Source organism: Bacillus sp. MT94, assembly GCF_058792475.1.
This window is the reverse complement of the sequence record NZ_JBXAEZ010000013.1, coordinates 1-52,780: the sequence shown is the minus strand read 5'-3', so window position 1 is coordinate 52,780 and position 52,780 is coordinate 1. Positions and strand designations below refer to the sequence as shown.

At 36.8% G+C, this 52,780-nt stretch carries 78 protein-coding genes and 2 pseudogenes; 69 read left to right on the top strand and 11 right to left on the bottom strand.

Features of this window, described 5'->3' with window-relative positions; genetic code table 11:
• Positions 1–204 precede the first annotated feature (204 nt).
• Positions 205–312: pseudogene (locus AC1Q51_RS27290) on the top strand (DUF3967 domain-containing protein); the annotation flags it as partial.
• Between the two features lie 43 nt (positions 313–355).
• On the opposite strand, the gene AC1Q51_RS27285 reads toward AC1Q51_RS27290, so the two are convergent.
• The 6 genes from AC1Q51_RS27285 to AC1Q51_RS27260 form a co-directional block, all read right to left on the bottom strand.
• Positions 356–613, bottom strand: a complete 258-nt coding sequence (locus tag AC1Q51_RS27285; protein ID WP_492331861.1) for a hypothetical protein — start codon at positions 611–613, stop codon at positions 356–358.
• A 25-nt stretch (positions 614–638) separates the two neighbouring features.
• On the bottom strand, positions 639–989 hold the full coding sequence (locus AC1Q51_RS27280; protein ID WP_098329213.1) for a hypothetical protein: 351 nt from the start codon (positions 987–989) through the stop codon (positions 639–641).
• A gap of 108 nt (positions 990–1,097) precedes the next feature.
• On the bottom strand, positions 1,098–1,457 hold the full coding sequence (locus AC1Q51_RS27275; RefSeq protein ID WP_086397647.1) for a hypothetical protein: 360 nt from the start codon (positions 1,455–1,457) through the stop codon (positions 1,098–1,100).
• Positions 1,450–2,277: a ParA family protein gene (locus tag AC1Q51_RS27270; RefSeq protein WP_492331860.1), complete on the bottom strand. Its 828-nt coding sequence runs from the start codon at positions 2,275–2,277 to the stop codon at positions 1,450–1,452. The genes AC1Q51_RS27275 and AC1Q51_RS27270 overlap by 8 nt, the downstream gene beginning before the upstream one ends.
• 2,428 nt (positions 2,278–4,705) lie before the next feature.
• The gene (locus AC1Q51_RS27265) at positions 4,706–5,167 is read right to left on the bottom strand and encodes a DUF3862 domain-containing protein (protein ID WP_492331859.1); all 462 of its coding nucleotides are present in this window, start codon (positions 5,165–5,167) and stop codon (positions 4,706–4,708) included.
• A 191-nt stretch (positions 5,168–5,358) separates the two neighbouring features.
• Complete coding sequence (locus tag AC1Q51_RS27260; RefSeq protein WP_098916715.1) at positions 5,359–5,703, bottom strand: helix-turn-helix domain-containing protein; 345 nt, start codon at positions 5,701–5,703, stop codon at positions 5,359–5,361.
• Positions 5,704–6,233: 530 nt separating this feature from the next.
• On the opposite strand from AC1Q51_RS27260, the gene AC1Q51_RS27255 reads away from it, so the two are divergent.
• The 3 genes from AC1Q51_RS27255 to AC1Q51_RS27245 all read left to right on the top strand — a co-directional run bounded on the left by AC1Q51_RS27255 (position 6,234) and on the right by AC1Q51_RS27245 (position 7,901).
• Entirely contained in the window at positions 6,234–7,460 is a 1,227-nt protein-coding gene (locus AC1Q51_RS27255) for an AimR family lysis-lysogeny pheromone receptor (protein WP_492331858.1), read from the top strand.
• Entirely contained in the window at positions 7,457–7,615 is a 159-nt protein-coding gene (locus AC1Q51_RS27250) for a hypothetical protein (RefSeq protein WP_180235572.1), read from the top strand. Before AC1Q51_RS27255 ends, AC1Q51_RS27250 begins: the two co-directional genes overlap by 4 nt.
• Positions 7,616–7,781: 166 nt before the next feature.
• Positions 7,782–7,901: a DNA polymerase III subunit delta' gene (locus AC1Q51_RS27245; RefSeq protein WP_098400599.1), complete on the top strand. Its 120-nt coding sequence runs from the start codon at positions 7,782–7,784 to the stop codon at positions 7,899–7,901.
• 36 nt (positions 7,902–7,937) lie between these two features.
• Here the strand turns inward: AC1Q51_RS27245 and AC1Q51_RS27240 are convergent, their stop codons facing one another.
• Entirely contained in the window at positions 7,938–8,288 is a 351-nt protein-coding gene (locus AC1Q51_RS27240; RefSeq protein WP_061457952.1) for a helix-turn-helix domain-containing protein, read from the bottom strand.
• Between the two features lie 176 nt (positions 8,289–8,464).
• On the opposite strand from AC1Q51_RS27240, the gene AC1Q51_RS27235 reads away from it, so the two are divergent.
• From AC1Q51_RS27235 to AC1Q51_RS26945, 59 genes and pseudogenes are all read left to right on the top strand, one after another.
• Positions 8,465–8,668: a helix-turn-helix domain-containing protein gene (locus AC1Q51_RS27235; RefSeq protein WP_001096488.1), complete on the top strand. Its 204-nt coding sequence runs from the start codon at positions 8,465–8,467 to the stop codon at positions 8,666–8,668.
• Positions 8,669–8,733: 65 nt separating this feature from the next.
• Entirely contained in the window at positions 8,734–9,567 is an 834-nt protein-coding gene (locus AC1Q51_RS27230; protein WP_492331857.1) for an ORF6N domain-containing protein, read from the top strand.
• 13 nt (positions 9,568–9,580) lie between these two features.
• Entirely contained in the window at positions 9,581–9,844 is a 264-nt protein-coding gene (locus AC1Q51_RS27225) for a hypothetical protein (protein ID WP_492331856.1), read from the top strand.
• 17 nt (positions 9,845–9,861) lie between these two features.
• Positions 9,862–9,984 carry a hypothetical protein gene (locus tag AC1Q51_RS27220; RefSeq protein ID WP_492331855.1) on the top strand — a complete coding sequence of 41 codons (123 nt, stop codon included), beginning with the start codon at positions 9,862–9,864 and terminating at the stop codon, positions 9,982–9,984.
• Positions 9,974–10,114 carry a hypothetical protein gene (locus AC1Q51_RS27215; protein ID WP_492331854.1) on the top strand — a complete coding sequence of 47 codons (141 nt, stop codon included), beginning with the start codon at positions 9,974–9,976 and terminating at the stop codon, positions 10,112–10,114. The genes AC1Q51_RS27220 and AC1Q51_RS27215 overlap by 11 nt, the downstream gene beginning before the upstream one ends.
• Before the next feature lie 201 nt (positions 10,115–10,315).
• Positions 10,316–11,848: an AAA family ATPase gene (locus AC1Q51_RS27210; RefSeq protein ID WP_492331853.1), complete on the top strand. Its 1,533-nt coding sequence runs from the start codon at positions 10,316–10,318 to the stop codon at positions 11,846–11,848.
• Positions 11,841–12,776, top strand: coding sequence for a RecT family recombinase (locus AC1Q51_RS27205; protein ID WP_492331852.1), 936 nt, complete (start codon positions 11,841–11,843; stop codon positions 12,774–12,776). Before AC1Q51_RS27210 ends, AC1Q51_RS27205 begins: the two co-directional genes overlap by 8 nt.
• Complete coding sequence (locus AC1Q51_RS27200; protein ID WP_492331851.1) at positions 12,773–12,940, top strand: hypothetical protein; 168 nt, start codon at positions 12,773–12,775, stop codon at positions 12,938–12,940. Before AC1Q51_RS27205 ends, AC1Q51_RS27200 begins: the two co-directional genes overlap by 4 nt.
• 5 nt (positions 12,941–12,945) lie before the next feature.
• On the top strand, positions 12,946–13,692 hold the full coding sequence (locus AC1Q51_RS27195; protein ID WP_492331850.1) for a DnaD domain protein: 747 nt from the start codon (positions 12,946–12,948) through the stop codon (positions 13,690–13,692).
• Positions 13,676–14,434, top strand: a complete 759-nt coding sequence (locus AC1Q51_RS27190; RefSeq protein ID WP_492331849.1) for an ATP-binding protein — start codon at positions 13,676–13,678, stop codon at positions 14,432–14,434. Before AC1Q51_RS27195 ends, AC1Q51_RS27190 begins: the two co-directional genes overlap by 17 nt.
• Positions 14,435–14,446: 12 nt before the next feature.
• Positions 14,447–14,641 carry a hypothetical protein gene (locus AC1Q51_RS27185; RefSeq protein ID WP_492331848.1) on the top strand — a complete coding sequence of 65 codons (195 nt, stop codon included), beginning with the start codon at positions 14,447–14,449 and terminating at the stop codon, positions 14,639–14,641.
• A complete protein-coding gene (locus tag AC1Q51_RS27180; protein ID WP_492331847.1) occupies positions 14,638–14,904 on the top strand; it encodes a hypothetical protein in 267 nt (88 codons plus the stop codon). The genes AC1Q51_RS27185 and AC1Q51_RS27180 overlap by 4 nt, the downstream gene beginning before the upstream one ends.
• A 15-nt stretch (positions 14,905–14,919) precedes the next feature.
• A complete protein-coding gene (locus AC1Q51_RS27175) occupies positions 14,920–15,237 on the top strand; it encodes a hypothetical protein (RefSeq protein WP_240383967.1) in 318 nt (105 codons plus the stop codon).
• A 13-nt stretch (positions 15,238–15,250) separates the two neighbouring features.
• Entirely contained in the window at positions 15,251–15,703 is a 453-nt protein-coding gene (locus AC1Q51_RS27170; protein ID WP_492331846.1) for a nucleoside permease, read from the top strand.
• Positions 15,700–16,107, top strand: coding sequence for a hypothetical protein (locus tag AC1Q51_RS27165; protein ID WP_492331845.1), 408 nt, complete (start codon positions 15,700–15,702; stop codon positions 16,105–16,107). Before AC1Q51_RS27170 ends, AC1Q51_RS27165 begins: the two co-directional genes overlap by 4 nt.
• 8 nt (positions 16,108–16,115) lie before the next feature.
• Positions 16,116–16,289: a Fur-regulated basic protein FbpA gene (locus AC1Q51_RS27160; protein ID WP_492331844.1), complete on the top strand. Its 174-nt coding sequence runs from the start codon at positions 16,116–16,118 to the stop codon at positions 16,287–16,289.
• A gap of 410 nt (positions 16,290–16,699) precedes the next feature.
• Positions 16,700–16,939, top strand: a complete 240-nt coding sequence (locus tag AC1Q51_RS27155) for a glutaredoxin family protein (protein ID WP_492331843.1) — start codon at positions 16,700–16,702, stop codon at positions 16,937–16,939.
• 36 nt (positions 16,940–16,975) lie between these two features.
• The gene (locus tag AC1Q51_RS27150; RefSeq protein ID WP_492331842.1) at positions 16,976–17,179 is read left to right on the top strand and encodes a hypothetical protein; all 204 of its coding nucleotides are present in this window, start codon (positions 16,976–16,978) and stop codon (positions 17,177–17,179) included.
• Positions 17,163–17,300: a hypothetical protein gene (locus tag AC1Q51_RS27145; protein WP_202441529.1), complete on the top strand. Its 138-nt coding sequence runs from the start codon at positions 17,163–17,165 to the stop codon at positions 17,298–17,300. The genes AC1Q51_RS27150 and AC1Q51_RS27145 overlap by 17 nt, the downstream gene beginning before the upstream one ends.
• Positions 17,297–17,629: a nucleoside triphosphate pyrophosphohydrolase family protein gene (locus tag AC1Q51_RS27140; protein ID WP_098400584.1), complete on the top strand. Its 333-nt coding sequence runs from the start codon at positions 17,297–17,299 to the stop codon at positions 17,627–17,629. Before AC1Q51_RS27145 ends, AC1Q51_RS27140 begins: the two co-directional genes overlap by 4 nt.
• 39 nt (positions 17,630–17,668) lie before the next feature.
• Positions 17,669–18,133, top strand: a complete 465-nt coding sequence (locus AC1Q51_RS27135; protein WP_492331841.1) for a DUF7448 domain-containing protein — start codon at positions 17,669–17,671, stop codon at positions 18,131–18,133.
• Between the two features lie 36 nt (positions 18,134–18,169).
• Positions 18,170–19,175 (top strand): annotated as a pseudogene (locus AC1Q51_RS27130) (DNA cytosine methyltransferase).
• Between the two features lie 31 nt (positions 19,176–19,206).
• Positions 19,207–19,452 carry a hypothetical protein gene (locus AC1Q51_RS27125; RefSeq protein WP_098297616.1) on the top strand — a complete coding sequence of 82 codons (246 nt, stop codon included), beginning with the start codon at positions 19,207–19,209 and terminating at the stop codon, positions 19,450–19,452.
• A 115-nt stretch (positions 19,453–19,567) separates the two neighbouring features.
• Entirely contained in the window at positions 19,568–20,314 is a 747-nt protein-coding gene (locus tag AC1Q51_RS27120) for a DNA-methyltransferase (protein ID WP_492331840.1), read from the top strand.
• Between the two features lie 38 nt (positions 20,315–20,352).
• Entirely contained in the window at positions 20,353–20,637 is a 285-nt protein-coding gene (locus tag AC1Q51_RS27115) for a hypothetical protein (RefSeq protein ID WP_492331839.1), read from the top strand.
• Positions 20,638–20,656: 19 nt separating this feature from the next.
• Positions 20,657–21,076, top strand: a complete 420-nt coding sequence (locus tag AC1Q51_RS27110) for a DUF1064 domain-containing protein (RefSeq protein WP_492331838.1) — start codon at positions 20,657–20,659, stop codon at positions 21,074–21,076.
• On the top strand, positions 21,057–21,275 hold the full coding sequence (locus tag AC1Q51_RS27105; protein WP_492331837.1) for a hypothetical protein: 219 nt from the start codon (positions 21,057–21,059) through the stop codon (positions 21,273–21,275). Before AC1Q51_RS27110 ends, AC1Q51_RS27105 begins: the two co-directional genes overlap by 20 nt.
• A gap of 139 nt (positions 21,276–21,414) precedes the next feature.
• Entirely contained in the window at positions 21,415–21,801 is a 387-nt protein-coding gene (locus AC1Q51_RS27100) for an ArpU family phage packaging/lysis transcriptional regulator (RefSeq protein WP_000441085.1), read from the top strand.
• Between the two features lie 34 nt (positions 21,802–21,835).
• The gene (locus tag AC1Q51_RS27095) at positions 21,836–21,988 is read left to right on the top strand and encodes a hypothetical protein (protein ID WP_492331836.1); all 153 of its coding nucleotides are present in this window, start codon (positions 21,836–21,838) and stop codon (positions 21,986–21,988) included.
• A 1,290-nt stretch (positions 21,989–23,278) separates the two neighbouring features.
• Complete coding sequence (locus tag AC1Q51_RS27090; RefSeq protein ID WP_200458819.1) at positions 23,279–23,455, top strand: hypothetical protein; 177 nt, start codon at positions 23,279–23,281, stop codon at positions 23,453–23,455.
• Positions 23,456–23,539: 84 nt separating this feature from the next.
• The gene (locus tag AC1Q51_RS27085) at positions 23,540–23,713 is read left to right on the top strand and encodes a hypothetical protein (RefSeq protein WP_492331835.1); all 174 of its coding nucleotides are present in this window, start codon (positions 23,540–23,542) and stop codon (positions 23,711–23,713) included.
• A 359-nt stretch (positions 23,714–24,072) separates the two neighbouring features.
• Positions 24,073–24,321 (top strand): hypothetical protein, encoded by a 249-nt coding sequence (locus AC1Q51_RS27080; protein WP_492331834.1) that lies wholly within the window; start codon positions 24,073–24,075, stop codon positions 24,319–24,321.
• Between the two features lie 52 nt (positions 24,322–24,373).
• Positions 24,374–24,652: a hypothetical protein gene (locus AC1Q51_RS27075; RefSeq protein ID WP_098191932.1), complete on the top strand. Its 279-nt coding sequence runs from the start codon at positions 24,374–24,376 to the stop codon at positions 24,650–24,652.
• Between the two features lie 79 nt (positions 24,653–24,731).
• A complete protein-coding gene (locus AC1Q51_RS27070) occupies positions 24,732–25,046 on the top strand; it encodes a hypothetical protein (protein WP_492331833.1) in 315 nt (104 codons plus the stop codon).
• A gap of 68 nt (positions 25,047–25,114) precedes the next feature.
• A complete protein-coding gene (locus AC1Q51_RS27065; protein ID WP_492331832.1) occupies positions 25,115–26,008 on the top strand; it encodes a terminase small subunit in 894 nt (297 codons plus the stop codon).
• The gene (locus AC1Q51_RS27060) at positions 25,992–27,290 is read left to right on the top strand and encodes a PBSX family phage terminase large subunit (RefSeq protein WP_098191935.1); all 1,299 of its coding nucleotides are present in this window, start codon (positions 25,992–25,994) and stop codon (positions 27,288–27,290) included. Before AC1Q51_RS27065 ends, AC1Q51_RS27060 begins: the two co-directional genes overlap by 17 nt.
• Before the next feature lie 11 nt (positions 27,291–27,301).
• Entirely contained in the window at positions 27,302–28,807 is a 1,506-nt protein-coding gene (locus AC1Q51_RS27055; RefSeq protein ID WP_492331831.1) for a phage portal protein, read from the top strand.
• A complete protein-coding gene (locus AC1Q51_RS27050) occupies positions 28,807–29,928 on the top strand; it encodes a phage minor capsid protein (RefSeq protein ID WP_492331830.1) in 1,122 nt (373 codons plus the stop codon). Before AC1Q51_RS27055 ends, AC1Q51_RS27050 begins: the two co-directional genes overlap by 1 nt.
• An 11-nt stretch (positions 29,929–29,939) precedes the next feature.
• The gene (locus tag AC1Q51_RS27045; RefSeq protein WP_098830876.1) at positions 29,940–30,560 is read left to right on the top strand and encodes a hypothetical protein; all 621 of its coding nucleotides are present in this window, start codon (positions 29,940–29,942) and stop codon (positions 30,558–30,560) included.
• A 29-nt stretch (positions 30,561–30,589) separates the two neighbouring features.
• Positions 30,590–31,483 (top strand): capsid protein, encoded by an 894-nt coding sequence (locus tag AC1Q51_RS27040; RefSeq protein WP_492331829.1) that lies wholly within the window; start codon positions 30,590–30,592, stop codon positions 31,481–31,483.
• 53 nt (positions 31,484–31,536) lie between these two features.
• Positions 31,537–31,776: a hypothetical protein gene (locus AC1Q51_RS27035; RefSeq protein WP_492331828.1), complete on the top strand. Its 240-nt coding sequence runs from the start codon at positions 31,537–31,539 to the stop codon at positions 31,774–31,776.
• A gap of 8 nt (positions 31,777–31,784) precedes the next feature.
• Positions 31,785–32,186, top strand: a complete 402-nt coding sequence (locus AC1Q51_RS27030) for a head-tail connector protein (RefSeq protein ID WP_492331827.1) — start codon at positions 31,785–31,787, stop codon at positions 32,184–32,186.
• Positions 32,179–32,514 carry a putative minor capsid protein gene (locus AC1Q51_RS27025; RefSeq protein ID WP_492331826.1) on the top strand — a complete coding sequence of 112 codons (336 nt, stop codon included), beginning with the start codon at positions 32,179–32,181 and terminating at the stop codon, positions 32,512–32,514. The genes AC1Q51_RS27030 and AC1Q51_RS27025 overlap by 8 nt, the downstream gene beginning before the upstream one ends.
• Entirely contained in the window at positions 32,511–32,861 is a 351-nt protein-coding gene (locus AC1Q51_RS27020; RefSeq protein WP_492331825.1) for a minor capsid protein, read from the top strand. Before AC1Q51_RS27025 ends, AC1Q51_RS27020 begins: the two co-directional genes overlap by 4 nt.
• 10 nt (positions 32,862–32,871) lie before the next feature.
• The gene (locus AC1Q51_RS27015) at positions 32,872–33,294 is read left to right on the top strand and encodes a phage tail terminator protein (RefSeq protein ID WP_492331824.1); all 423 of its coding nucleotides are present in this window, start codon (positions 32,872–32,874) and stop codon (positions 33,292–33,294) included.
• A gap of 2 nt (positions 33,295–33,296) precedes the next feature.
• A complete protein-coding gene (locus AC1Q51_RS27010; protein ID WP_098191945.1) occupies positions 33,297–33,740 on the top strand; it encodes a phage tail tube protein in 444 nt (147 codons plus the stop codon).
• A gap of 53 nt (positions 33,741–33,793) precedes the next feature.
• Positions 33,794–34,195, top strand: coding sequence for a hypothetical protein (locus tag AC1Q51_RS27005; RefSeq protein WP_492331823.1), 402 nt, complete (start codon positions 33,794–33,796; stop codon positions 34,193–34,195).
• Entirely contained in the window at positions 34,195–34,842 is a 648-nt protein-coding gene (locus AC1Q51_RS27000) for a Gp15 family bacteriophage protein (protein ID WP_492331822.1), read from the top strand. Before AC1Q51_RS27005 ends, AC1Q51_RS27000 begins: the two co-directional genes overlap by 1 nt.
• A 5-nt stretch (positions 34,843–34,847) precedes the next feature.
• Positions 34,848–37,637 (top strand): phage tail protein, encoded by a 2,790-nt coding sequence (locus AC1Q51_RS26995; RefSeq protein WP_492331821.1) that lies wholly within the window; start codon positions 34,848–34,850, stop codon positions 37,635–37,637.
• Complete coding sequence (locus AC1Q51_RS26990) at positions 37,634–38,443, top strand: distal tail protein Dit (protein WP_492331820.1); 810 nt, start codon at positions 37,634–37,636, stop codon at positions 38,441–38,443. Before AC1Q51_RS26995 ends, AC1Q51_RS26990 begins: the two co-directional genes overlap by 4 nt.
• Before the next feature lie 77 nt (positions 38,444–38,520).
• Entirely contained in the window at positions 38,521–40,161 is a 1,641-nt protein-coding gene (locus AC1Q51_RS26985; protein ID WP_492331819.1) for a hypothetical protein, read from the top strand.
• 38 nt (positions 40,162–40,199) lie between these two features.
• Positions 40,200–42,242 carry a phage tail spike protein gene (locus AC1Q51_RS26980; protein ID WP_492331818.1) on the top strand — a complete coding sequence of 681 codons (2,043 nt, stop codon included), beginning with the start codon at positions 40,200–40,202 and terminating at the stop codon, positions 42,240–42,242.
• A gap of 102 nt (positions 42,243–42,344) precedes the next feature.
• Positions 42,345–43,388, top strand: coding sequence for a hypothetical protein (locus AC1Q51_RS26975; RefSeq protein ID WP_492331817.1), 1,044 nt, complete (start codon positions 42,345–42,347; stop codon positions 43,386–43,388).
• Between the two features lie 94 nt (positions 43,389–43,482).
• Positions 43,483–43,983: a hypothetical protein gene (locus tag AC1Q51_RS26970; protein ID WP_492331816.1), complete on the top strand. Its 501-nt coding sequence runs from the start codon at positions 43,483–43,485 to the stop codon at positions 43,981–43,983.
• A 29-nt stretch (positions 43,984–44,012) separates the two neighbouring features.
• Entirely contained in the window at positions 44,013–44,516 is a 504-nt protein-coding gene (locus tag AC1Q51_RS26965) for a hypothetical protein (protein WP_492331815.1), read from the top strand.
• 79 nt (positions 44,517–44,595) lie between these two features.
• Positions 44,596–44,862 (top strand): hypothetical protein, encoded by a 267-nt coding sequence (locus tag AC1Q51_RS26960; protein ID WP_098289464.1) that lies wholly within the window; start codon positions 44,596–44,598, stop codon positions 44,860–44,862.
• A gap of 69 nt (positions 44,863–44,931) precedes the next feature.
• Positions 44,932–45,213, top strand: coding sequence for a hypothetical protein (locus AC1Q51_RS26955; RefSeq protein WP_098289465.1), 282 nt, complete (start codon positions 44,932–44,934; stop codon positions 45,211–45,213).
• 2 nt (positions 45,214–45,215) lie between these two features.
• Positions 45,216–45,440: a hypothetical protein gene (locus tag AC1Q51_RS26950; protein ID WP_098097078.1), complete on the top strand. Its 225-nt coding sequence runs from the start codon at positions 45,216–45,218 to the stop codon at positions 45,438–45,440.
• Positions 45,440–46,375, top strand: a complete 936-nt coding sequence (locus AC1Q51_RS26945; protein ID WP_492331814.1) for an N-acetylmuramoyl-L-alanine amidase — start codon at positions 45,440–45,442, stop codon at positions 46,373–46,375. Before AC1Q51_RS26950 ends, AC1Q51_RS26945 begins: the two co-directional genes overlap by 1 nt.
• Positions 46,376–46,409: 34 nt before the next feature.
• Here AC1Q51_RS26945 and AC1Q51_RS26940 read toward each other — a convergent pair whose 3' ends face one another.
• The 4 genes from AC1Q51_RS26940 to AC1Q51_RS26925 all read right to left on the bottom strand — a co-directional run bounded on the left by AC1Q51_RS26940 (position 46,410) and on the right by AC1Q51_RS26925 (position 48,680).
• Positions 46,410–46,628 carry a hypothetical protein gene (locus AC1Q51_RS26940; RefSeq protein WP_492331813.1) on the bottom strand — a complete coding sequence of 73 codons (219 nt, stop codon included), beginning with the start codon at positions 46,626–46,628 and terminating at the stop codon, positions 46,410–46,412.
• A gap of 114 nt (positions 46,629–46,742) precedes the next feature.
• Complete coding sequence (locus AC1Q51_RS26935) at positions 46,743–47,084, bottom strand: YolD-like family protein (protein WP_492331812.1); 342 nt, start codon at positions 47,082–47,084, stop codon at positions 46,743–46,745.
• Positions 47,081–48,346: a Y-family DNA polymerase gene (locus tag AC1Q51_RS26930; protein ID WP_492331811.1), complete on the bottom strand. Its 1,266-nt coding sequence runs from the start codon at positions 48,344–48,346 to the stop codon at positions 47,081–47,083. The genes AC1Q51_RS26935 and AC1Q51_RS26930 overlap by 4 nt, the downstream gene beginning before the upstream one ends.
• A 112-nt stretch (positions 48,347–48,458) precedes the next feature.
• Positions 48,459–48,680, bottom strand: a complete 222-nt coding sequence (locus AC1Q51_RS26925; RefSeq protein ID WP_098211960.1) for a helix-turn-helix domain-containing protein — start codon at positions 48,678–48,680, stop codon at positions 48,459–48,461.
• A gap of 299 nt (positions 48,681–48,979) precedes the next feature.
• Between AC1Q51_RS26925 and AC1Q51_RS26920 the strand changes: the two genes are divergently transcribed.
• The 6 genes from AC1Q51_RS26920 to AC1Q51_RS26895 form a co-directional block, all read left to right on the top strand.
• The gene (locus AC1Q51_RS26920; RefSeq protein ID WP_492331810.1) at positions 48,980–50,278 is read left to right on the top strand and encodes an FtsK/SpoIIIE domain-containing protein; all 1,299 of its coding nucleotides are present in this window, start codon (positions 48,980–48,982) and stop codon (positions 50,276–50,278) included.
• On the top strand, positions 50,247–50,792 hold the full coding sequence (locus tag AC1Q51_RS26915; protein WP_321200213.1) for a replication-relaxation family protein: 546 nt from the start codon (positions 50,247–50,249) through the stop codon (positions 50,790–50,792). Before AC1Q51_RS26920 ends, AC1Q51_RS26915 begins: the two co-directional genes overlap by 32 nt.
• Before the next feature lie 19 nt (positions 50,793–50,811).
• Entirely contained in the window at positions 50,812–51,300 is a 489-nt protein-coding gene (locus AC1Q51_RS26910; RefSeq protein ID WP_000190044.1) for a hypothetical protein, read from the top strand.
• 17 nt (positions 51,301–51,317) lie between these two features.
• On the top strand, positions 51,318–51,530 hold the full coding sequence (locus AC1Q51_RS26905; RefSeq protein ID WP_492331809.1) for a hypothetical protein: 213 nt from the start codon (positions 51,318–51,320) through the stop codon (positions 51,528–51,530).
• Positions 51,531–51,610: 80 nt separating this feature from the next.
• On the top strand, positions 51,611–52,198 hold the full coding sequence (locus AC1Q51_RS26900) for a DUF3967 domain-containing protein (RefSeq protein ID WP_492331862.1): 588 nt from the start codon (positions 51,611–51,613) through the stop codon (positions 52,196–52,198).
• A 101-nt stretch (positions 52,199–52,299) separates the two neighbouring features.
• Positions 52,300–52,780: ABC transporter permease (locus AC1Q51_RS26895; RefSeq protein ID WP_492331808.1), on the top strand; the 481-nt coding region annotated here is incomplete at its 3' end.

Below are 52,780 nucleotides of genomic sequence, written 5' to 3'. Positions count from 1 at the left end.
TAAGACACAAACTAAGACTAATCTCAACCAAGATCAGTGCGATACCGTAAAATCAGAAAATGAAATGATGAAAAAAGCAATTAATCAAGGAAACACTAATAGTATGAGCGCAAGTGAATACACAAAGAATCAACAAAAATTAGAATTATGTAAGAAACAAGGGATGGTTGAGTAAAAGAACGTTCCTATGCGTTTACATGTTAGCAAGCGCGAGATGCGACGCTTATGAAGACACTACGTGAGATGCAGGAGTTTCGGGATGAGGTTGCTGCGGCGAAAGTGAAGAAAAAGCCGTGGTGGAAGTTCTGGTAAAAATCTAATCGTTTAAAACAATAAGCCCTACAGAAAGCAGGGCTTATTTTCGTATAGACAGTATATCGTTTAGATTATCTTGTTCATTTGAATGCAACTTATTAGCAATATAGTAATCTAACATTTCATCGATAAGCTCATAATTTTTCAAGTCTTTCATTGTGCAAATGGCTTTTATTTTATTAAGTGTTTCAGGCGATACCTTTATATTTTTCCTGTCTGCTGATGACAATGAATTCTTTTTCTGTGGTGTAGAATCATCTAAAACAGGTGTTACAGTCACCAAGTATTTTTTATCCAAAATGACCACTCCAATTTAAAATGTTTTATTTATTCTCTAACACTTCATAAAGACGTGTGTACATATCTTTGTATGCCTCAGAATGTCGATTTGCTAGCTTAGTATCTACATAGTTTTCAATAAGCATATCAACGATGTTGTTAATTGATGTTTTATCCATACCTTCTTGTTCTTGAATAAATGGTTTAAGAGTATTTAGCTTTAGCAAAACAGCAGGTGAAATTTTAGCTGTTTTAGATGGGACTAAACGTTGATCTGGCTTCTCTGGTGTCTGTATTTCCTTTTCCGTGTTAGTCTGATCACTTTGAATAGTTAAAGATGAACTATCGGTAATAGGTGTCACAGTTACTAAAAAAGATTTACTTTTATTTTCCAAAGGTACTACTCTTATTTTAGTTTTTATAATTTTATAAAAGTATAACTTTATAATTTTATAAAATTATAAATGCGTTTATTTAGATAGGAATAAAGTTTAACTTCATTCCTATTCTCGACTTTTCTTTGATTCAAGCACTTGTTTTACAGCATTTTTTACTAACTTTTGTTTTGGTGTAGGTAATGAAGCAACTTTTTCTTCGATTAACATATTTATTACTTCATAAATTTTCATATCTTCAATTGTAGCGAGTGTTGATATTGCTGTATGTGTTTCTAATGAAACACGGAAAGATTTTGGTAATTCTTTTGTAGTAAGTTTTCTCTTTGGTTTTTCAAAGAGCTTATCGTCGTCAGGAAAACTACGTTCTTGATTTTCTTTACTTTCGGGTGTGAAGGTTACGGACCCTTCAGTTTTCTTTCTTCTCATGCCAAGTTGTTCTTTGTCTATATTCAATTTGTTATCCATTTACTGTTGTCATTCCTTCCAAAATCTCAATTCGTTTTTCGACTTCACCTGCAATATTTTGGTATACAGTATGAACGTTTTTATCATGAACATCTTTCAGATTATAAGTGATTCCTGTTCTATCAAATCTCTTTAAACGCGCCATCTGTTTAATGATGTTATTAAATACATTAGCTTTACCAAAAATCTCTTCGGCTTCTTGAAGAATATCTTTATCAATTTCATTACCGTTTTGCATTAGTACAGGTAATGCCCCAATAATTTCTAATGGTAAATTGTAATCATCTGCTAACGAGAATACATGTTCAACGTATTTCTGAGCACCTTTTAATGATCTTTCTTGTGTTTGTAAAATAACCATTACATAGTCACTAGCAACTAATGCACTGTCTGCAAATTTATTTAATTGTGGTGGCACATCGATAAAAATGTAATCATAATTTCCTTTGATTGCAATTAATTGTTTTGCGAAATATGTATCCTGTGAGAAGTCATCCTCAAAATTTCTGAAAAGGAATTTTTCATATGTTTGTAAATCCTCGTAAGAAGGAAGTAAGTCTAAGTTAGGCAGTACGTTAATTAGCGCACTCTGTAAGTTTGCATCTATAAGTGACATAGCTAATGTTCTTTTGAATTCTGGTTCGATTGAATATATTTTTTTCATTGTGTTAAATAGTAAATCAGTCGCATTTGCTTGTGGATCTAAATCTACTAATAAAGTTTTCTTTCCTTGTTTCGCGAATGTATAAGCTAACATTACAGCGTTGGTAGTCTTTCCAACTCCACCTTTGAAGTTCCCAGTTGTGATAACTTTGCACATTTTTCGTCACCTCGTAAAAAAAAGTTTTTTATACTTTTATAAATTTATAATTTGATTTTATAACACAACAAACCAACGGTAAAGTATAAATTTATAATTTTATACTTTTATAAAAAGTTTAAAATTAAGAAGTCAATAGATGATAGTTTTTAAAACCTATTTTCAAAACGTTATATTATCAAGCGTTATTAGCGTATTTTTTATAAAAATATAATTTTATACTTTTATAATTTTATAAAAGTATAAAAAAACTATCATTCTATTTTTGAAAAACTAGATTTTTATAAAAGTATAAATTTATAAAAGTATAAAAATGAAATCCGAATTTTATGTAGAGGGGTATATTACCGGCTTATAGAGGCATTTACAAACAAAAAAGCTTGTTGTAACGTAGTACACAACAAGCATCATTCTACAAAACAAAACATATTTTGATAAATCAAATCTACATAAATAGATCGAGCAAGACAATTGAATATGAACACAAAACAAAAAGCCACTCCCGTATGCTATTGGAACCAACCATTAGCGGGAATGACTCAGTTCTAGTAATTGCGACCAACACTTACTAGAATGAACTGTATTGAACCACAGTGTTGACGTTTAAGAAGTGTACCACCACTAACCTTAAACAACTATGCCTTTTCACGAGGCTTCTTTGATATACCCATTTTATCTATTGTTTGACTAAAATTCAACTAGTAAATGCTAGAATTGTATTTTTTGTAGTCAAAAGATATATAACGGGCATCTCTAAACCTAGAAGTCTTGTGGATCTACAGGCCATTTAGGAATTGGAGATGCCTTTTTGTTTTTTGTTCGCGTGGAATTGCCTGATACCACGTAAATAAAAACTGATAAGCCGTAATTCCGTGCTTCTATATAGAGGGAACGTGTTACGTGCGTGGCTAGCTGTTGGTCGTGCAGGGGGTACAGAGTATGCGCCTACAAAAACAGCACCCCTCATCGGAATCCTGTTCTTCTGGTGAGGGAGGGCGAGAACTTGCCCAGGGACGATTCTCTAAAAGGTTCGGGTGGTTATCGTTAGCATTACGGTGCTAGGGAGTACATTCAGTTTGTCGTGTAGGGACGATATTACAAGGACAAGCCATAGTAAAAGGATGTATGCGGTGAAAATCGCTGAGTGAACAGGGTCTATACATACGGATACCTTATAAGTGACCGCATGGCAAAAACAAGACGCTTATCCATCTATTTTGATCGATTACTTTTTTTGTGATCTTTCAAAGTAGGGGATAAATCTGCCTTCCAGCCGTCTTCCATAATCGTTCCCACATGATAAAAACCCTCAAGACCTTCAGTCAAGATTAAATTCGAAGAAAAGCAGAAAAATATAGGATTGATTAATACCTGAGGGAATTAATCACCTGAAAAAGAATAGAGTATGGCGATACCGCCACTAACTTTGCTAGATAATAAGGGAAATAAAAAATTATTTAGATTGTAGTTAGTCTGTTATATAGATGATGGGATTCAGTAGTTCACCTTTAGTTAAGGTGCTTTTTGAGTAACGACAGTAATGAGTATAAGGTTTAAATTAGATATATGAAGTTAATAAGCAAGAGGATTATTGTTTGTTTTTGAATTGTGTTTTATCAATCAGATATAGTACGTGAAATTTATAGGATATTATAAAAAATATGCTATCTGTTTGCAAAAATCTCAATTGAATTTGTACAATATCTGTGTAAAGAAGAATGATGAAAAGGAGGGGGGAACAAAGTATAAACTTTTATGTTTGGTTATGTTAGTCATTATAAAAATTTCTTTGTAGATGTTTTTTTGATGATTAAGAGCTAGTTGTTTTGTGTGTTGAACTTGTTAAGAATGTAGAAGCATGATGTGCGTATATGTTTATTATATATATTTGGTATACCCAGAGATAATTAGGTACTTAACATTTAGTTAAGGCAAGAAGAGATCATTTTTTATGTATTTATTTCTGTTATACTAAATAAATAAGCCCATCGTATTGGCGTACGAAAGGCTTAGAAAGGTGGTGAGTATAATGGACCAACCAACAATCATTGCAGTTTGTTCAATGTTTATGGTTGTATTAGGAATAGTAACGTTGGTGACGACTATCCTAATTGCTTTCATTAACTCAAAGAAATAGAGTTTTATAAGTAGAATCTTAGTGTTAGAGCACTGAGATTCTTTTTTTATCTATATGGTATTACTGTAGTACTACTACAATAATTATATCAAATGTACATAAAAAATCAAAGAGCACATAATGGATATAATGTACAAAAGAAAAGACACCCTAAGGTGCCTTCCTCCGACTTGAACCACTTTACTTTTAATAATATGTATTGGACGCCAATCCAAATATTATTTTACCACGTTAAGTACTATTAGTCTTTGAGAAAAAAGAAAAGCCCTGTAGATCAGAGCTTTTCTTTCTTTATTTCAACCCAAATTGAGATTTGTTTTGTAGTTTACCTTCTTGGAACATGAAATTCGCATTGGCGCCAAATCCTTTTTCCCCATCCCATTTATACATAATTGTATGGAATTGGTCACCAGCTTGACCTGTCTCTGATAAAACTTCCCCATCGCTACCAATAATAGCTTTAACTTCGTCATAACTCATTCCGTTTTTGATTTGATCGAACTCAGCTTTGCTAATTCCAGGTTTATTTTTCGGAGCTTCTTCTTTCTTAGGTTCCTCTTTTTTAGGTTCTTCCTTTTTCACTTCTTCTTTTTTAGGCTCTTCTTTAGTAGCTGGTGCTTGTGTTTCTTGTTTCGGTTCAGTAGAAGCTTTTTCTTTCTTGTCGTCGTCTCCTCCGCCTAATGCCGCTCCAATAGCACCAAGTACGATTAAAGCAATGATTCCTAAACACCCAAATTTAAAAATTTTCCCCATTATGTAGTCCCCCAATGATAAAATGTAAGATTTTCGTGATTATCATAACAGAAACGGTTACAACTATTTTGTCATATTTTGTCGAAGAAAAATAAAAAACAGGACTGATTAGTCCTGTTGGTTGGATTTGTGATATTTTGTAAAATTTTACCACTATCCAATGGAAAACTTTTCTTCTACAATGTACTTAATCAGAACGTATCTCGGTTATCTTTAATCATTCGAATAAACAACAACACTTGATTGCAAAAACGTTCTTTCTGAGCATCGTCTAACGCCCCATACGTTGACCTAGCTTCAGAAATGACTTGTTGTATTGGTTCATCTTCGAAATTGTTAGAGAAACCTACAAGGACGTCTAAAGAAACATTGAAAAAGGAGGCGATACTAGCTAAAGTTTGAATATCGGGTTGAAATCGACCAGTTTCCCAGTTCTTAATTTGACTCTGACTTAAATTAAGAGTTTCAGCTAACTCCGCTTGTGTTAAATCACGCGATTTTCTTAATTGTTTTAAAGTTTGCCCAAAGATTATCATAGTAATATAAGTATAAATATCTAACTATCATACTACTATAATAAGTTGTTTTATTGACCTAATTATAAATTTAGTTGTAAAACGACTAAAAACTAAAAATAAAATAGAACAAAAGTTCGATTTTATGGTAATATATGCATGTGAAGTCTTTTATACGTTCCATGCATATTTGCATATTTTATTTTTACATCGCTTAGAAACGTTGGCGCACCTCAGTTTCTCAACTTTCTCAACAATTGTCTGATAACTGCACGACTGAATTTTGGGAAAAATGTGGTATTATGAAAACATTAAAATAAACGGAACGAAAAAAAGACTCACAGCGTGTACAAGTAGTGCAGCGAACACTCTTGTACCGTTCGCCCGACTCACAAGGGGAACATCTGCCATAAGTCTCTTTTCGGTTACTACACGAGTAACACTTACATTATAACATGCCGATATTACTAAAGCATTACTATGGTATGAATTTCCTGTTTAAAATTTGAGGGGAAGAGCGAAGCGTCTTTGTTCCAGAAGGAGCAAATTTGATGGATCAGACACCTAAACAAAAACAAGAGGAATTGAAAAAGAAAGCATTAAAGAAATTTTTGAACAAACTTATTGATGCAATTGATTTCCAAAGAAGAAATCAAGAAGACATCGCGAAGGAATTAGGTATCAAAGGCGGTTCGTTTTCCAAAAACTTATCGGGTAAGAGCCAATTTAATTTTTGGAATATGATTAAGGTGCTTAACATCTTGTATGGTGAAGACGCTTTAAAAAAGAAAGAAATGCTACATAATTTTTGTTCAGTTACAACGAGCAAACAAAATATGAGAATTGCAATGGAATATGCAAACGCTACCGGTGATTTGGAATTATTAAAGTTGATTGTAGATATAGAAAAAACGTCCTCGTTGGCGATGAATAGAGAATGGGCTTACGTATACGAATTGGTATGGATGCGAAATAAGGGTGTCGTTAGTGGTAAAGGCTTATTAGAGAAGTTAGAAGAACGTAAGAGAAGTAAAGTAATTAAGACGCAAGAAATGAAAGTATTATATGGAATACTAACTTTCTATACGATGTATGATTTAGAAAAATTTAATTCATTGTTTGAATACGCTGAAGTATTGCAACCCAAAGTAGAAGAAATTCCTGATGAATTCATTAGAACAGCATATTCAGGAAGAATTAAAGAAGGGTTATCTTACGCTTATTTAATGCAAGATAACGTTGAGAAATCCAGAGAATTGTGTCATGAAATAATGAATTTGCCAGATAATAAAAATTGTTTTTCTCTTTTAAGGGCATCAGCTTTAGTATATCTTGCAGAGTCTTACACTTTTGAAAGTTACGAAAGAGCTTCATGGTATATCAATAAATCGTTAGAAATGTTAGACGCACCCCATTTTGAAAGAGTAATGAAAAGAAGAGAAAGCGTTATGAATACTTTCGCTTTCATTAAACTGGTTTGTAATAAAGGCCTAGAGGAAATTGAAATATATAATGTATGTGAAGAAGCATTTTATCAAGTGCTAATTGGGTGTTCTGATGTGGCAGTTAAACTTTTAAAGGAATGCGAAAGAAAAGATGGGAAATTAAGCCCTATGAAAAAATGCATATTGGGTTATGCGTTGAAGGACGTTAAATTGATAGAAGAGTCAATAGTGGATTTCGAGTGCGCGGGCAACAGATTTTACAGCAAATTGCCCAGAAAAATGTTGGTAGATTTTAATAAAAATGGTATAATATATATGGGTGATGCTAAATGAAAAAAGTGTTAGCTATAGTAGCGACATTTGCATTAGTTGGAGTACTATACATATCTCCTGCTAAAGAGCAAAAAGAACAATCGGCACAAACAGAAAAGATTGTTCAAGAAAATACGTATAGAATGATGGTTGATCCTGGAGGTGGAATGGGTTAATAACCCATTCCCAGGATTGTGATATAAATATTAAGAATGCGATTGTCTCAACAGAGGCAGTCGCATTCGCTGTTTCTAGGGATATTTCCTAAATATCGGATTCGATATTTAGGAAAACATTGTGAATCGTTCACATACTACTATGATGAAAACTGGGGGTTTTAGGATGGAGAAGTATACAGAGTTAGAAGTGTTAATTAGTGCAGCAAAGAGTGGGGATCAAGGGGCAATTTCAGCATTAAATACAATCATGGAGCAAATGAACCAATTCCAATCGGAAGAGTAAATAAAAAAATAGACGATTGTCAGCTGAACATCGCCATCAATCGTCTAAACTGTTTACCGCACCTTTAATCATATTCAATATTAGTTTTTGTTTATCTTCATCAAGTTTTTCTATTTTGCTGATCATATCGTGCAATTCTGTTTTAACCTCGGATGACTGACTTTCATCTAGGTTTTTATAATTAGAAAGTCCCATTACATAGTCTGCAGATACATTACCTAAGTTTGAAATCTTAGATACAGTATCTCTAGAAGGCTTTTTCTTACCTGATTCAATTAAGGATACCATTCCTTTACTAACTTCAATAGCATCAGCGAAACTTTGCTGACTCATAGCTAAACTATTCCTAATTTCTTTAACGCGAATACCAATAATGTTTTCCATCATTTAAAACTCCCCTTTAATTGGACTACTAAAAGTAGTTCCCTCATATAAAATGTAACAGAAAAGTTTACTCAAAGACAACTTTTATTTTTATTTTATGGTTTTTTTTAAATTATATGTTTACTTTAGGTAAACGTTGTTATATAATCAAATCAACGAAACGAATAAAGGTGATTAACATGGCGAAATTAAATACGCAAAGGGCTAAACAGATACGGTTACAACTAGGTTATAGTCAAGAAGAAGTAGCTAAACACCTAGAATGTACAAAAGGATCTTACTGCCAAATGGAACTTGGTTATCGACAGCCTAGCCTTGAAAAACTAGGGAAATTATCAAAGTTATACAAAGTATCAACAGATGAACTTTTAGAAATAAGTTAACTATAGGTAGTCAATTTTTTTTGAAGTTACGTTTACCTCAGGTAAACAAATGAGGAGGAATAAAAATGAATGAATTACAGATCATCGGTAAACAGAATATCGCAGGTTATGAATTTACCGGAATTGAAGGCGGATTCGGTAAAAACAAGAAAGCGATGTTAGCAAGAGATGTTGCTGAAATCCACGGTCAACCATTAAAAGAGATAAATCGTCGAATCAATACAAACAGAAACCGCTTTAAAAACGGCGTAGATATCATCGACCTTCTAAGTGGCTCTCAACCACTTAGAGAATTAGCGATATTAAACGGATGGATTGGTAGTAATCGAACACAAAATGTATATCTTTTATCAGAACGAGGATATGCAAAGCTTTTAAAAATTCTCGAAGATGATACAGCTTGGGAATTATACGACAAATTAGTTGATGGATACTTCAATATGAGAAAACAACAAATCGATACTACTCAACTAAGCCCAGAACTTCAAATGTTCCAAACTCTTTTCACAACATTAGCTACTCAAGAATTAAACCAGAAAAAGTTGGAACAGAAGGTAGACAATATCAGTGAAATTGTAGCTTTGAATTCTACAGATTGGCGTAAAGATACAACTTCAATTTTAAACAAAATAGCTCGCAAACAAGGTGGATTTGAAATGTATCGTAAGATCCGCAATGAAAGTTACGAAATTTTAGAACAAAGAGCCAGTGCTAAATTGAGTATTCGTGTAAACAACAAGAAAAAGAGCATGGCGTTAGAAGGCGTATCAAAATCAAAAATCGATAAAATCTCTAACTTAGACATCATTGGTGAAGAAAAACGTTTACTAGAAATTTACTTAGCAATAGTTAAAGAAATGGCAATCCGTTATCAAGTAAACGTTAATGAGGCTATATAAGGGAGGAACAACAATGGCAAACGTAAATATGAGCACAGTATTAAAAGCGAAATTATTCAGTGACCTACTAAAACATTTAGATGAAGTATCAACGTCATTAATGATTCAACGTGACGATATGTTAGAAAACGATGAAAGTGAATTAAATATGGAATCAGTTAAAGAGATTAATAGCTTATTAGATAAGAATGAAGAATTCGAGTGCGATATTAAAGCGTTGTTAATTACAGAAGTAGACAGAATACATGAAGAGGATATGGAAATCAAAATCCCTTAGAACAGGAGGTGGTTTAAATGATGGAGGAAAGCACATTAGCACTGGCAATCGTATCAGCGACAATATGTATATTCGTATATCTAGCGCACCGAATAGATGTCTGGAACAAGAAAACAGGATGGTCAAGAGATGACAAATAAACAGCAGCGTGATGAATACGAGCAGAAGAAACTAGCGTGGATCATAAAGGATTTACGAGCTAGAGGGATACATAACAGCGCAGATAAGGTTAAGGAAATGCATAAGGAGTTTATCACTCTAGCTAAATAGGACAAGCGTTCGCTTGTCGGAATATTCAGGAATCTAATGGTATCCCCCACCTAGTAAATGGGTTCCTGGATATTCCGATGCGTGAAAGCATCAAAACAAAATAAAAAACCGCCTTACCCCTAAGACGGTTTGGAGAAACTTTGAAAAGCATGTACCAATATTATACCAAATGGTTTCTCCTCAAAACAAGGAGGAAAAATAATGAAAATCAACTTTAAAGAATTGCGCATTATTAACTTTAAAAATCATGACAACCTTAATGTGGCTTTTGGTGAAATAACAACTATTAGTGGCCCGAATGGTGCGGGTAAATCATCGATAGGTGAAGCGATTACATGGGTTTTATACGGTATTGATCCATACGGAACTAAAAACGAGCCGAAACCGATTGGTAATGAAGATGCAGAAACGAAAGTAGAACTCCTTATCCAAGTAGACGATAAAGATATCTTAATCGGTAAATCTCAAAAGAAAGCAGCTAAGTACTTTATCAATGAAGTGCCAAAGAAAGCGAAGGAATTCGAATCATTTGTAGATGAGTTGTTTGACAAACAAGCTTTCCTATCACTATTCAATCCTGGTTACTTCAGCTCACAACACTGGCAAACGCAACGTGAACAACTACTTACATATGTGAGTGAGCCGTTAAAGAAAGAAGTATTTGCGGAGTTACCCAAAATACAAGTTAGTTTATTAGAAGAAAACTTAAAGAAACTTTCAATAGAAGACTTACAGAAAGTTCATGTAGAGCGCAAGAAAACACATGAGAAATCATATGAACGTGCAAGTGAACGAGTTATCACATTAAAAGAGCAGTATGAGAAGCAGAAAACTGAAAGTACTGATGTTAATAAGGTAGAAATCGAATCGCAACTATCTGAATTACAAGCGAAACGTTCAGAAATTGATAAAACAATTAAAGATTCGCAAAAGAAACAGCAACAGTACAACCAAGCGCAATATCAAATCGAAGGCATGAAGCAGCAAGTATTAAAACAAAAAGAAGTTGTTCTTGGTATACGTGATGAGGAATTACAAGACACATGCCATACGTGCGGACAAGCCTTACAAGATGAAGCAGTTGAACAGGTTAAACAAAACAAAATTAACCGCTTTGAAGAAGCAAAACAGATTGGTTCAAACATGGTTAAGAAACTAAAAGAGCTAGAAGCTTCTATAAAAGAAATGTCACTTGAAGAAGTAGAACCAACTCAGACAAGAGAAATTGATGAAAAAATTTACGAGTTAAACGGATTACTTCGACAATCACAACAACTAGATTTGCTACAAAAAGAAATTGATGAAGCAGCGGAAACGCAAGCGAAAATTCGTAAAGAAAAGAATGAATCAATTGCAATTATTGATGCAATTAAAGACTTCCGTACAAAGCGTTCTGAATTGATGGTTAGCAAGATTCAAAGTTTATTTACAAACATTGATGTGCAGCTCTATGAAACTCTTAAAAATGGTGAAGAGAGAGCTACATTTGAAATCTTAATGGATGGTAAACCATACAGCAGACTTTCTACAGCAGAAAAGATTAAAGCAGGGTTAGAGCTGGTTGAAGTGTTAAGCAAACAATCTCAATTAGTAGTTCCAACATTCGTTGATAACGCCGAAAGCATTCTACATTTCACGAAGCCAGCAGGACAGTTAATCATTGCGAAGGTTGAAGATACAGAGTTCACGATAAAAGCAGAAGGAATTCAAAAGGAGGAAGTAATCAATGGCTAGTCAAGTAACAGCAACACCAAATACAGATAAGGTAATCGGTAACTTCACGAAATCCGAATTAGACACAATCAAAAGTACTATTGCGACTGGTACTACAAATGAGCAATTCGCTTTATTCGTACAAACTTGCGTTAACTCCGAACTTAATCCTTTCTTAAATCACATTTATTGCATCGTGTACGGCGGCAAAATGAGCATTCAAGTATCAGTAGAAGGTGTACTTCACCTAGCAAGACAAAAGAACGGATACAAGGGAATCGATGTTCAAACAGTACATGAAAATGATGAGTTCGAAGCTGATCGTTCTCAAGAAGGAGAATGGATCATTAGAAAACACCAAGTTAAATTCCCTCGAGGAAAAGTGATTGGTTGTTATGCAGTAGCCCAACGTGAAGGGTTCAAAGATGTTGTAGTCCTGATGGAAACGGACGAAGTCATTCACATGAAGAACGGTACAAACAAACATATGTGGAATAACTGGTTCAACGATATGTTCAAGAAACATGCAATGAAACGTGCAGCTAAATTACAGTACGGCATTGAAATTAACGAAGATGAGGCAATTTCATCAAGCCCAGTAGATAGTGTTCCATCGTATGAACCTGAAAAACGAGTAGACATCACGCCAAACAAACCGAATCAAATTCAAGTTGAAGAAGGCGAAAAGATTGATCCGGAAGCTGAATTGAAGAAAAAACAAAGCGAAGTAATGGAGAAATTAAGTGAGTACAACATGACAAATGATGATTTGCAAGAAATAGCAGTTAAGCACTTCAAGGTACCGGCAGCAGATTTAAATCTTCAACAGCTTACAGGACTTGTTAAGTTCTTAGATTTAGAACATAAGAAACGTGTGAAAGAGAAGGCGCAAGAACAACCTGAACAAGAAGAAATCGACTTTGAAAATATGGAAATGGAAATCGCATGATCAACACACAAAGTAAGGTACTCCTTCCGGCTTGGTGCTGGAAGGATGCCAAATCAACAGACGAAGTAAAACAAAATGTACTGAAATATATAAATCCGAAACGCTACCCAGGTTATAGGGTCCTGAAAGTATCGAAAGGATTTGCTATATGCGAGCGGGAGTGAATTAAATGACATTAATTGATAGAAGAAGACGTGGTTTTTTCATGATAGATAACGAGATTGTAGATGATGCAAGACTTTCTCATAAAGAAATGGCTGTATACATGGTTCTTTGTAGACATCTTAATCAAGAAACGGGAAGTTGTTTCCCTTCTTTACCAACAATCGGTAAGAAAGTCGGGATGTCAAAGAACACGGTAATTAAGGCTTTAAATACCTTAATAGAAATAGGTTACGTGACAAAAGAGAAACGTTCATCTAAAGAACAAGGCGATATGTCTAACGTTTATTACGTCAATGACGTTCACGATTTGAACGGGGGAGTTCACCAAATGAACCGGGGGGGTTCAGGAGATGAACTGGGGGGAGTTCACGAGGTGAACCCTAACAATACTAATCTTAACAATACTAATTTAACAATAAGTAGTAGTAGTAAGAACCCCTTCTCATTCTATGAAAGTAATATTGGAGTTTTAAATCCATTCATGGCAGACGGTATAGATCAGTGGATTAAAGATACAAGCGAAGAACTTGTTATAGCAGCAATGGAACGTGCATTAAAGCAACAGAAAAAATGGAATTACGCTGAAGGCATATTAAAACAGTGGGCTAACAAAAACATTAAGACTTTGGATGATGTGGAAGCTTTAGAAGCTGAATATCAACGAAATAAAGGAGCGAAGAACAATGCAGAGAGCGGCGGCAGCAATACCAACCGATATAGCCAAAAAGGTGAATATGACTATGGATTCTGATGTGTGCGATACGCATGGCATGAATAAGATGAAGTTCGGTGGACAAGTTGTTTGCCCTCGCTGTTTCCTTGAAAACGATAGTAAGAAGCTTCAGCAACAGGAACAAGCGAAATACGATGCGGATAAAGCGAATGAGAAGAAATTCATGTTCCACCAACAAAGCATGATTGCCGATAGCAACATTAAGAAGGCTAACTTTGATAATTACAAACCTACTAGCGATGAAGGAGCGAAGAACCTTGAACTCGCAAAGGTCATCGCAACTGATTATCTCAACGGCAAAGTGTTTAACACGATTATGGCCGGGAATTGTGGAGCAGGGAAAACACATCTTGCTTACGCTATAGCTGATCAAATTGCAGGAGCAGGGAAGTCAGTTGTCTTCGTTACAGTCGGCGAATTGCTACGGAAGATAAAAAGTACATTCAGTAAAGATTCTACATTAACCGAAGATGCAATTATAAGAAGTTTAGTAAGAGCCGAGGTTTTAATAGTTGATGATTTAGGGGCTGAATTAGGCGCATTAGATGCTAATACAAAAGCTACAAACTTCATTAATAGGGTGTTATTCGATGTTTTCGATGGAAGGCAAGGTAAATCTACTATCTTCACGACAAACCTTACAGGGGAGCGTTTAGAGGGCGCATATGACGAGCGAATTGTATCACGTATTTTCAACAACTTTAAAGCGCTTGTTTTCAAAGATACAAAGGATTACAGAAGAAAAGCATTACCATTCTAAGGGGGAATTAAGATGTGTGTATGTAACGGAACGGGAGTAATTCAAAACGACATTGGAACAGGTATGTATCAGTTTGGGCCATGTGTTTGCGAAGCGGCAAATATTACACCTGAAGAGGTGGATAGAAGACGCGAGGAAGTAATTGAAAGGTTAAAGGAAACGTATCGTCGTCTGCAACAGTTAGAGAAAGCCGGGGAAGTGGCATGAAGCAATTAACACTGGAAGACGTTGTCGGGAGTTTTGATTACGCAGCAAAGAGCACATCAGAGAAGTTTTTAAAACGTGACACAAGCGTCATAACGTACTCAGTTGAGTTTTACGATAAGGACGACAAATGGAAGCTTAGATGGTTTGAAGCGAAGTCAGAGAGCGAAGCCATGGGAATGGCTAAAGATAAATACGGGCGAATTCAAATTATTGATACTTATATATCGGACAGATCGTTAGCGGAAATAATGGCATTGGATTAAGAAAGGGGAATAGTGATGAACTTCTTTATCTTGGACGAGCATTATAAAAAAGCTGAATTAAATGGGATTAACAGAAGAAGGTTGCAAGAGCGTATATACCGTTATGACTGGGATATCGAAAGAGCAATAACACAACCGGTTGGCACAAAGAAAATGGACTTTGATAGAAAACATGGAGAGTGGATGCATATTGCCGAACAAAATGGCGTATCACGTTTTACATTCTATAGCCGATTAAAAAGAGGTTGGTCATATCATTTAGCAGCAACGAAGCCACCAGGAAAGCAAGGGAATCGCTACGATGAAAACGGCGAATTAAAAGAGATTATTTAAGGAGGGAAAGGGAATGGCTTTAGATCGTTGGTTAACTGATGAGGAATATGCAAGGGCAGCAGCTAACGGGATAAACAGGAAAAGGCTACAAAGCAGAGTGTATGACTTTAATTGGGATGTAGAAGAAGCGATAACGGCGCCAATAGGGACAGTAAGACACGAATACGAAAGAAAACATGGCGATTGGTTCAAAGTGGCGGCAGAAAACGGGATAAATAGTAGCACATTTTACAACAGGATAAACGCGCTCGGATGGAGTTATAAAGATGCAGCGACGAAACCGACAAGGCAAAAAGATAAAACAGAAAAAACATGGTTAAATATCGCAAAGAACAACGGTATCGGCTACCAAACTTTCATATCACGAATTCGCACTCAGAAATGGGATATGGAGAGAGCAGCAACAACACCAGTAATTAATACAGGGAGACGTTGTTCTATGAAGGGTAAGGAGGGAGTATCGTGAGGTATTACGGGCCTGTTATTACTGATGAAGATTATGAGAGGGCAGCTAAGAACGGCATTAGCAAATCCAATGTATATCAACGAGTTAATGAATACGGATGGGAGATAGAACGCGCTATAACGGTACCAATCAGAAAACGTAAAGGCGGAATCAACGCTGGGATGATAACTCTTGCTGAAAGGAATGGGATTAGCAAGCCAACACTATTCAAAAGAATAAAAAATGGTATGGATCCATATGAAGCCGCGACGAAACCGAAAGGGTATGCAGCACACCTGGAATTAGCAAGAAAAAATGGGATTAAGGACGTTACATTTTACCAAAGGGTTAAAAGAGGAATGAATCCTTATGAAGCGGCTACAAAGCCAGTAATGAATCGTAGAGAAGTACAGCAGATAAGCTAGGAGGCAACATGGATAGGCAAGACAGGTTAATAGAACAATTGATTCAGAAGAATATATTCAAGCTAACCGACGGGCGCGACTTATTTGAAGGGAGTTGCGAGGAACTGGCGGGGCTGTTGGAAAGGGATGGGGAGAATGAGGCAAACGGAACAAGTTATGGATTGGTTTTACTCAAGAGGTAAGCAGATACACGTTAGATGGTTTTCTTACATGTGGTGCGACTACACAGGCGACCAAGAGAGACAGGATGAACCTATAGAGTTCCTGCATACACCTATCAAATATAAATGTTGGGGAAAAGGAGCGAGAAACTAATGAGGATGTACCGCTGGAGGGCAACAATACAGGCTGAGAACCCTAAGAGGCTAAGAAAGCTAAAGAAAAACCTCAAGAGATATAAACGTAAGCCTAAGACTGATACAGTGTACTCGCTAGAACACTCATGGGTGATTTTACAGTGTGTCATTGATGCAGATTGGTTTCGCGATAGAGACGAGCAAAGAAAACTAAGGAGGAAGAAAAATGAAATATACAGAGCATGGCACATTTGAAGTAACTCAATTATTAGCAGAAGCGAAGGAGAATGAAGAGAATGGCAACTAAGATTGTTATATACACTGGAAATTCTTGCCCTAAATGCAAAAGAGCTAAAGAAATGTTAGAAAATTGTCCAGTTGAGGTTGAAATTATTGAAAGGAATATCGACGAAAACGAAGATGCTAGAGACTACTTAATTTCGATAATTGAATCTAACACACTGCCAACGCTGGTGTTTGTTGGAAGTAATGAAGATAAACATGTTTTTAGAGGTTTTGAAGAAAACATCGGATAGATTATGGAAGTATTAGGACTATAAAGGGGTGTTGGGATGAAGGCTGAACATATCGAACTGTATGAACAAGCGCTGAGTCATGAACAGGGACAAGCTAGTAAATGGTTTTGCGAGGTTAATAATCTAGAAGCGCAATTACAAATAGCGAAGTCGCATTACAAGCACCACACAGAGGAAAGAGATAGATTGCAAAACTTAGTTGTGAGATGGAAGGGGCAAGGGAATGGGAATAGGGTTTAGTTTAGGATTCAGACATCATGAGTGGCGATTAGGTATTTCAATCGATTTTAAGAAGACGTATATGGAAGCTAGTGTAGGGCCATTTTATTTCAAAATCAGAGTTGGAGGAATTGAAGAATGAATTTTAAAGAATATCAAACGGCAGTTACAAGAACTATTCCGAAAGGACGTACTTACGAACAGAATGCATCTAACTTTGCTATGGGACTAGCTGGTGAAGTTGGCGAGGTTGTTGACCACCTAAAGAAAGCTATCTATCACGATCATCCATTAGATGAAGATGAAGTGGAAAAGGAATTAGGTGATATTCTTTGGTACATTGCAGCAACAGCAGAAACGCACCATCTTGATTTAAATGAGATCGCAGAGAAGAACATTCATAAGTTAAAGAAGCGATTCCCAAACGGATTTAGTGAGGAAGACAGTAAGAAACGTGTAGATATGAAGTAAGACCAAATTTGAATTTTGTACAGAAATGAGGGAATGAGAATGGCAGGTTTAATAAATGGAATTCAACAGTTGTTAGGTGAACCGGGAGAATTCACGTTACTTGTTGGGAAAACAATTGAAAAGATTTTTGTAGGGAACGGATATTGGTCACTACGTTTTATTACAAATGATGGAATAGTTGAATGGGATACGGAAAATGATTGTTGCAATGAAGTGTGGTTTGAACATTTAGATGACTTAGATGCTCTAATTGGCGCAACAGTCTTCGAAGTAGAGGGTGATCGTTGGGGAGACTGGGAAGACATTTCTGAAGAAGATGAGTATGGAGAAGTTCTTGAACGAGCATTTTGGAAAATCAAAACTAACAAAGGTGTTTGTACCATAGAAGTTCGAAACTCGCACAACGGATATTATGGCGGTCGTGTAATTGAAGAGCTAAGTGAACATGATAAAGAAACTTTCGAAGGTAAAGATGAGTGGAAAGAAGTAACGGAAGAATTCTAACAAAAGCGTTATTTTATTAGAAAGTGAGGTGGTGATATGAGTCTTACTTTTATAGACTTATTTGCCGGGATTGGCGGATTTAGATTAGGAATGGAACGAGCGGGCCATAAATGTATAGGTTACGTAGAATGGGACAAATTTGCTAGAAAATCGTACGAGGTAATCCATAACACTGAAGGAGAGTGGACAGTAAATGACATTAACGATGTTAACCCAGGAGAAATCCCAGCAGCTGACGTTTGGTGTTTTGGATTTCCTTGCACCGATATATCAATCGCAGGACCACAAAAAGGATTGTCCGGAGCAAGATCAGGATTATTTTATAAAACGATTGAACTCCTCAAAAGCCAAAAAGAAAAAGATAAACCTAAATACCTTTTCATTGAAAACGTTAAAAACTTGTTTTCAGTTAATGGAGGATGGGACTTTGCCAGAATTCTCATTAGCCTGGACGAAGCAGGGTACGATGCAGAATGGCAATTGCTCAATTCTAAAGACTTCGGAGTCCCACAAAACAGAGAAAGAGTCTTTATTATTGGACATTCTCGAAACAAATGTGGACGAGAAGTATTTCCTATCGGAGGAAACAACAAAGAGATTGATAATGTACCCGGACAACAAATTTACGCCAATACACTCACAGCAAGATACGGATCAGCATTGGGGTCAGGAGCGTATATTCTTGAACGTGAACAGCATTAAGAAACCGAAAGTATTGGTGAAGGAAGCTACAAAGCAAGGATATGCAGTGGCAGAAGTAGGAGATAGCATTAATTTTTCGGTCCCAAATTCAAAAACGAGAAGGGGAAGAGTCGGAAAGCAAATCGCACAAACATTAGATACGGCATGTAATCAGGCAACGTTGCTAACTGATTATCGAATCAGAAAATTAACGCCAAGAGAATGTTGGAGACTCCAGGGCTTTCCGGATTGGGCTTTTGATAAAGCACAGGAAGTAAACTCAGATTCTCAGCTTTATAAACAATCAGGAAACTCTGTTACCGAGACAGTCATTTATGAAATAGCAAAGAGATTAGTATAAAAATTTCATTTTGTAGAAAAGGAGAATGGATATGGAGGATACTCTAGATCTTTTACAGGACTCAATTGATTTATTAATAAACCTTAGAGATTGGATGTATGTTGTACCAAAAATAGAAGCAAGAGGGTTTAGTGCTGACAAAGAATATTGGTTTAATTACGAAGACTTTAAGATGTTTAGAACACCAGATGAAGTCGGTATAGCTGTTAAAAATGATAAAGGGACTTTTGAACATTTTAGCTACAGCGAATTCTTATCATTCTTTGAGCGCAGATAAAAGAGCAGCTAGCAAAAGCTAACTGCTCATCTCCAAGGGGGAACAAGGAGAAAGTAACTTAATGGGTTGTCTACAGTATTGACGGAATATTGAGTTTTATTCAGGGGGTAGAGGGATGTTAAATGAAATTCACAACATGGATTGCTTAGAAGGAATGAAATTACTGCAGGATAAATCGGTAGACATGATTCTATGCGATTTGCCGTATGGGGTGACTGCACGAAACAAATGGGATGTAATAATTCCTTTCGATAAATTGTGGGAACAATACGAACGAATCATTAAAGATAATGGAGCAATCGTTTTAACAGCAACTCAACCATTCGCGTCTAAGTTAATTATGAGTAATCCTGATCTATTTAGATACGATTGGATTTGGGAAAAGACATTAGCCACAGGACATTTAAATGCAAAGAAGATGCCAATGAGAGCACACGAAAGTATTTTAGTCTTTTATAAGAAATTACCAACATATAACCCTATGAAAACAAAGGGACATGCTCCAGTAAATTCATATACAAAGCACCAGGATGATGGAACTAATTATGGAAAAACAAAGGTTGGTATTAGTGGTGGAGGAAGTACAGAGCGATACCCACGAAGTGTACAGCGTTTTTCTGCAGATAAACAGAAAGAAGCTATACATCCTACTCAGAAACCAGTGGCCCTTTTTGAATATCTAATTAAGACTTATACCAATGAAGGTGAAACGATACTAGATAATTGCATGGGATCAGGTACAACTGCAGTAGCTGCTATAAATACCAATCGTAATTTTGTAGGATTTGAAAAAGATTTGGAAATTCACGCTGCAGCTAATCAACGAATTAATAATCTGCAGCAAGTGTTACAAGTGATTTGAACAAAATAATCCTTTTAATAGAAAGTGAGGTTAGGAGAATGGCGCATTGGGTAGATACATATCCACACGATGTACATGCAAGTGTATTGCTACTAGATGGAGAGATTTACAACTGGAAGATCGGGCAGAGGTATTGGAAAAGTCCTTGGGATATGACTTGGAGATTCCCGTTACCAGATAACATGGATAAATTCATTGTAGAAACAAAAAAATGGACGGTTAATACTTCAGAAGAACACAGTAAAGTATTCCAAAAGTATGCAAGAGAATGGTTCAAACAATGGGAAGTTGCTGATGATTATGTAGGAAGTAAACCATATTAAATGAAAGTGAGGTTACTAGGTGGTTAGAAGAAAGGTTGTAACCAAGAAGAAGAACAAACCACGGATCAAACAAAAGAAAGTGACTTATGACGGAATAGATTTTGATTCGCAGTCGGAAATGAACTATTACAAGTACTTAAAAAGCAGGGGTGACGTCACTCATATAGAGTGCCACCCTAGTTATATATTAATCCCTTCTTTTGAGATTAAGAGCAGCATAACGAAGAGTGGTAAGTCGAAAAAACCAGCCTCTAGGTTTACACCAGATTTTAAAGTGACGTACTCAAACGGTCGTGTAGAGGTCGTAGATGTTAAGGGTCATAAAAAGGCAATCAATGAAGGATTCCCATTAAGAAGAAGATTATGGGAGTTTCAAAATCAACAGGAGTTAATCGTTGTGATATGGGACAAGAAGTTAGGTGAATGGACAAGATCATAAAGGGGTGAGTGTCATAAAAAGATACGAAGGTACACGAGAGTATACATTGTTCCGAAAAGAACCAGGGTTTGGAGATAATCAGTACGTTACGATATTCGATGTATTTAAGTATCAGGAGTTAGTGGACCATTTTAATGATGGCTGGAGAATTCATGATGAGGATAAGAAGAAAGCAGCTTTGCAAAGAACAATAGCATAATGGATAGTGGAACCATGACTAACAGTGTGGTGGGGGCTGTATTGTAGTCATCGTTCCCTTATTCAACAAAGAGATATTAAAATTTCACGTACCTTACGTGATGTTAAAAAGACAAATTCAGAAATAGGGGGATTCCTTCATGGAGAGACAATTAACTTTATTACCAGCTATAGATAGAGAAACAGAAAAACAGGTGCAGAAAGAAGTAGTAAAAATTTTAAAGGAATACCGTGCATTAAAAACTCGTTTTGAGAATGAAGTGGAGTTACAACATGAAGGAATCAGTTTGTTCCCTGAGATTAGAAACACAAGACATATTAGTAATATCAAATTTAAACAGATTGATAAGGCATTACAGTATGTTTTAGATTATGACGAAGCTGAGATTATCAAGAGGAAGTACTTAAATGCGGATAAGCCGAAAGACAGCTTTATTTACACTGAATTATCGATGAAGAAAGATCACTTCTATTATAAGAAGAAAAATGCGATTCGATTGATCGCTACATCTTTAGGGATGATTTGAAAAACTTAAATTTTACTAAGGAATGAGGAACGGTATGAAAACAGATCGAGTTGAAAAGAAATGTTTGGTAGTAGAAGCGAAGAAATACTTAGTAGGTCAACCGTCACCTGGAGAAGCTGTTGCAAGATGGCATAACTACATGAATGCTAAACGAGAATGCGACTGTGGAAAGTGTCCAAAAGAATAACAAATAAAACTGAAAAAAGCGTCATTGGAATCTAAAAACATCGACAAAATCCCGACAAAAAAGGGGACTAAATAGGGGGAATTTTGATAATGAAATCAACGGTATTCTTAATGTACAAGCTCATTCAAGAGCTTTTGGACAGCCCTTTGAAAACCGCATATCGAAGAGGATTAGTACACCTATAAGTGAAACGTTCTTATGCGAGAATGTCACGGTAACGTATACCGCATAGTAGGGCGGGCAAGGCGGTATGAACCCGCATTAAGACGAAAAGACCAATGAACGTATAACAATGACATATTCCAGTGTGGCGGGTGTGAGATAACTCGCATTCGTCATGCTGTTTCTATTATGTTTAGTGTTCAGCTCAGAGACCGCCATGTCCTCTGGGTTGATGGTGAACATAATTCCTCTTATTCTCTGTTAATGTTGTTCTTGAAAATGGAAATGGGGTGATGGTCCATGATTGGATGATTACGCGTTTCTAAATATTAATAGGAATATAGATAGGGCTTATGAGCTTTTTCATCAATTTGAACCGGGAATTAATTTAACGAATTACTCACATCTTTCGTTAAGCAAGGGGCTTCTGCTCTTTGTTTGAGCCAATACAACTGAATCTTCCTCTCAGTCTTATGTGTTGGCTGAAACAGGGGGACGGAATAAACATATTCCCTCTAGATATAATTACATTGTATAAACGAATTGGTCAGCTAAGGTCTTGCGACAACCGATGTATTGACCAGCTCTACGGAGCATAAACGAGAGAGTCCCTAGCTCTCTTTGAACCGATGACAGCTCTTACGCATGGAGCAAACTACTGAACGTCGTCGGTTGAAAGAGGTTATGGATACCTCATACTTTGGGACTTGCTCCCCGGTGCAACTGAGCACAGATTGATCAGAAGTAAGTAACTCGAGCAATACTTACTTCAAAGGATATAAAGAGCATATTCTTGCTCTTCTCCCAGCCGCTGAACACAGGGCGTGTAGCCAAACTAGTTGATGCAGCGGTTTGGAGAAGGTTGAGAGTAATCTTGACCTTGAAATGATTGCGAGATTCCCCTTTCGTTAATGATTTCTCCCATCCCCTTTAATATTTTTATAAACCATAGAAAAGAGCTGTCACTCAGGTGATGGCTTTTTTATTTTTTGTAAACCGGGAATTAGCCAATTACCTTAAATTGCATGTTAGTTCCCTGGTTTAGAAAGAATAATTTTCTTTGTTATATAGAAATTACACATTAAACGTAGATTTGAACAAAATGGACATTTGGTTAGGAGGATAATGATGGAAGTAAAAACGATAACAACTATTACTTATGATCCAACAGATAACATAGAACAAGCGACGTTTATGGAATGTAAAAATACATTATTGAATACTGGTTTTAAATTATTAGATGTGAGCAAACCGGCATTAGGTAATGAAATAGAAGTTACGTTTAAAATGGTAATCAGTGAATGATCAAAACAATAGCAATTATCGTAGGCGCTGCCGTGATCTGGTGGGCGTCTTGTTTGTTGTTAAGGAAAGATAAGGGGTGAGGGAGTGGATTGGGTAGACTTCTTTGGAATTCTAATATGGGTATTCATCCTTCGCATGTATTATCGATATGTTACAAAACAAACGAACACAACGAACGAAATACCCGAGACTATAGCCCCAGGTAAGCATGTACGATTAGTAAAAATAATTCTACTAACGTACTCTGTTGGATATTAACCTTTAGTTTGAATTGAATTTCTATTTTCATAGTAAAACCTCCCTAAATTGTCGTTCGTATATATAGTACGATTTGCGCAACTAACTGAACAAAAATGCAGATAGTTAACATAGTGAAGTTTATGCAGGAAATAACGGTGATTAGGTGCTGAAAATGGCGTTTTCAAGCCAATGTATAAAATTATGAATACCTCTTATTCATTGGAAATAAAGAAAACACTGATACCAAGGTATTTCCCATCTATCTTATTTACATAATGCATCTTATCGGCAGTCATTCTGTGTATAATATTCATTTCCCTGTATAAATTAGTTTTCGTTATGGATTTTTAAAAATAAGATTCTTTTGAGGTGATTTCATGCTGATCTATACGGTTATGATGTGGGACCATGCTGATACGGATATTATGTTAGCGACAGCAGACAGAGAAGAAGCGTTAAAAGAATTCGAATCATGTGTAGCATTCTCTTTACAGGTTTGGGAAAAAGGTGAAGTGTTAATTGAGATAATAAATAGTGAAGGTGAATACTTTGCTGATGGTGGATTAGAAAGATATCCAGAAAAAGGGCAACAGTTATTTAATGAGATAGTTGAACAATTACAGTAGCCAATGAGCTGTTTTTTTATTATATGGTATTGTGGAGTAAAGGAGTGATACCGTGAATATAACAAAAGACATTGATAAAATCATTGTTGAAGGTGAAGAACTTTCATTTATTGAAGTAAAAACTTCAAATTGGGCTGATGGTTCTGTTGCTGGATTTATCATTAAATCAAATGAGAAAATAAAGAAGTTTTATGATACTCTTTGGTCACAAGAGGAAGTATCGCTTATGGTTCATTATAAAGATGGTTCGTTTCATTACAAGATATCTAAAATCGTAGCGGTTAAAGACGGAACTAACGGTCAATATGAATATCATTTATTTGGAAAGTAGCGAATCCGCTGCTTTTTTATTTTATAGAGGATATTGTTCAAACTTGTCGAATGATTAATGGGTGAAAGGAGGGGAGAAAATGACAAATAAGATTATTTATAGCGATGAAAATCTAACGGTTTGTGAATATCCTAGATTAGGAGATTATGACGCAATCAGTTTCAGTAAAGGTGAAGAATTAATCCTTGTGTTAGGAGTATCTGGTACTGCACAAGTTGCTGCTGATTGTGGTTTAATAGGCGTGGATATTAATCAATGGCTATTAAATACAGGAAATAGTTTTATTGATGAAATTAGCGAAGAACAAAGACTAGTAATTACTTCTTATGATGTATCTAATGGGAAACTAAATACTCATTGGTCACAGTTAAAGAAGATGGAAAAAATAATTTAAATTCGTAGAAAAAACATCCGTTCAGGATGTTTTTTATTTTATAAAGGGATTACCGCGAGGTGGTGAATATGGCTAGGCAACGAAGCCCAGATCGTGACAAAGCATTTGAAATATATAAAGCAAGTAAAGGTGAGAAGCTACTTATTGATATTGCAGATGAGTTAAACCTCAAACCTTCGCAAATTAGAAAGTGGAAATCACAAGATAAATGGGATGAGCAAATGAATGGTAACGTTACTATTGCAAAAAGGAGCGTTACTAATGTAAAGAATCCCAAAACGAAAGCTAAATTAAAAGAGATATTAGATGATGAAGAGCTGACCGAAAAGGAACGGCTCTTTTGTTTATATTATGTGAAATACTTCAATGGAACGCAAGCTGCGCTTAAAAGTGGGTACACCAAAGAAAGCGCTCATGTGCAAGCAAGCCGATTACTAAGACGCGAACGAGTTTCTTCCTATATAAAAGAACTAAAGGGCGAGCTAATTGAAAATGTATTTGTGGAAGCAATGGATGTGCTGAAAGAGTACATTAAGATTGCTTTTGCTGATATTACTAACTATGTGACTTTTGGACAAAGGGAAGTTGAGTTTCAAGATGATGAAGGGAATCAATTCACTAGAATGATGAACTTCGTTGATTTGCAAGAAGCAGATTTGGTAGACGGCTCGATTATTACTGAAGTTAAACAAGGGAAAGACGGTGTATCAGTTAAGCTCGCTGACAAGATGAAGGCATTGGATAAATTATCGCAGTACTTCGACTTAGTTCCGGATAACTTCAAGAAGCAAATTGAAGAGGAACGCCACAAAATGCAAATGGAAGTGCAGAAGGTACACGTTGAGAAGATGAGAGCAGAAATAAAAGAACTGACTGATGATAATAGTAGCGGTGGCAAAGTCATCATTGTAAACGATAAGGAAGCCATGAGAAAGGCGATGGAAAATGACCAAGACAGTTAATATCATGGACTTGATGAATACTAATTTCTATTCGTTATGGCTTGCAGAACCGTCACATATTGTTGCGAAGGGCGGACGTTCTTCCATGAAGTCTTCGGTTATCTCGATGAAACTTATAACTGATTTTCTAGAAGATGAACAAGGTAATGTAGTTTGTTTGAGGAAAGTCGGTAAGTACCTATCCACTTCTATTTATGAGCAAATTAAATGGGCTATTTATATGCTTGGTGTAGAGAGTGAGTTTTACTTTGGTAAATCACCTTTAATTATTAGGCATAAGAAAACCAATACTGCTTTTTATTTTTACGGCTGTGATGATCCATTAAAGCTTAAGTCGGCGAAGATTGCTAAAGGTTACGTAATGGCACTATGGTTCGAGGAAGCGGCGGAGTTTGCAGGTGTAGAAGACATAGATATCGTTGAAGATACGTTCATTCGTCAAGAAATTGAAGGTAAAGAAGTAAAAGTATACTTCTCATATAACCCACCACGAAATCCCTACAGTTGGATTAATGAGTGGTTAGATAGTAAGGCGGGAGACGACGACTATTTTATTCATCATTCAACATACATGGATGATAAGAAGGGATTCTTATCTCAGCAGATGATCAGAAAAATTGAGAAGTATAAGATTCATGACTTGGATTATTGGCGGTGGATGTATGGCGGAGAAGTTATTGGTTTAGGGGATATGGTATACAACATGAATCATATACAAGAAATTGACGAACTACCGCATGACGATGACATTATTTTAATCGATACAGCATCCGATACAGGTCACCAGGTATCTGCTACAACACACTTGGCACTTGCTTTTACTAAAAAAAGAAACATTATCTTGCTGGATACGTATTATTATAGTCCTGCTAATAAGGTAGTTAAAAAGGCTCCAAGTGAATTATCTAAGGACTTCAAAGAGTGGCAAGACAGTGTAGTCAAAGACTATAACAGATACTTTGATAAACAGACAATTGATTCTGCAGAAGGTGCGCTTCGTAATCAGCTTTTTAAAGATTACGGTATAAGGCTGCATCCAATAGCAAAGAAAAAGAAAATAGATATGATCGATAACGTCCAGGACCTATTAGCGCAGGGACGTTTCTTTGTGTTAAAAACAGAAAAAAATAAGATTTTTGTAGAAGAACATAAGAAATATCAATGGGATGCCGATAGCTTACAAAGTGATGATCCAAAGGTAATGAAGGTAGATGATCATACTTGTGATGCATTTCAGTACTACGTTAATGATAACTTACAAAAACTCGGATTGAAATTTTAGGCGGTGATAACATGTTTGGAAACATCGTTGCAAAGGTAAGGAGGTGGATGTACAAATTGGGTCTGATTAAAGGGATTAGTAATGTTATAGATATGAAAGATGTTATGATGACTGATTCAATGTATAACAACATAGAAAAATGGAAGCAGCTATATATGGGTTACTTTCCGAAATGGCATGATGTCACATACCAAACGGTAGACGGAAATTCGCATAAGCGCCAAATGAGAAGCATGGGAATGCCTAAAGTAATATCGTCAGAAATGGCTAATCTTGTTTTTAATGAGAAGTGTGAAATTAGCTTGTCTGATGAGAAAACACACGACTATATAACTGAAGTACTTAAGAACAGCTCGTTTTATCTACAATTTCAAAACTACTTAGAGTATATGTTTGCTTTAGGAGGCATTGTCGCAAAAGCGTATGTAGATGATCAGGGAGTTCAGATTGGTTTCGTAAATGCAGATTGCTTCATTCCAACTGCTGACAACGGAAAAACAGTGACAGAAGGCGTCTTTGTAAACGAAACAAGGAAAAACAATAAGAAGTATACACTACTAGAGTGGCATAGTTGGATAGACGGTAAATACGTAATCAGAAATGAATTATATGAGTCTGATGGTTCTGAACTAGGTACAAAAATATCATTAGAGAAAATGTATCCTGAACTAAAAGAAGTAGTAGAAATTAAGAACTTAAAGCGTTCCTTATTTGTATACATTAAACCTAACTTAGCCAACAACATCGAATTAACTAGTAATTTAGGTGTGAGTATATTTTCTTCTGCTTTAGACACGTTGCAGGAATTAGATGTGGCGTTTGATTCGTTCGAAAGAGAATTCAGATTAGGTAAGAAACGAATTATTGTACCAACAAGTGCAGTGAAAACAATTGTAGATCCTATGACAGGAGAAATGCGCCGTTACTTCGATGCGAACGATGAAGCTTATGAGTCTTTGGAGTTAGGTATGGACAGTGGAGCTGTAAAAGAGATATCATTCGAACTTCGTGTAGAGGAACATGTTTCTGCTATTAATGCGTTGCTAAATATCTTATCAATGCAGACGGGATTTAGTACAGGTTCATTCACTTTTGATTCAGAAGGACTAAAAACAGCAACTGAAGTAGTAAGTCAAAATAGCAAAACGTACCGTACTCGAAATGGGCACGTAACAATTATTGAGGAAGCGTTAAAAGACCTGATTACTGTTATTTTAGAGATTTCGGAACTGTACGGTTTATATTCTGCTCCTGAGGATATAGATGTATCTGTAAACTTTGACGATAGTATCGCAGAAGATCGAAATACAAACGCTGATTACTGGATAAAACTTAAAATGAATGGCCTTACATCTGCAAAAATGGCAATTATGAAGGTTTTAAAGGTAACAGAAGAAGAAGCGAAGAGGATACTTAAGGAAATACAGGAAGAAAACAAAATAGTACTTCCTGAGGATGTTGATTTCTTCGGTATGAACAACAAAAAACAGAATAATAGTCCAGGAGATGAAGGGTAATGGCACTCCCTCCTGAGAAGTTACAGCAACTCTCTATGTTTGTAGTAGATATCTACAATGCAATTGAAGAAGAGTTGCTTTTAAACATGGCCAGAATGCTCAAGTATGATAGGGAATTGCTACTTACTGCTGAGAACTTCGAACAATACCAACATTGGCGCATAGTTCAGTTGAATAAGTTAGGTAAGTTAAATCAACAACAAATGAATACAATCTCCCGTCATAGCGGTAAAACGACTGAAGAAGTGCGGAAGATGCTTGAAGGTGCTGGATTTACAGCAGTGGAACAACATGAACCGTTATATCAGGAAGCAGTACAAGCAGGAAGTTTAACTGCTGCTCCTGCAATGCATACTAGTGCCGCGCTAATCGGCATCTTGAACACTTATGAGCAACAGGCATTGGATACGCTGAACCTTGTGAATACAACGATGCTAAAGCAGTCACAACAGGTTTATCTGGATGTTTTAAATAAGACGGTAGGCAAACTGTTAGGTGGTGTCATAACGCCACAACAGGCACTTAGACAGACCGTTTCTGAGTGGGCACAACGTGGAATCCCTGCTCTGATTGATAAGGTAGGTAAACGTTGGAGTACTGAAGCATATGTGAATATGATAAGTCGTTCTGTTAGCCAAAATGTAGCGAATGAAATGCAAATGAAACGTGCAGATGAGTACGATGTGGATCTAATAGAAGTTAGTAGCCATTTAGGCGCAAGGCCCCTCTGCAACCCTTATCAAGGTCGTATCTTTTCAAAAAGTGGAAAGAGCAAGCGATACCCTCCCTTCTCCAGTACATCGTATGGTGAAGCAGCAGGGTTATTAGGGATTAATTGCCGGCATGTTATCTATCCATATATCCAAGGTAAATCAACGAAGCGTTATGAGCCGTATGACACTGATGAAAATTCTAAAGTATATAAGGAAAGCCAACAGCAACGAAGTTTAGAACGGCAAATTAGGAAAGCGAAGAAAGAAGTAAAGGTTATGGAAGCGTTAGGCGATACAGAAGGCGTTAAGGAAGCGAAGAATAAGGTTTCGCAACGTCAAACAAATATGAGAGAGTTCATCAATCAGACGAAGCGCAAGCGACAATATAATCGTGAGCGAATTGTATAGGAGGAATTACGATGAAAAAACCATTCAGATTACGATTAAACGAAATGCAGTTCTTCTCTGAAGGGGGAGATAATCCACCAGTTGCACCGGAAGGAGGTGAACAGAATGTAGCGACACAAGAAACTACACTGCCAGTGAATCCAGAGTCACCTGTTACTTTCACTCAAGAACAGATGGACGCTGCTAAAAAGGACAATGAAGCAGCTCTATTTAAGAAGCTTGGTGTAGAAAATGCAGATCAGCTTAAAGATGCACTAAAAGGATGGAAAGAACATCAGGATTCCCTCAAAACAGAGCAAGAAAAGACAAATGAAAAAATAACATCCTTTGAGACTCAGTTGCAAGAAAAGAACGAGTCTCTTTTTAATTTGCAAGCGGAAAACGCTGCAATTAAGTCGGGTATTACAGAAGAAAAGAACTTAAATGCAGTTATTACTCTAGCAAAAACAAAGGTTAGTGATGATGTAGATATTACGAAAGCTATTGAAATGGTAGTTGAAGAGTTTCCGCACTTTAAGGGTGTAATGGAAGAACCGCAAGGAGCTCCAAAGCCTACATTTACAACTGGTCAGCATCAAAAGAAAACACCGACTGAAGCAGAACAATGGGCTTCAGCATTTAAACTTATCTAAAACAATATGAAAATAGGAGTGATTTATTAATGGCTACATTGAATTACGCTGCACAATATCAAGAGGCATTAGTACAAAAGTTTGCACAAGGAGCTGCGTTCGGTGCGTTATACAATACACCTAACAACAATATCGTTAAATGGACAGGTCCTAAAACAATTCAAATTCCAAGCATCAAAGTAGGCGGATACACAGACGTTAACCGTGACGTTGTAGGGAACTACACTCGTCGTGTTGATAACTCATTTGAGCCTAAGACTTTAGGTCATGACCGTGAATTCCGTACTTTAGTTGATCCAGTAGATATCGACGAAACGAACATGGCTGTATCTATCGCTAACATTACACGTGTATTCCTTAATGAAGAGAGCATCCCTGAGCATGACAAATATATGGCTTCAAAACTATACTCTGAATTCACTGGAGCAGGTAAAACTGCAGATGCTACAGTCTTAACTGCTGCAAACATCTTAAGTGTATTCGATCAAATGATGTTAGAACAGGATGAAGCAGAAGTACCACAAGATGGACGTTTACTTTATGTAACTCCTGCGGTTAAGAAATTACTAAAAGAAGCAGAAGGAATCCAACGTACATTAGAAGTTGCAGGTGGCGGAAAAGATATCAACCGTAACGTGTACTCATTAGATGACGTGACAATCGTTACTGTTCCTTCTTCTCGTATGAAAACAGCTTACAACTTTACGAATGGTGCTGTTCCGGATGCTGCTGCAAAACAAATCAACATGATCTTAGTTCATCCTTTAGCAGTTGTATCTCCACAAAAATACGAGTTCGTTGACTTAGATGCTCCAAGCGCCGCTACAGGCGGCAAGTACCTTTACTACGAGCGTAAATACTGGGATGTATTCATCTTAGGTGCAAAAGTAGCAGGTATTAAATTCAATATCACTACTGCATAAAGAGAAGTTTTTACAGCTTCTCTTTTTTCTTATTACGAAAGGAATGGTGTTAAATGAGTAACACAGTAAAAGTGCAACGTTCGAATAAAGTATTGCACATTGAAAAAGATTTTCTCCCTAGCTATTTGAATGACGGGTTTGACCAGATTACTGAAGAAGGCAAAGTAATCAAACGTGCTACAGGTGGACGTAATGTCACGTTAGGTGAATACAACAAAGCTCTTGACCAAATTGAAGAGTTAAAAAAAGAATTAGCTGATTTAAAAGCACCGAAAAAGTCTACTGCTAAGTAGGTGATGACATGCCGTATATAGATGCTGACTACTACAATAACGAATACAAAGGTACTCCGGTATCAGATACATCGCTATTAGATAGGCTGATCGCTCGTGCTAGTGACCAAATTGATCATGTTATAAATTATAAATTGGAAGGCGTTGATTTTGATAAGTTAGCGCCTTTTATTAAGAAGCAGGTAAAGAAAGCTACTGCTGCTCAAGTTGAGTTTTTAGCAATTAATGGTGAAACCTCTGCAACTGTAAGTGAAGGTAGTGGTGGTTTTGACGTTGGCTCTTATTCTGAGAATGGAATGAGTGCAGGAGCAGACGATTCGCCTAGTTTCTATGCTCAGTATGCAATCTCAGTACCTAAGTTTTTAAGTCCAACTGGGTTACTTTATGCAGGGTTGTGTGTGCATGGCTAAACCAATCAGGCGCTCATTATTAATCCATACAATTCAGTATTCGGAGTACACAGGTGAAGATGACACTTGGGGTGGTAGTGATAACTACAAACCTGCTGTAACGATTGAAAGGGTTCGAATTGAGCCTAAAAAGACAGTCGTAATGAATGGTAATGGTGATAGCACTGTAATGCAAACACTGTTATTTCATGATGCAGTACATTCAACACCAATAACTTTTAAAGAGAAATCTAAAGTTATATTTAACGGAAAAGAAATGACCGTTAGCAAAGTCAGCGACTTTTATGATAGAAGCAGACTTCATCATGTGGAGGTGCTTTTAGTATGATCCGAGTAAATATTCGAATAGATGCACCCGCTATTGAAGGTAAAGTGATGGAAGCTACTGAAAAAGCACAACTTGCACTGGATGAGCAGGTGCTTAAAGATAGTAACTTTTACATTCCGAAAGATACAGGTGAGGTAGAGAGATCGGGCATTAGATTTAGTAGACCAGGAGAGGGACATATTGAATGGAATACTCCTTATGCTCGGAAAATCTATTATAATCCTCAGTACAATTTCTCTACAGATGTCAATCCTAATGCCAGAGGTTTATGGTTCGAGGAAGCGAAGGCTAGACACGTTACGGATTGGACTAGAATCGTAGAAAATGAGATTAAACGGAATTTATAGGAGGATAAATATGATATGGCTAATCGAATCGGTAAAGAAGCATTTAATTGCTACTTTACCAACAGGCATCCTATTTTCTCCTATAAAAGCTGATTTATTAGATATAGGAGTAAATGATGCGCCACGAAAAAGTATTGCTATCCGAATGATTCCATCAGTGCCAGGAGAACAATATTTTGAAGGTGAAATCATCAATAAACAAATTCAAATACTCGCAAAAAGCAGTAACCAACTGGAAGCAAACAACACAATGGAATTTATCGCAAGAGAACTAAATAACGTTCACAGGCGTGTTTTTCACGCTTTAGACGGCTCCTATACACTAAGACGACTCAATGTGTATGTGGAGCCTAATTTTGTTGAGAAGACAGCAGCAAACGAGTGGGTATACACCGCACTTTTTACTACAGAATTAGAAATAGGAGGTCAATAACTATGTCATTTTTACTGAACTACGGGTACAAATTTGAAATCGACATAACACCAGGTGGACAAACACCTACAAAAGCTGTTATCGCAAAAGGTATCACGTCTGTTGATCCAGACAATAACGAAGAAACAGAAGAAACATACTATTATGATGGTGGTGGTTCTGCGGAACGTGATGTTACAGGCGGTATGCTTGGTTATGGATTTGAAGGACATCGCTTCTATGGAGATAAAGCGCAAGATTTCATCTTTAGTTTGCTGAATAAGTTTGGTCCTGATCGTAAAACGACATTCACAGTAACAGAGCCAAACGGTGACAAATGGGAAGGGAAAGCAACAATTTCTGAAATCAAAGCACCAGGTGGAGATGCGAATAGTAAGGGTGAGATTGAATTTACTATCTCATTCGATGGAAAGCCGACATTCACAGAAGCACCTGTAACACCTTAATAAAGAGTCGTTAATACGACTCTTTTTCTATTACCTAAAAAGGAGAAATGAACATGACACCATTTAAATTTGAATTTGAAAAGACGTATAAAGAGGTAGATATTGCAGGAGAAATTCATAGAGTGGACTTTAATGATGATTCGATTTTGAAATATGGAAAAGCTTTCAAAAAGTTCGATGAGGATTCCAAAAAGATTACGGGGTTAATTCAAAACTTTGAAACTGCTACTGATGAGGAGATTGAACAGTTGTCGGTTCAACAGAAAGAATTAGTGAAAGGTATTGTCGAGACTTTCTTGGGTGAAGGGACTTTTTCCTCTCTTTATGAAAAAGCGGGTAGATCTTCTGCGAATTTAATGGGGCTAGTTCATTATTTAAATGAAATTTATCTAGAAGAAAGCCAGAAGAAAACAGATGAAACTCGAAATAAATATCTAAGCAACGTGAAGAAATAATGTTTAAATTAACCGAACGTGAATATGACTTCTATACATGGAATGGCGTTCGTTTAGAATTGAACTTAGCCTTTGATAACATTCTTATGCTGTTCGATTTATTTGAAGATGAAAGCATTAATGAGTATCTAAAAACAGACATTGCATTGAATATGCTAGTTGTAGATAAGGTGGACATAAATAAGTTGGATACAGAACGTAAATCAATGTTGTTACTAGACATCTTAAAAGATAGGTTAGATATTGATTTGCGATTATTAATGAAAAAGAAAATAGAAGAGAAAGAAGAGGAAAAGGCGCCGACCGTCCCTACTGTAGATTTTGTAGTGGATGCAGAACGGATTTTTTCCTCTTTTTTGTTTGACTACAGTATTGATCTAATTGAACAGCAAGGGAAAATGCAATGGAATAAGTTCATGGCTCTCTTCCGTAACCTTTCTAGCAAATCCCCAATGGGACAAGCACTTCATTATCGGACATGTGATATTCCACCAAAAGATAAAACTAACGCTGAGGAACGCAAACGTATTAAGAAAATGAAAGAAATGTACGAACTTCCGAAAGCGAAAGAAATCCGAGAACAACAGGAATTCGTAGCATTCCAAAAAAGAATGGATGCGCAAAAAGATATGATGAAAGGCAGGTGAGATAATTGGCAGATGGACGTGTTGAGATAGATACCAGGTTAGAAACAGGTAATATACGTCGTGATGTACAACGTGTAAATGATGAGTTAAGCCATATTGGTGATGGAGTTGCAGATGCAGCCCGTGGTTTAACAGATGAAGTTGGTGCTCGTTACGATAGTTTAGGTCGTCGTATTCGTTACGCGTATAGAGGGACATCTGAAGAAGCGAGACGGATGTACAGTGAGATGAGAAGCGCTCACTACCAGCAAGCGATTGCTATGCGTGGAGTAAAAGACCAAATGATTGGTGCTCAATATCAATATTTTAAGTTAGCGCAAGCATCCAAGAATTATACAGGAACAACCAGAGAATTCATGTCAGAGGTGCAGAGGGCAGGAAAAGCTCAAAAAGCAGCAGCTGACGCGGCAATAAATGCAAATAGATTAGCAATGATGGGGATGCTGGAGACGATAGGTTATATGAAGAATATGACTACCCAAGCAACTCGTATCCGTGAAAATTATGCGCGAATGGGAAATCCGTTATATACAATCAATAGTGCAGGATTGCGCGCGGCGGATGCATTAAATAGGATGGCTAATGCTGGTAACGCTTCGGTATTAGCGTTGAAAATGCTAGGTCCTACTGCGGGTATGAAGGATTTAAAAAATATGACCATGATGATTAACCAAGGTTTAATGAGGTTTCAAATGGTAGCATTAGCAGCTGCAGCTACAAGTGCTATTTTATATACTGCATTATTTAAAGCAGCTAAAGGACCTGATCCATCTGAAATATATAAACAACAGGCGGAAGCGCTGACCGCTTATAGAGATGCAGTGCAACAAAGAACAACAGAGATTATGAATGCTTGGAATTTGTTTGAAGAAGTACAAATGAAAAAGACAAGCGGAAAGAAACTAATGCAGAACCTTGAGGAACAGGTAGGTATATTAGGCAGGTGGAAAGACAATCTCGCTAATATAGCGCAAAGGGCAGGTTCAGAATTCGCCAATTATCTTGCGCAAATGGGACCTCAATCAGCTGAAGAAGTAAAAGCTATATCCAAGATGACTGATCCGGAGTTACAAAAGTATGTTGGACTATGGCGAGAAAAAATGAGATTAGCTAAAGAACAAGCGACTACGGAATTACAAGGGCTAAAAGAAGAAACTGACAAGAAAATAAAAGAACTCCAAGAATCATTAACTCCCCTTGGATTAGCTTGGGAGAGAATGAAAGGCGCCTTCGTTACAGCGATTCAGCCTATGGTTGATGCTTTTGGAATGCTAATGACTCCTTTAGTTAATTTTGCAACTAAATTTTTCGAATTAGTGACTGCATTCAACCAAGCTCACCCGACAATTGCATTAATTATTCAAGCAATAATGATGCTTGTGCCTGCTTTAACTTTATTATTATCTCCCTTAGCCATAGGTATAGGGTTATTTAACGGAATGCTTGCAGCATGGAATTCTATTTGGATGTTAATTGGGCCATTAATTACTGGTTTAGCCGCAATGAGCGCCACTGTATGGGTGGTAGCGGCTGCAATCGTCGGATTGGTTGCTGGACTTATTTATTTATGGAATACAAGTGAAGGGTTCAGAAATGCAGTTATTACAGGATGGCAGATGATACAAGCTACTGCTATGACGGTATGGAATTTCATCCTTAATGGTATACTTATTCCAATTTGGACTGCCATGACTACGTATTTTCAACAAATTTTATTGCAAATCCAAACTTGGTGGACTGAAAACGGAACGATGATCATGCAGGCGGCACAAAACGTGTGGAATTTTGTACTTTCCGTAATACAAACAGTGATGCCGATTATAGTTTCGATAATGCAGGTTTTATGGCCGATTATTAAAGAAATAGTGATTGGAACCTGGGAAGCTATTAAAAATGTGATAAATGGAGCCCTAAATATTATTCTAGGAATTGTGAATTTTTTCTCCGCTTTATTCACTGGAAATTGGTCGAAAATGTGGGACGCAGTGAAACAAATTTGGAACGGAGCGCTTGAGTTACTTTGGGGTTGGCTCCAACTTTGGGGAGCAGGACGAATCCTCAAATGGCTTGGTAAATTTGCTGTAGATATAGTTAAACCATTCATTAAATTTTGGGATGACATTAAAAGAGTATGGAATAATGCTCTTGCCGATATATATGTATTTTTCGGTTCAAAATTAGAATCGATAAGTGCTTATATTAGCAGTTGGGGTGGTATGGCAAAAAATGCATTTAGTGAGATTTGGAGTTCGATAGTTAACGGAGTTTCTTCTAAGCTAGAAGGGGTCGTTACAGGGGTAGAAATGATTTTAAATAAAGTGGTCAGCTTTATAACGGGATTAGGTGACACATTTTTTAATGCAGGTCGTGGATTAATAGAAATGATGGCAAAAGGGATAAAAAGCGCAGCAAATTGGGTTACTGATGAAGTTAGTAAACTAGCGCAAAAAGCACGTGACTTCTTACCTTTCTCGCCTGCAAAAACAGGTCCGTTAAGTGACTTGGATCATCTTGATTTCGGTGGGCCAATCTCCGACAGTATTAAACTTGCTTTTCCACAAGTGAAAGGATTATTAGGTAATTTACTAACTACACCTGATATCCAAACGCAATCAGTCGAAACAATGTTAGGGAAAATCGTTAGCACTCCATCAAGTGGAGGGAATACCTACAATTTCGATCGCATGTTTGAAGGCGCTACATTTAGCATTCGTGAAGAAGCAGATATTCAGAAACTAGCAGTGGAGTTAGGAAAATACGTGAAAGCATCAAGCAGAAGGGTGGGAGAATTGTGAGTTTAACAATAGATGGTAAACATATTAGTGAACTAAACTTACAGCTCTTAAGAGACCATCAGAACCCCGCTGCTCCCTCTACCCGCGATAACGTCATGACGATACCAGGAATGCATGGAGCATATGATTTTGGAGCCTCATTAGGAGTAAGAGAATTCAACTTACCTGTCCACTTGAAGTTAAAAAACGAATACGAAACATTATCCTCAGCAATCAGAAAAGTGATGGCTGTTTTTATTGATCCGTACGGTAAACCGAAGACGGTGAAATTAATCTTCGATTATGAACCAGATAAATATTATATGGTTCGGTATAGCGGTAATATACCGATTAATCGTCTTTTTAGTATGGGTAAGTTCGAATTACCATTAACAGCCTATGATCCGCACGCTTACTCAATTATAGAGAGTACAGATGATGTGTATTGGGGAGACAATGTTCCGTTTTTATCAAATATACCTCTTGAAATAGGTGCATCTAAATATGTTATTACAAGTCCTCAAATAGTAAGTGTAGATAACTTCGGTTCGCAAGTAGTACGACCAATAGTAGAAATAACAGGAAGTGCCACTTCATTAACTCTCACTATACAAGGTGAGAGTTTTTCTTTAGGGACTTTTACAAATTCAACGATTTTAATCGATGCGGAACGATATGCAGCAATTAAAAATGGTCAGAATTTCTTATTCCAACTGCAAGGAAACTTAGAAAAATTAGAATTAATGCCAGGCACTAATGCAATCAATATAGGCGGTTCAAACCTAAATATCAACATTGCATTCAAGTACCGCGCTAAATATGTATAAGGGTGGTGGCAAATATGGCTGATGCGCCTAAATTATTACCAGGAGATACCTTGCGTGCGGGGTATCCAAAAATAAATATGGGTATCGATAATGCTAATGAAGCGTTGAAGAAATCTTATAATGCAGAAAGTCAATCCAGCAGTGCTGTCAATATAGCGAACAGTGCTGGTAATGCCGCAAATTCTGCTGTAAATAAAGCTGAATCGGTACAAAAACAATTAGATACAATTATCATCGAAAGTGGAACTAGCGATGCTGAAGTTATTCAAGCGCGCGGCGACAAGCCAGTCTTAAATGACAGGCTTAATGATATGAACACACAAGTTGTAGAAGCCGCGAGAGCTCAAGAACAAATCGATTATGTAGATAATATCGCGAATCAAATGTTTGTAAAAAGCATGTACTTAACATGCAATGACAAAACGACGTGCGGTTTCAGTATTGGTTATGAGTTAGCGAACAATAAAGGAATGATGTATTATACAGCCCCGCAATCCAATGATAATTACTCATTAGTACAAGGAGGTAGAGTTGGGGATTTAAATACCGTATACATGACATCTGATTACAAAAAATACACAAGTAAAAATGGGAATTTCAACGAAAGTTTTGCCCCTAACTGTTTCGCTACTACTGTAGGAGATACAATGAATTTAACATTTTCAGGGGCAGAAGGGATATCGTTCAATCATTTCAAAGATAATCGTGGCGGTCGTTGGAAGTTTACATTAAGCACAGATCCATTTAATCCGGTTTACGTCTCGACTTATGCAGCGACAAGCCAAACAACACAGGTATCACTTTTCACTGATTTAGACCCTACAAAAAGTTATACAGTTGTAGGAGAGTTCGTAGGCGATGATCCGGTTAACCCGCCATCAGGTGGGACAAGTCGCGGATGGTATTGCATTTCAACAGATAATAATGTAACTACAAAAGATACGTTCTTTTTAAGAAAAAAGACTAGGAGCATTGTGAACTACATTGAACCTTTAAAATCAGGTTCAAATAAGGACTTTGCATTTCTTTTAAGGAGAGCTGGTCAAACTTATCCCTTGCAATTTTTCCCGTGGCATTCTGGTGTAGTGACAACTCTCAAGAAAAAGGATTATGACATTTATGTTGATGGCATTCTATCTAATAATATTGTTGCGAATGCGGAAACGATAAACAACATTTCCAAAGTTGAAATCATTCAGTATGTGTATTGTAAACTCCCTGACGATCCTAACAACTTAGGGTATCTAACAAGCAAATACACATTCACTAAGAACGGGATGGTTACAATAAATTGTTCTTTCAAAGCATTAGAGGATTTAGAAATTAAAACTGGATACGTTAATATGATTCCTGTGCTATCTCAATTCTGTAAGACTTTAAAAACATCACTGATGACAAAGTATTCTACAATTGCAACTTCAGGTAGTACAAATTTAATACCGGAGAAAGACAATGTAAATTCATACATTTGGGGTAATGGTGATAGACAAGATATCGTTATTGCTATGACGAATATTAGTCTGCTTTCATCCATGCGAAAAGGAAGAACAGATAGACGAAATATATTGACATGGATTGAACATCGGGACGCAACAATGCAAAAATTTTATCCTCAAGTATTTGATAATGCATCAATGAAAAAAGATGAAGTGTATTCATTTGGAGCTAAGTATATTGTCGGTGTCGCTCCAAATTTAAGTGAATTATATTTTTTGTAAAACGAGGTGACCCATTGTTAAAACTCTACAACAAACAAATGCAATGCAAGGCATATCTTGATAAGGCATATAAAATAAAGTACAACCCGCCACTCAATGAACTTTGGACGGCGGGGTTTTCATTGCCATTTACTGATCCAAAGCGAGAAGAAATTGAAACGTTTGATTATGTGGAAATATTCGATAATGGTAAACGCATTGGGATGTTCCGTATCATGGATAGTGCCGAAGAAAGAGATGCAGAAAAGAAAATAATATCGTATGAATGTGAGCACGTTTTATCTACTTTGATGGATAGCGTGCTTTTTGGTTTGCATCAAAGAGTAAACCTGACCACACGGCAAAATATTGAATATCTGCTGAGCAAACAGAGAACGCAACATTGGAAACTTGGTCAATGTGACTTCGTTCGCTATTTCCATTACAACTGGGAGAATGAATCTACATTATTAGGCCCTCTATACAGTATTCCAAAGCCTTTTGATGAAAAGTTCCAATGGACTTGGGACGACACCTCCTATCCATGGACGTTAAATCTAGTGCGCTACTCTACTGAGGTCACAGGAGAACTACGCTTTAGGAAAAATATGAAGGGAATCAAACGTACTGTAGAAGCGAAAGAGGTTATGACAAGGATATATCCTCTCGGTTATGGAGAAGGAGTTAACCAATTAACAATAAAAGATGTTAATGGTGGTATCCCTTATATAGATGCTCCTGATTTCGTTAGAGAGCTATATGATGGGTTCGACTATATTTGGGCGGACAGACGATTTAAAGACCCTCAATCTTTATACGATTCAGCAAACATGATGTTAATTAAAGCTTGCATGCCAAAAATCACGTATGAGATTGAAGCAGTGGATTATGAGTTAATTGATCCGTATAAAATAGAAAAATATGAAACAGGTAAGTTGGTACGTCTTTATGATGAGGACTTTGATATATGGGTTGATTTACGAGTGATGAACCATTCGAAAGATGATGCTGATGGGAATCCGTTAGATGTGAAATTAACACTTGAGAACAAAGTGACAGATTTAGGGACAATACAAGCAGATATTGAGAAGCGACAGAAGATTAATGAGGTATACAGCCAAGGAAGTACCAATTTGCTGGCTTACAGTTACAATGACAACTGTGATAAAGATAATCCTGCGGTTATTAAGTTCTTTCTTCCTGATGATTTAGTGAATATTAACACTCTTACTCTCAATTTTGAAACCGAAGAATTTCGTTCTTATGGTAAAGCTACAGAAGGTGGTGGCGGAACTACTGTCTCAAGTAGCGCTGGCGGAGGTACATTCTCGAGCACCTCGGCGGGCGGTGGAGTATCTAAGAGTACATCAGCTGGCGGTGGTATATTTTCAAGTACCTCGGCGGGTGGCGGTAGTTTCTCAAGTACAAGTTCCGGCGGCGGTAGTTTCTCAAGTACGAGTTCTGGAGGCGGAACGTTTTCAAGTACATCATCTGGAGGCGGAACGGTTACTACTACGTCTTCTAAGATTTTCGGAGAGTTGCAGATTGAAACTAGCGCATCAACTGGTGGGAGTTTAGAGGGGCATAGGCATACTACAACCTTCACGGACCAGTTTAACCACCAACACGAAGTTTCGACGCCAAATCATTCACATACATTCCAGGTTAATGATCACTCACATACGGTACAGATTGGAAATCATTCGCATACAGTCCAAATTAATGACCATGTTCATAAAGTAGAAGTAGCACCGCATACGCACGAATTTCAATTAGATCCGCATAAACATGATTTCCAAATGGATGACCACAGTCATACAGTCACCATTGCACCACATATACACGAGATTAATCATGGAATCTATAAATTGTCAGAAAAACCAACGAAGGTGACGATTAAAGTCGACGGTAATCCTTTACCTGTATATAGTACTTCTGGAGATAACATTGATTTAATTCCATATCTTTCAAAAGGAGGAGACGGAAAGATAGATAGAGGCAGATGGCATGAGGTAGAGTTACTACCAGACAAACTAGGACGTATAAACGCAAATGTAATTTCCCGATTATTTATAGGTTCAACGATTGGAGGTAACTTCTAAAAATGTTATAATATAACTACAGACTAGCTCGACGGGGCGAAAAGGAAGAATCCTACTTCCCTGTCTGTATTTTTATAGGGATAACTAAGGAGGTTATCAATATTGAAGAAGTACGTTCAACTTGTGCAAATTGAAATTGATGGGATTTTAGTGGATGCAAAAGAGTGTACTAAGTGTAGTATTGTTAAATCACTTGAGAATTACAATGCTAAGAAAAATGGATTAGGTAAAAAGGCTTCAAGATGCAAGGAATGTGATTTCGAATATAGAAAACAAAGGGCACACATTAAAGCTGAATATGATAAAGAATACCGAGAGAAAAATCTTGATAAGTTATTAAAAAAAAGTAGAGATCACTATTATGAAAATCGGGAAGAATATATACAAAGAAGAAGAGAACATTATCAAAATAATAAGGAGCATCACATTCAAAAATGTCGTGAATGGGCTGAAAATAATAAAGATAAAGTACGGAAACTCAGTAGAGAGTGGAGACAGAGAAGACTCAAGGAGGACCCGGGATTTCGATTGAAATGTATTGAGGCAAACAAAAAGCATTACCATAGAAATAAAGAGAAGTATGCTGAAAGATATAAGGAATATTACGAAGAAAATAAAGAGTATCATCGTGAAAGAGGTAGAAAATATTATTTTGATAATTGGGAAGAAAAAAGAGAGCAAAACAAACAGTGGTTTAGAGATAATCCGGAACAAGCCCAAGTTATTCGTATGAGAAGAAGAACAAGAGAATATTTGCTACCAGATGACATTACTTATGAGGAAGTTGAGGAAATCAAACTGTTCTTTGGTGGTTGTGCTTTAACCGGTGAAACGGAAGATATCCATCTAGATCATGTCATTCCACTTGCAACCGGTCGTATCGGAGCGATTTACGGGAATATAATACCATTGAAGGGAAGTTTGAATGAATCTAAACGAGATAAAAATATCTTCGATTGGTTCAATCAAAACAAAGAGTATTGGAATTTATCGCAAGAAAAGTTTGATGGACTTATTAATTACTTAGCAGTTCAAAATGAAATGTCTGTTGAAGAGTATAAAGATTACGTCTACTGGTGTCATGAAAATCCTGTAAAAATGGATATAGATGTTGAAAACGGAATTGTTCAACTATCATTGCTGTAAAAGAATCCGATTAAGGGTTCTTTTTTATTTTCCTGTCATAAATGAGTGGAAGGTTGTGGTAAAATGTAAGAAAACGGACTAAGGGGATATGGGGATGAAGAAACGACTTTCACTAATTTTAGCGGTCGCTTTAGGAATAGGTAGTCTGACAGCGTGTAGTGGTACGAATGAAACAACTAAAATAGATACAAAACAAGTAAGTTCTGATGTGAAAGATAAGAGCGCGAATAACGAAACTACGACTAAACGAACAGTTGATTTAAAAGGGGAATCTTATCCTTGGAGATACGCATCTCGTGACATTATACAAAACTGGCAAAATAAAGGTGAGACAGTATATTTATGGTCTGATGCAGAAGGAATTGAGAAATTTATAACAGAAGAGATTAATCGCGATAGTAAGCATAAACAAGAAGATATGCCGATTAACGCAGGTTACACTCAATTATTCATAGATGAAGTGAAAAAACAAAATCCCGATCAAAAAGAATACTTCAGTAAGATGTCTGAAGTAGTTAATGATTTGCAATCAATGAACTTAGATAGCGCAAAAACGAAAATTGAAGAAGCAAAAAAACTAAGAGAAGCGAAATAGCTTCTCTTTTTCTATGGAGGAATGACAATATGAAAACGATTGAAGTATATACAACCAATGATAAATTTGTAGTTCGAACAGAGGATTTCGAACCAGCGTTACTCAACAAAGAACTAAACAATGGCGAGATTACTACAGTTCTTATTGATTACCTTATTATTTCTCGATTAGACGTTAAAAGAGTTGTTGTTCTTGATGAAATTGTTGATAACTCTGTGAAAAAAGTGAAAGTATCGCTTAGAAATGGGCAATCCGTAGAAATTCCTGTAGAAGCAGATTTTGATATCAAATTTTTAAATGCACAACTAAATAGTTCAAGTGTAACTACTGTTTTAATCGGGAGTAACATTTATCAAAAATTCGAGGTTGTACAAGTTGTTCTAATTAAAGAAGAACCGAAAGAGCCAGAACAACCACCTGTAATAGAACCTGAGCAACCAACAGATCCAGTTACACCACCAGTGACAGAGCCGCCAACTGAATCCGATACACCACCGATGACTGAAGAACCAGCTAAAACAGAAGGAAATTAAATTAATCGAGCAATCCAGTTGACATAATGAAGAGTAACAGCTTACTTTCTATGTATCATACAAAAAGGAGATGTGCTATATGTACAATTCATACATGGGACGACTGGGAAAAGCGGTAAAAGGTTCATTTGAAAAGGTAGAAGGTAAACCGGAAGAATATACCTTTGAAATCGAGGCGCCAAACGGGAAACGTGGAAACATTTATGTAGATTTAAATGCGGTGGGTGATGATAAGTTTCGGTATATGAAGTTCTTAGATGATTATTTATTACTACGATATCCGCAAAAGTTAGAAATTGATCAATTAGTTTTACGATATGTACAAGATAATAAGAAACTTCTGTAAAACGAAACTTGAATTTTACAGATAAGAGGGGCATTTGCTCCTCTTTTTATTTTGAAAGGAGCTGAATCAATGAATATTGAAATCGGAGTGCTAATTGCAGTACTATCACTTGCTATTAGCTACTTTGCGTACTCTTTAAATAGAACTAAGTCCATTAAATCTGATGGTCAACAAAGTGCAGAAATGAAAGCGGAACTAGGATATATTCGCAAAGGCGTTGATGATATTCGAATTGATTTAAAAGCAAGCGAAAAACAAATGATTGCTCTTGGAGAGCGTGTTACACGAGTTGAAGAAAGCTCAAAGCAAGCACATAAGCGCTTGGATAATCTAGAAAAGGAGGCAAATTAACAATGCCACTAACAAAAGAAAATATTTTAAAACGTTTGCGCAACTGGAAGACATGGGTTGCGCTTTTTTCATGCTTTGGACTGATTTTATCGGTATTCGGAGTAACTGGGTTTGAAGGTAATTTAGAAAAGGTACAGCAAGCTGTTTATTTATTTGGTATTGCGCTAGGTATTTGGACAAGTCATGGAGACGCTACTGATCAAAATGAAAAAGGAGATGTTGAATAATGGAAATCAGAAAAAAGCTAGTTAGTTCAAGTAAATATGGTACAAAATGTCCTTACACAATGAATCCTGAATATATCACAGTTCATAATACGTATAATGATGCTACAGCAGAAAATGAAGTGGCTTATATGATTCGTAATGACAACCAAGTATCGTTTCATATTGCGGTAGATGATAAGGAAGCTGTACAAGGAATCCCTTTAGAGCGTAACGCGTGGCATTGTGGCGATGGTGGCGGAAATGGCAATAGAAAGTCTATCGGGGTTGAGATTTGCTACTCTTTAAACGGTGGAGATCGATATTATAAAGCAGAAGATAATGCAGCTATCGTTGTAGTTCAACTAATGAAACAGTACAATATTCCAATTAGTAAAGTTCGCACACATCAATCATGGAGTGGGAAGTACTGTCCTCACCGTATGTTGGCAGAAGGACGTTGGGATAGCTTTATCGAAAGAGTCCAAAATGCATATAGCGGTGGTAGTAATAACGTAGCTCCAACGCCTACTCCGCCGTCATCTAGTGGGACAGGCATCGCATATATTGAAGGGAATAATGTTAATCTTCGCAAAGGACCTGGTACTGGATACGGAGTTATTCGCCAATTAGGAAAAGGGGAACCATACCAAGTGTTCGGAGAATCGAACGGCTGGTTAAACCTCGGCGGTGAGCAATGGGTTTATAACGATCCATCATATATTAATTATACTGGAGAGTGCGCACCAGAACCTTCGAAACCTTCAAATGATGGCGTTGGTGTCGTAACTATTACGGCGGATGCATTACGTGTTCGAACAGGTCCAGGAACTAACTATAGCATCGTGAAAAATGTGTACCAAGGTGAAAAATATCAAACATGGGGATGTAGAGATGGTTGGTATAATGTTGGTGGCGACCAATGGGTTTCAGGTGGATATGTGAAATTTGAAAAGTAAACAATGAAAGCCGTCCTATTGGCGGCTTTTTTTATTATACTTCATAAGTACCGTTTCTAATTGATAGAGATAATTCCATATGCTCCTCTTCAGAAAGATTGTGATATTTTTTCAAACCTTCCTGAATATCGTTCAACTCTTCTTGAGTTTTAATTTCATTAAAATCAAATGCTTTGTTAGGAATAATATACTTAGCAAGTACATATTTCAATTGGCGATCCTGTAATTTATTTTCTTGTTTCTCTATAGACATCTAATATTCTCCTTTCGTTATAAGCCAGATGTACAGCTAACTTGTTTTCTCTTCTTATAGTAATTTAATCATACCAATTTAAGAAGGATATTGTTATGATTATTTGTTATTTCGCTATTTCGCACCAATAATATCAATAAATTTCAACGTCATATTATTATAAAATGCATCCGTACAAATTATAGATTTATTCAACGGATCAATATCAATGACGGTCATATAGCTAGTTAGTAAAAATCCATCTTCATAATATGTAATTAATATTTCTTCTTCAGAAAGCAGCGAACATAATAGCATATTCTCAATAAGCTCTTGTTCATCCTGGGTTAATGTAGGGCGTTCTACTTTTGTTTTGTCTTTAACAATCTCACGGATACCTGCGAATTGTTCTGGCATCGCTGCAAATGGAGTCCATTTAACCATTCCTCTTCCTTTTGGCATACTAGCGTTGTTCATGCTTTATGTCCCCCTAACAATGTGTTTCTGTATCTTGCTGTTGCACTATTTGTATACGAAATTCCTCTTAATATGCTGTTCTTTCCAAATTTAGTGCGTATTTCGTCCATTACTTTAGTTAGTTTCATTTCTTTTTCTCGTTGTATTACATTATCGAATAGTGAGATTTGTTCTTCGCCTTCATTGATTAAGTTAGTTAAAGAAACATTGATGGATCTAATGGGTTCTCCCGTGTAAAACTCGTGCAAAAAATATGTACAAATCTTATAAATATCCATTGTTAAATTGGTTGGTCGGTTCATAGTGTGAGTTTTTCTGAAACCACCAGCATAATTTTTACTATAACCAATGGAAAAGTGAATAGTTTGAGCTAGTTTGTTTTGCCTTCGCATTCGATAACAAACTTCCTCAATATGTTCCAGTAGGATAATCGGAAATTCTTCTATGGTGTAATCACGCATAAGTATTTGACTCTTACCAATAGAAGTTGTTGCCGGAACGTACTTCTCTGATATACGGCTAAGATCTATGCCGTTACTATGTAAGTGTAATTCTTCGCCAATGGCCCCGAAGCTTTGCTTTAAGTATTTGAGTGGGTATTGCGCTAAATCTCCGATTGAATGGATTCCTTTTCGATTTAACTTCGCTTCTGTTTTACCCGAAATCCCCCAAAACTTACTAAGTGGTCGTATTGGCCATAATTTTATGGGTACATCTTCGTACTTCCAGTATGCTATACAATCTTTTGTTTTCTTTGCTTCCACATCTAAAGCAACCTTGCTCATTAATGGATTTGGACCAATTCCTATCGTGCATTCGATTCTTGTCTTTGCATATATTTCACGCTTGAATTTCAGCGCAAATTCATATGGATTTTTTGCAAACAAATGAATACTATCCGTAATGTCCATAAAGAACTCATCGATGGAATATTGGTGGAAATCCTCTACAGGAACGTATTGTAGAGCCAACTTAGTGATGAAATTAGAACATTTTATATAAGTACTCATAATTGGGTTTACCACAAGGATATCTTTGTGACGTGGTATTTCGTATAATCTAGCCATTTTCTTAACACCCAACGCTTTTAATGGTGGAGTTGCAGCCAAAACAATTGAACCACTCCTATTCACATCACCGACTACAGCTAATTTAGTATGAAGTGGGTCTAATCCCATCTTGATGCAACTGACTGAAGCATAGAAGCTACGAAGATCTACACATAAAACAATTCGGTTTGGCAATATTGAATAGTCATACACCGTTATTCCCCCCTAAATAACAGAACGTTAGTTCTTATTATATACGAATGTATGTTCTTTTATGAAGAGGTTTTTATAAAAAATAAAAATAGCCCCACTCATTTAAGTGAAGCTACATCCAAAAATCGTTTTCATTTATGTTTTTCCCTAACTTTTTCAATCCCCTTGTTATTTGGGATATAGTCGAAAATTTAGGTGCGTATTCTTTATCATTACACACTTTTGAAATAGTACCTCTGCTCAACTTAGCAGCTTTCTCTAATTCTCCTTGTGTGATTCCTTGTTTATCTAACCACTTACCAAATTTACTACGTTTTTTACCTAATCCAAACACCTTTACCACCTCATGGATAGCTTGCCCTTTTCGTCATTTTTTTAAACAAGAGAAAAAAACTGACATAAAGACCAAACAGTACACAATACCTTTTACCATACCAAACAAATTACGATTCCTAGTTCCAAATTAATAGCCTCTTAAAACTTCGTTTCACCTATTCTGAATAGAATTCGTTTGCAGAATACTGCTTCAGACATTGAAATATTAGTATTTTCAATGATTCATAGCTATTATTCTCTCTTCTGATTAGCAGGGACTGTTTTTGCTAAAACATACATGAGGGGTGGTGCAGGTTTGTGATATTTGAGTTAATAAGTTCAGCTGCAGTCGGTGGTGTAGTCTTTCTATCAAAAATGCATCAAAAAGGAGCAACAAATGATGCCTCTAAGATTCAAAGGATTTGTGCTAATTGCGGTTTAAAAGTAAAAGAAGGGAAAGAGACCAGAACTATACAGCTACTCCGTAAGACGAGGAATGATTGGGGAGTTGAATATGCGTATCGGATTCCCTTGGGACTTAGCTTCTCCGATTTTGAACAAAAAATGCAACATTTAGAGGATGGATTAAATCACAAGAGCAAAGTTTATGATTTTAAACTACAAGACTTCAAATCTCTTCGACTGCGAAAAGATATCTTAAAACAAATACAAAACATCATAAACAAGAAAAAACTCGTTAGAAAGGAAATTGAGCTATCTTACGATGGGTTACTTAAAATAAGAGTTTATGAGAAGGGAATTCCTGATTTTGTGAAATTCGAAGAAGACATGATGAGGCAATGTAGAGGATGGGAAGTACCTATTGGTTATACAAGGGATGGATTGATAAAACACGACTTTGACCAGTTATCACACATGATCTCGGCCGGCATGACGGATATGGGTAAATCTAATGTACTAAAGCTCATCATTACATCCTTGGTACGCAACCAAACAGAAAATATAAAGCTATTCCTTATAGATTTGAAGGGTGGTCTCTCTTTCAACCGTTACCGATTCTTAAACCAAGTCGAATCAATTGCGAAGAATCCAGAGGAAGCCCTTAAGACTCTAAAGGAATTGCAAGATAAACTGAATGATAGAAACGAATACTTACTAGAAAAAGGATACGAAGATATAAAAGAAGCTGGGGATCCAACGAGGTACTTTGTCATTGTAGATGAAGCAGCCGACATGACACCATATCAGGAGTGTAAGGACATCATTGTTGATATAGGTCGTCGTGGTAGGGCAACGGGATTCCGCTTGGTATATGCGACACAGTACCCGACTAATGAAGCCTTACCATCGCAATTGCGACAAAATATAGGTGCTCGTGTTTGCTTCAGGTTACAAACAGAAGCAGGGAGTCGTGCTGTGCTAGACGAGGGCGGCGCAGAGAGTCTTCCCAACATAAAAGGAAGGGCGATATATCAAACGAATGAGAAAAAGGTCCTACAAACTGTTTATATCGATAATAAGCAGATTGATAACATCATAAAGCCACATATCAACATAAGAGCGAGGAAGGAGCATGAAGATGCAAAAATTAGCGCTAAAGGAAGCGAGAACCGAGTCCATACTCTTGAGCTTGAAGAAGTTGGGATTTTTAAGTAGAAAGCAAATTCAGGTACTTCACGATCTTGGCGGTGACAGGAATGCTTCTCGTGTAATGAAAGGAATTGAGGAATATGTATCTAGCTTTAGGGATGGAGAAAAGGTTTATTATCTTAACAAGGAAGGGCGTGAACGTATCGGAAGTAAGAAGATACTCAAGCGTTCAAATCAATTTCGTCATTACATTATGAGGAATGATATTTACATCGCTTATGAATGCCCGAAAACGTGGAAGCAGGAAGTAAAGATGAATGTGAAAGGTATCGTTTCCATAATTGCAGATGCACTATTCACGGATAATGGTCGTTATCACATTGTAGAGGTAGATCATGAGCAAAAGATGAGCGCGAACCGTATCAAGATGCAGAAGTATCGCAAATTAATGGAATGCAATGTATTTGAAAAGACACCTAAGTTTATTTGGTACACTACGACGGAATATCGCAGAAAACAACTCCAAAAGCTTTGCGAAGGATTGGATTGCAACATATTTACGGTTACTGATTTCCATTAAAAACAGGGAGATGGTCCATATGGCAACTGAGACGATGAGCATCAAAGATTTTATGGATGGTAACTATGGGGCAAAGAAAAAGTGGAGCTTGTTCAAAAAGAAAGCAAAAAAATACGCACCCGTGGCGGCGCGAATAAGTATTGTGATCGGTAGTGCTATTATATTCAGCCAAATTATAGATATTCCTCATGTTTTTGCTGATGGGAATAATCCGGATGTGAATGAAGTGTTTAAAGATGTGCAGTCTAATGACGGAGCAATAAAAAATTATATAGATGGCCAATTATATAACCGTATTGTAAACGCATTTGAGCCTGTTATCTTCTTGATTAAAGCGGTCTCCTATCCGATTGCATCCGTTGTAGCGTTATGCGGTGGGTTATTTATTATGGTCGGTAGCCAGGAACGGGGGTTTTCTTTAATAAGTCGCGCTGGGATTGGCTATATAGTGGTGCAAATGATTCCGTTGTTTATGAGATTACTTGTTGAGATTGCTAAAGCGATATAAATAAAGGGGGATATCTTATGTTACCAACTAATTCTTCAAAAAATGGTTTAAAAAAGACCACAGAATGCGAATGGTGTAAAAATAAAATCCGTAAAGGGGACTGGGTAATAAATAGTTCGGAATTCGGCATCCATCACGATGAGTGTTATAAAGAATTTTTGGCGAATGAGTTCTCGTATGATTACGGAATATGGGGGAAGGATATTACAGACAAGGATTTACTTTACTAGCCCTATAGGATAGGGCTTTTTTCTTTGCAGGAATTTTCAAACCATCATGGAATACTGTGACTAGGAGGTGTTGTGACGTTATGACGGACGAAATTGTTTATTCTGCTAGTGAAGTATATAAACGACTAGGAATTTCCGATAGCACCCTTAGAAAGTACATGGAAGTATTACAGCGCGAGGGATTCGCTGTAAAGAAAGATAATCGTGGCAGACGCCAATACACAGACAGTGACATTATGGTGATTGAAAAATTAATTGAAATCAGCAAGCATGACGGTATGACGCTAGAAAAGGCAGCGAAGATGATTGCGCAGCAAATAGAGAAAGTTAATCCGGATTTGATTCAAGAAGAGCCTGAGGAAACGGATTTAGTGCCATTCCACATAAAACAGCAATTACAGGAACAGTACAGCGTTATGGCGCAAGAAATGAATCAGAGTATGTTAGCAATGGAGAAGCGATTAAGTGAGCAGGCAAAGCAAAGTAACGAGGAAATCAAAGCAAGTGTAGAAGCGCATAATGAACGCGTGGAAAAACGATTAGAAGCCAGGGACGAGACATTGATGAAGACATTACGTGAGATGCAGGAAGCGAAGAGGTTGATGCAGGAGTTTCGCAATGAAGTTGCTGCTGCAAAAGAGAAGAAGCCATGGTGGAGGTTCTGGTAAGAGATTGTACCTGAGGTATAGAAGAATCGATGGAATGATTCTTCTATACCTTTTAATATGTTAAAATTGTATTATATATATAATCAATGTCGGAGGTAACTATGAATAAAACGTTTAAAATAACACTTACAGGATTATTGGCAACAACGTTACTTGTTGGTTGCGGTTCAAAAGAAGAACCTAAAAAGGAGCACTTGAAGCAAGAAGCTAAACAGGAATCTAAGAAAGATAATAAGAAAGACACTAAGTCTGACGCGGAGAAAGCTGCCATTGCTGATAAATTTCATTCTGCTGTATATCCTCGTAAGAAAGATGGAACAATTGAATTATCTGTGTGGATGACTAGAAAAGAAAAGGTTGAGTTATATAATTATGTGGAGAAGAAAGCTAAAGCTGAAGGAATGACTCCAGAGGAATATAGTAAAGTTAAAGGCGAGGAGAATGACCAGAGAGCTAGAGAACAAACTCAAGCTCAACAGGAACAAAAAGCTCAAGAAACACAGACTAAGACACAAACTAAGACTAATCTCAACCAAGATCAGTGCGATACCGTAAAATCAGAAAATGAAATGATGAAAAAAG

Bases quoted from the DNA above. Each gene is read 5' to 3' on its own strand.
- AC1Q51_RS27275 (WP_086397647.1), bottom strand. From the start codon at position 1,457: ATGGATAACAAATTGAATATAGACAAAGAACAACTTGGCATGAGAAGA.
- AC1Q51_RS27270 (WP_492331860.1), bottom strand. From the start codon at position 2,277: ATGTGCAAAGTTATCACAACTGGGAACTTCAAAGGTGGAGTTGGAAAG.
- AC1Q51_RS27265 (WP_492331859.1), bottom strand. From the start codon at position 5,167: ATGGGGAAAATTTTTAAATTTGGGTGTTTAGGAATCATTGCTTTAATC.
- AC1Q51_RS27260 (WP_098916715.1), bottom strand. From the start codon at position 5,703: ATGATAATCTTTGGGCAAACTTTAAAACAATTAAGAAAATCGCGTGAT.
- AC1Q51_RS27255 (WP_492331858.1), top strand. From the start codon at position 6,234: ATGGATCAGACACCTAAACAAAAACAAGAGGAATTGAAAAAGAAAGCA.
- AC1Q51_RS27250 (WP_180235572.1), top strand. From the start codon at position 7,457: ATGAAAAAAGTGTTAGCTATAGTAGCGACATTTGCATTAGTTGGAGTA.
- AC1Q51_RS27245 (WP_098400599.1), top strand. From the start codon at position 7,782: ATGGAGAAGTATACAGAGTTAGAAGTGTTAATTAGTGCAGCAAAGAGT.
- AC1Q51_RS27240 (WP_061457952.1), bottom strand. From the start codon at position 8,288: ATGATGGAAAACATTATTGGTATTCGCGTTAAAGAAATTAGGAATAGT.
- AC1Q51_RS27235 (WP_001096488.1), top strand. From the start codon at position 8,465: ATGGCGAAATTAAATACGCAAAGGGCTAAACAGATACGGTTACAACTA.
- AC1Q51_RS27230 (WP_492331857.1), top strand. From the start codon at position 8,734: ATGAATGAATTACAGATCATCGGTAAACAGAATATCGCAGGTTATGAA.
- AC1Q51_RS27225 (WP_492331856.1), top strand. From the start codon at position 9,581: ATGGCAAACGTAAATATGAGCACAGTATTAAAAGCGAAATTATTCAGT.
- AC1Q51_RS27220 (WP_492331855.1), top strand. From the start codon at position 9,862: ATGATGGAGGAAAGCACATTAGCACTGGCAATCGTATCAGCGACAATA.
- AC1Q51_RS27215 (WP_492331854.1), top strand. From the start codon at position 9,974: ATGACAAATAAACAGCAGCGTGATGAATACGAGCAGAAGAAACTAGCG.
- AC1Q51_RS27210 (WP_492331853.1), top strand. From the start codon at position 10,316: ATGAAAATCAACTTTAAAGAATTGCGCATTATTAACTTTAAAAATCAT.
- AC1Q51_RS27205 (WP_492331852.1), top strand. From the start codon at position 11,841: ATGGCTAGTCAAGTAACAGCAACACCAAATACAGATAAGGTAATCGGT.
- AC1Q51_RS27200 (WP_492331851.1), top strand. From the start codon at position 12,773: ATGATCAACACACAAAGTAAGGTACTCCTTCCGGCTTGGTGCTGGAAG.
- AC1Q51_RS27195 (WP_492331850.1), top strand. From the start codon at position 12,946: ATGACATTAATTGATAGAAGAAGACGTGGTTTTTTCATGATAGATAAC.
- AC1Q51_RS27190 (WP_492331849.1), top strand. From the start codon at position 13,676: ATGACTATGGATTCTGATGTGTGCGATACGCATGGCATGAATAAGATG.
- AC1Q51_RS27185 (WP_492331848.1), top strand. From the start codon at position 14,447: ATGTGTGTATGTAACGGAACGGGAGTAATTCAAAACGACATTGGAACA.
- AC1Q51_RS27180 (WP_492331847.1), top strand. From the start codon at position 14,638: ATGAAGCAATTAACACTGGAAGACGTTGTCGGGAGTTTTGATTACGCA.
- AC1Q51_RS27175 (WP_240383967.1), top strand. From the start codon at position 14,920: ATGAACTTCTTTATCTTGGACGAGCATTATAAAAAAGCTGAATTAAAT.
- AC1Q51_RS27170 (WP_492331846.1), top strand. From the start codon at position 15,251: ATGGCTTTAGATCGTTGGTTAACTGATGAGGAATATGCAAGGGCAGCA.
- AC1Q51_RS27160 (WP_492331844.1), top strand. From the start codon at position 16,116: ATGGATAGGCAAGACAGGTTAATAGAACAATTGATTCAGAAGAATATA.
- AC1Q51_RS27155 (WP_492331843.1), top strand. From the start codon at position 16,700: ATGGCAACTAAGATTGTTATATACACTGGAAATTCTTGCCCTAAATGC.
- AC1Q51_RS27150 (WP_492331842.1), top strand. From the start codon at position 16,976: ATGAAGGCTGAACATATCGAACTGTATGAACAAGCGCTGAGTCATGAA.
- AC1Q51_RS27145 (WP_202441529.1), top strand. From the start codon at position 17,163: ATGGGAATAGGGTTTAGTTTAGGATTCAGACATCATGAGTGGCGATTA.
- AC1Q51_RS27140 (WP_098400584.1), top strand. From the start codon at position 17,297: ATGAATTTTAAAGAATATCAAACGGCAGTTACAAGAACTATTCCGAAA.
- AC1Q51_RS27135 (WP_492331841.1), top strand. From the start codon at position 17,669: ATGGCAGGTTTAATAAATGGAATTCAACAGTTGTTAGGTGAACCGGGA.
- AC1Q51_RS27125 (WP_098297616.1), top strand. From the start codon at position 19,207: ATGGAGGATACTCTAGATCTTTTACAGGACTCAATTGATTTATTAATA.
- AC1Q51_RS27120 (WP_492331840.1), top strand. From the start codon at position 19,568: ATGTTAAATGAAATTCACAACATGGATTGCTTAGAAGGAATGAAATTA.
- AC1Q51_RS27115 (WP_492331839.1), top strand. From the start codon at position 20,353: ATGGCGCATTGGGTAGATACATATCCACACGATGTACATGCAAGTGTA.
- AC1Q51_RS27100 (WP_000441085.1), top strand. From the start codon at position 21,415: ATGGAGAGACAATTAACTTTATTACCAGCTATAGATAGAGAAACAGAA.
- AC1Q51_RS27095 (WP_492331836.1), top strand. From the start codon at position 21,836: ATGAAAACAGATCGAGTTGAAAAGAAATGTTTGGTAGTAGAAGCGAAG.
- AC1Q51_RS27090 (WP_200458819.1), top strand. From the start codon at position 23,279: ATGGAAGTAAAAACGATAACAACTATTACTTATGATCCAACAGATAAC.
- AC1Q51_RS27080 (WP_492331834.1), top strand. From the start codon at position 24,073: ATGCTGATCTATACGGTTATGATGTGGGACCATGCTGATACGGATATT.
- AC1Q51_RS27070 (WP_492331833.1), top strand. From the start codon at position 24,732: ATGACAAATAAGATTATTTATAGCGATGAAAATCTAACGGTTTGTGAA.
- AC1Q51_RS27065 (WP_492331832.1), top strand. From the start codon at position 25,115: ATGGCTAGGCAACGAAGCCCAGATCGTGACAAAGCATTTGAAATATAT.
- AC1Q51_RS27060 (WP_098191935.1), top strand. From the start codon at position 25,992: ATGACCAAGACAGTTAATATCATGGACTTGATGAATACTAATTTCTAT.
- AC1Q51_RS27055 (WP_492331831.1), top strand. From the start codon at position 27,302: ATGTTTGGAAACATCGTTGCAAAGGTAAGGAGGTGGATGTACAAATTG.
- AC1Q51_RS27050 (WP_492331830.1), top strand. From the start codon at position 28,807: ATGGCACTCCCTCCTGAGAAGTTACAGCAACTCTCTATGTTTGTAGTA.
- AC1Q51_RS27045 (WP_098830876.1), top strand. From the start codon at position 29,940: ATGAAAAAACCATTCAGATTACGATTAAACGAAATGCAGTTCTTCTCT.
- AC1Q51_RS27040 (WP_492331829.1), top strand. From the start codon at position 30,590: ATGGCTACATTGAATTACGCTGCACAATATCAAGAGGCATTAGTACAA.
- AC1Q51_RS27035 (WP_492331828.1), top strand. From the start codon at position 31,537: ATGAGTAACACAGTAAAAGTGCAACGTTCGAATAAAGTATTGCACATT.
- AC1Q51_RS27030 (WP_492331827.1), top strand. From the start codon at position 31,785: ATGCCGTATATAGATGCTGACTACTACAATAACGAATACAAAGGTACT.
- AC1Q51_RS27025 (WP_492331826.1), top strand. From the start codon at position 32,179: ATGGCTAAACCAATCAGGCGCTCATTATTAATCCATACAATTCAGTAT.
- AC1Q51_RS27020 (WP_492331825.1), top strand. From the start codon at position 32,511: ATGATCCGAGTAAATATTCGAATAGATGCACCCGCTATTGAAGGTAAA.
- AC1Q51_RS27015 (WP_492331824.1), top strand. From the start codon at position 32,872: ATGATATGGCTAATCGAATCGGTAAAGAAGCATTTAATTGCTACTTTA.
- AC1Q51_RS27010 (WP_098191945.1), top strand. From the start codon at position 33,297: ATGTCATTTTTACTGAACTACGGGTACAAATTTGAAATCGACATAACA.
- AC1Q51_RS27005 (WP_492331823.1), top strand. From the start codon at position 33,794: ATGACACCATTTAAATTTGAATTTGAAAAGACGTATAAAGAGGTAGAT.
- AC1Q51_RS27000 (WP_492331822.1), top strand. From the start codon at position 34,195: ATGTTTAAATTAACCGAACGTGAATATGACTTCTATACATGGAATGGC.
- AC1Q51_RS26985 (WP_492331819.1), top strand. From the start codon at position 38,521: ATGGGTATCGATAATGCTAATGAAGCGTTGAAGAAATCTTATAATGCA.
- AC1Q51_RS26980 (WP_492331818.1), top strand. From the start codon at position 40,200: ATGCAATGCAAGGCATATCTTGATAAGGCATATAAAATAAAGTACAAC.
- AC1Q51_RS26970 (WP_492331816.1), top strand. From the start codon at position 43,483: ATGAAGAAACGACTTTCACTAATTTTAGCGGTCGCTTTAGGAATAGGT.
- AC1Q51_RS26965 (WP_492331815.1), top strand. From the start codon at position 44,013: ATGAAAACGATTGAAGTATATACAACCAATGATAAATTTGTAGTTCGA.
- AC1Q51_RS26960 (WP_098289464.1), top strand. From the start codon at position 44,596: ATGTACAATTCATACATGGGACGACTGGGAAAAGCGGTAAAAGGTTCA.
- AC1Q51_RS26955 (WP_098289465.1), top strand. From the start codon at position 44,932: ATGAATATTGAAATCGGAGTGCTAATTGCAGTACTATCACTTGCTATT.
- AC1Q51_RS26950 (WP_098097078.1), top strand. From the start codon at position 45,216: ATGCCACTAACAAAAGAAAATATTTTAAAACGTTTGCGCAACTGGAAG.
- AC1Q51_RS26945 (WP_492331814.1), top strand. From the start codon at position 45,440: ATGGAAATCAGAAAAAAGCTAGTTAGTTCAAGTAAATATGGTACAAAA.
- AC1Q51_RS26940 (WP_492331813.1), bottom strand. From the start codon at position 46,628: ATGTCTATAGAGAAACAAGAAAATAAATTACAGGATCGCCAATTGAAA.
- AC1Q51_RS26935 (WP_492331812.1), bottom strand. From the start codon at position 47,084: ATGAACAACGCTAGTATGCCAAAAGGAAGAGGAATGGTTAAATGGACT.
- AC1Q51_RS26910 (WP_000190044.1), top strand. From the start codon at position 50,812: ATGGCAACTGAGACGATGAGCATCAAAGATTTTATGGATGGTAACTAT.
- AC1Q51_RS26905 (WP_492331809.1), top strand. From the start codon at position 51,318: ATGTTACCAACTAATTCTTCAAAAAATGGTTTAAAAAAGACCACAGAA.
- AC1Q51_RS26900 (WP_492331862.1), top strand. From the start codon at position 51,611: ATGACGGACGAAATTGTTTATTCTGCTAGTGAAGTATATAAACGACTA.